General features: G+C 72.0%; 44 protein-coding genes and 3 pseudogenes (2 of these 47 running past the window's edge). 18 read left to right on the top strand and 29 right to left on the bottom strand.

Features of this window, described 5'->3' with window-relative positions; translation table 11 throughout:
- The 4 genes and pseudogenes from HEP85_RS26175 to HEP85_RS26160 form a co-directional block, all read right to left on the bottom strand.
- On the bottom strand, positions 1-286 hold the 5' portion of the coding sequence (locus HEP85_RS26175; protein ID WP_168530120.1) for a dipeptidase. The gene continues 1,127 nt to the left of window position 1, outside the view; only the first 286 of its 1,413 coding nucleotides appear in the window; its start codon is at positions 284-286; the stop codon falls past the left edge of the window.
- Between the two features lie 10 nt (positions 287-296).
- A pseudogene (locus HEP85_RS26170) lies at positions 297-3,870 on the bottom strand (UvrD-helicase domain-containing protein).
- A gap of 178 nt (positions 3,871-4,048) precedes the next feature.
- On the bottom strand, positions 4,049-7,546 hold the full coding sequence (locus HEP85_RS26165; protein ID WP_168530118.1) for an ATP-dependent DNA helicase: 3,498 nt from the start codon (positions 7,544-7,546) through the stop codon (positions 4,049-4,051).
- Positions 7,547-7,794: 248 nt separating this feature from the next.
- Positions 7,795-8,160 carry an MGMT family protein gene (locus HEP85_RS26160; RefSeq protein ID WP_168530117.1) on the bottom strand — a complete coding sequence of 122 codons (366 nt, stop codon included), beginning with the start codon at positions 8,158-8,160 and terminating at the stop codon, positions 7,795-7,797.
- Positions 8,161-8,346: 186 nt separating this feature from the next.
- Between HEP85_RS26160 and HEP85_RS26155 the strand changes: the two genes are divergently transcribed.
- The 3 genes from HEP85_RS26155 (at position 8,347) to HEP85_RS26145 (ending at position 14,554) form a co-directional block, all read left to right on the top strand.
- Positions 8,347-11,163 (top strand): lysylphosphatidylglycerol synthase domain-containing protein, encoded by a 2,817-nt coding sequence (locus HEP85_RS26155; RefSeq protein WP_168530116.1) that lies wholly within the window; start codon positions 8,347-8,349, stop codon positions 11,161-11,163.
- 179 nt (positions 11,164-11,342) lie between these two features.
- Entirely contained in the window at positions 11,343-12,887 is a 1,545-nt protein-coding gene (locus HEP85_RS26150; RefSeq protein ID WP_168530115.1) for an alpha/beta hydrolase, read from the top strand.
- A gap of 116 nt (positions 12,888-13,003) precedes the next feature.
- The gene (locus HEP85_RS26145) at positions 13,004-14,554 is read left to right on the top strand and encodes an alpha/beta hydrolase (protein ID WP_168530114.1); all 1,551 of its coding nucleotides are present in this window, start codon (positions 13,004-13,006) and stop codon (positions 14,552-14,554) included.
- A gap of 95 nt (positions 14,555-14,649) precedes the next feature.
- On the opposite strand, the gene moeZ is transcribed toward HEP85_RS26145, so the two are convergent.
- The 12 genes and pseudogenes from moeZ to HEP85_RS26085 form a co-directional block, all read right to left on the bottom strand.
- Positions 14,650-15,828 (bottom strand): adenylyltransferase/sulfurtransferase MoeZ, encoded by a 1,179-nt coding sequence (moeZ, locus tag HEP85_RS26140; RefSeq protein WP_168530113.1) that lies wholly within the window; start codon positions 15,826-15,828, stop codon positions 14,650-14,652.
- Positions 15,829-15,891: 63 nt separating this feature from the next.
- Positions 15,892-16,641 carry a spherulation-specific family 4 protein gene (locus HEP85_RS26135; RefSeq protein ID WP_168530112.1) on the bottom strand — a complete coding sequence of 250 codons (750 nt, stop codon included), beginning with the start codon at positions 16,639-16,641 and terminating at the stop codon, positions 15,892-15,894.
- Positions 16,629-17,588 carry an NAD(P)-dependent oxidoreductase gene (locus tag HEP85_RS26130; RefSeq protein WP_168530111.1) on the bottom strand — a complete coding sequence of 320 codons (960 nt, stop codon included), beginning with the start codon at positions 17,586-17,588 and terminating at the stop codon, positions 16,629-16,631. The genes HEP85_RS26135 and HEP85_RS26130 overlap by 13 nt, the downstream gene beginning before the upstream one ends.
- A 348-nt stretch (positions 17,589-17,936) precedes the next feature.
- Positions 17,937-19,073, bottom strand: coding sequence for a hypothetical protein (locus HEP85_RS26125; RefSeq protein WP_369657843.1), 1,137 nt, complete (start codon positions 19,071-19,073; stop codon positions 17,937-17,939).
- Positions 19,074-19,396: 323 nt separating this feature from the next.
- A pseudogene (locus HEP85_RS26120) lies at positions 19,397-21,292 on the bottom strand (DUF3492 domain-containing protein); the annotation flags it as partial.
- Positions 21,293-21,541: 249 nt separating this feature from the next.
- Positions 21,542-23,473, bottom strand: a complete 1,932-nt coding sequence (locus HEP85_RS26115; RefSeq protein ID WP_211118068.1) for an ABC transporter ATP-binding protein — start codon at positions 23,471-23,473, stop codon at positions 21,542-21,544.
- Positions 23,470-24,486, bottom strand: a complete 1,017-nt coding sequence (locus tag HEP85_RS26110) for an ABC transporter permease (RefSeq protein WP_168530109.1) — start codon at positions 24,484-24,486, stop codon at positions 23,470-23,472. The genes HEP85_RS26115 and HEP85_RS26110 overlap by 4 nt, the downstream gene beginning before the upstream one ends.
- On the bottom strand, positions 24,483-25,475 hold the full coding sequence (locus HEP85_RS26105) for an ABC transporter permease (RefSeq protein ID WP_168530108.1): 993 nt from the start codon (positions 25,473-25,475) through the stop codon (positions 24,483-24,485). Before HEP85_RS26105 ends, HEP85_RS26110 begins: the two co-directional genes overlap by 4 nt.
- A 4-nt stretch (positions 25,476-25,479) precedes the next feature.
- Entirely contained in the window at positions 25,480-27,198 is a 1,719-nt protein-coding gene (locus tag HEP85_RS26100; RefSeq protein ID WP_168530107.1) for an ABC transporter substrate-binding protein, read from the bottom strand.
- Between the two features lie 151 nt (positions 27,199-27,349).
- Positions 27,350-27,442: an Ms4533A family Cys-rich leader peptide gene (locus HEP85_RS26095; protein ID WP_315986905.1), complete on the bottom strand. Its 93-nt coding sequence runs from the start codon at positions 27,440-27,442 to the stop codon at positions 27,350-27,352.
- A 79-nt stretch (positions 27,443-27,521) separates the two neighbouring features.
- Positions 27,522-29,021, bottom strand: a complete 1,500-nt coding sequence (locus HEP85_RS26090; protein ID WP_369657842.1) for a DUF3152 domain-containing protein — start codon at positions 29,019-29,021, stop codon at positions 27,522-27,524.
- 228 nt (positions 29,022-29,249) lie between these two features.
- On the bottom strand, positions 29,250-30,239 hold the full coding sequence (locus tag HEP85_RS26085; protein ID WP_369657841.1) for an alpha/beta fold hydrolase: 990 nt from the start codon (positions 30,237-30,239) through the stop codon (positions 29,250-29,252).
- A 158-nt stretch (positions 30,240-30,397) separates the two neighbouring features.
- On the opposite strand from HEP85_RS26085, the gene HEP85_RS26080 reads away from it, so the two are divergent.
- The 4 genes from HEP85_RS26080 to HEP85_RS26065 all read left to right on the top strand — a co-directional run bounded on the left by HEP85_RS26080 (position 30,398) and on the right by HEP85_RS26065 (position 32,356).
- Positions 30,398-30,616, top strand: a complete 219-nt coding sequence (locus tag HEP85_RS26080; protein WP_168530104.1) for a hypothetical protein — start codon at positions 30,398-30,400, stop codon at positions 30,614-30,616.
- A 240-nt stretch (positions 30,617-30,856) separates the two neighbouring features.
- Positions 30,857-31,498 carry a TetR/AcrR family transcriptional regulator gene (locus HEP85_RS26075; RefSeq protein WP_168530103.1) on the top strand — a complete coding sequence of 214 codons (642 nt, stop codon included), beginning with the start codon at positions 30,857-30,859 and terminating at the stop codon, positions 31,496-31,498.
- 135 nt (positions 31,499-31,633) lie between these two features.
- Entirely contained in the window at positions 31,634-31,861 is a 228-nt protein-coding gene (locus tag HEP85_RS26070; RefSeq protein ID WP_028801993.1) for a DUF3107 domain-containing protein, read from the top strand.
- Between the two features lie 225 nt (positions 31,862-32,086).
- The gene (locus HEP85_RS26065; protein WP_168530102.1) at positions 32,087-32,356 is read left to right on the top strand and encodes a hypothetical protein; all 270 of its coding nucleotides are present in this window, start codon (positions 32,087-32,089) and stop codon (positions 32,354-32,356) included.
- 131 nt (positions 32,357-32,487) lie between these two features.
- Here the strand turns inward: HEP85_RS26065 and HEP85_RS26060 are convergent, their stop codons facing one another.
- Positions 32,488-33,249, bottom strand: coding sequence for a ferritin-like fold-containing protein (locus HEP85_RS26060; RefSeq protein WP_356010749.1), 762 nt, complete (start codon positions 33,247-33,249; stop codon positions 32,488-32,490).
- Positions 33,250-33,717: 468 nt separating this feature from the next.
- On the opposite strand from HEP85_RS26060, the gene HEP85_RS26055 reads away from it, so the two are divergent.
- Both HEP85_RS26055 and HEP85_RS26050 read left to right on the top strand, forming a co-directional pair.
- Positions 33,718-36,039: a DEAD/DEAH box helicase gene (locus tag HEP85_RS26055; RefSeq protein WP_369657840.1), complete on the top strand. Its 2,322-nt coding sequence runs from the start codon at positions 33,718-33,720 to the stop codon at positions 36,037-36,039.
- Positions 36,040-36,194: 155 nt separating this feature from the next.
- Positions 36,195-37,061: an alpha/beta fold hydrolase gene (locus tag HEP85_RS26050; RefSeq protein ID WP_168530100.1), complete on the top strand. Its 867-nt coding sequence runs from the start codon at positions 36,195-36,197 to the stop codon at positions 37,059-37,061.
- Positions 37,062-37,196: 135 nt separating this feature from the next.
- Here HEP85_RS26050 and HEP85_RS26045 read toward each other — a convergent pair whose 3' ends face one another.
- Positions 37,197-38,093, bottom strand: a complete 897-nt coding sequence (locus tag HEP85_RS26045) for an NYN domain-containing protein (protein WP_168530099.1) — start codon at positions 38,091-38,093, stop codon at positions 37,197-37,199.
- 227 nt (positions 38,094-38,320) lie between these two features.
- Here HEP85_RS26045 and HEP85_RS26040 point away from each other — a divergent pair, with 227 nt between their 5' ends.
- Positions 38,321-38,473: a hypothetical protein gene (locus HEP85_RS26040; protein ID WP_168530098.1), complete on the top strand. Its 153-nt coding sequence runs from the start codon at positions 38,321-38,323 to the stop codon at positions 38,471-38,473.
- A gap of 153 nt (positions 38,474-38,626) precedes the next feature.
- On the opposite strand, the gene HEP85_RS26035 is transcribed toward HEP85_RS26040, so the two are convergent.
- From HEP85_RS26035 to HEP85_RS26025, 3 genes are all read right to left on the bottom strand, one after another.
- Positions 38,627-39,232 (bottom strand): MarC family protein, encoded by a 606-nt coding sequence (locus HEP85_RS26035; protein WP_168530097.1) that lies wholly within the window; start codon positions 39,230-39,232, stop codon positions 38,627-38,629.
- Positions 39,233-39,394: 162 nt separating this feature from the next.
- Complete coding sequence (locus HEP85_RS26030) at positions 39,395-40,252, bottom strand: PHP domain-containing protein (RefSeq protein ID WP_168530096.1); 858 nt, start codon at positions 40,250-40,252, stop codon at positions 39,395-39,397.
- 363 nt (positions 40,253-40,615) lie between these two features.
- Positions 40,616-41,257, bottom strand: coding sequence for a DUF6758 family protein (locus tag HEP85_RS26025; RefSeq protein WP_329290223.1), 642 nt, complete (start codon positions 41,255-41,257; stop codon positions 40,616-40,618).
- 162 nt (positions 41,258-41,419) lie between these two features.
- On the opposite strand from HEP85_RS26025, the gene HEP85_RS26020 reads away from it, so the two are divergent.
- On the top strand, positions 41,420-42,682 hold the full coding sequence (locus HEP85_RS26020) for an MFS transporter (RefSeq protein ID WP_168530095.1): 1,263 nt from the start codon (positions 41,420-41,422) through the stop codon (positions 42,680-42,682).
- Between the two features lie 28 nt (positions 42,683-42,710).
- Here HEP85_RS26020 and HEP85_RS26015 read toward each other — a convergent pair whose 3' ends face one another.
- On the bottom strand, positions 42,711-43,295 hold the full coding sequence (locus tag HEP85_RS26015) for a suppressor of fused domain protein (protein ID WP_168530094.1): 585 nt from the start codon (positions 43,293-43,295) through the stop codon (positions 42,711-42,713).
- A gap of 520 nt (positions 43,296-43,815) precedes the next feature.
- On the opposite strand from HEP85_RS26015, the gene HEP85_RS26010 reads away from it, so the two are divergent.
- Both HEP85_RS26010 and HEP85_RS26005 read left to right on the top strand, forming a co-directional pair.
- The gene (locus HEP85_RS26010) at positions 43,816-44,928 is read left to right on the top strand and encodes a magnesium and cobalt transport protein CorA (protein ID WP_168530093.1); all 1,113 of its coding nucleotides are present in this window, start codon (positions 43,816-43,818) and stop codon (positions 44,926-44,928) included.
- A 32-nt stretch (positions 44,929-44,960) separates the two neighbouring features.
- Positions 44,961-45,503, top strand: a complete 543-nt coding sequence (locus HEP85_RS26005; protein ID WP_329290217.1) for a hypothetical protein — start codon at positions 44,961-44,963, stop codon at positions 45,501-45,503.
- A 45-nt stretch (positions 45,504-45,548) separates the two neighbouring features.
- On the opposite strand, the gene HEP85_RS26000 is transcribed toward HEP85_RS26005, so the two are convergent.
- Positions 45,549-46,256 carry a hypothetical protein gene (locus tag HEP85_RS26000; protein ID WP_211118249.1) on the bottom strand — a complete coding sequence of 236 codons (708 nt, stop codon included), beginning with the start codon at positions 46,254-46,256 and terminating at the stop codon, positions 45,549-45,551.
- Positions 46,257-46,605: 349 nt separating this feature from the next.
- On the opposite strand from HEP85_RS26000, the gene HEP85_RS25995 reads away from it, so the two are divergent.
- Genes HEP85_RS25995 through HEP85_RS25985 form a run of 3 tightly spaced genes read left to right on the top strand, consistent with a single transcriptional unit; the run spans position 46,606 to position 49,647 of the window.
- A complete protein-coding gene (locus tag HEP85_RS25995; RefSeq protein WP_168530092.1) occupies positions 46,606-47,895 on the top strand; it encodes a CBS domain-containing protein in 1,290 nt (429 codons plus the stop codon).
- Positions 47,885-48,469, top strand: coding sequence for a DUF1003 domain-containing protein (locus tag HEP85_RS25990; RefSeq protein ID WP_168530091.1), 585 nt, complete (start codon positions 47,885-47,887; stop codon positions 48,467-48,469). Before HEP85_RS25995 ends, HEP85_RS25990 begins: the two co-directional genes overlap by 11 nt.
- 44 nt (positions 48,470-48,513) lie before the next feature.
- On the top strand, positions 48,514-49,647 hold the full coding sequence (locus tag HEP85_RS25985; RefSeq protein ID WP_168530090.1) for an Mrp/NBP35 family ATP-binding protein: 1,134 nt from the start codon (positions 48,514-48,516) through the stop codon (positions 49,645-49,647).
- A gap of 287 nt (positions 49,648-49,934) precedes the next feature.
- Here HEP85_RS25985 and HEP85_RS25980 read toward each other — a convergent pair whose 3' ends face one another.
- From HEP85_RS25980 to sigE, 5 genes and pseudogenes are all read right to left on the bottom strand, one after another.
- Entirely contained in the window at positions 49,935-50,591 is a 657-nt protein-coding gene (locus tag HEP85_RS25980; RefSeq protein ID WP_211118067.1) for a hypothetical protein, read from the bottom strand.
- Between the two features lie 204 nt (positions 50,592-50,795).
- Positions 50,796-51,257, bottom strand: coding sequence for a sec-independent translocase (locus HEP85_RS25975; protein WP_168530088.1), 462 nt, complete (start codon positions 51,255-51,257; stop codon positions 50,796-50,798).
- 231 nt (positions 51,258-51,488) lie between these two features.
- Complete coding sequence (locus HEP85_RS25970) at positions 51,489-53,549, bottom strand: S1C family serine protease (protein ID WP_168530087.1); 2,061 nt, start codon at positions 53,547-53,549, stop codon at positions 51,489-51,491.
- Between the two features lie 191 nt (positions 53,550-53,740).
- Positions 53,741-54,601, bottom strand: a pseudogene (locus HEP85_RS25965) (anti-sigma factor); the annotation flags it as partial.
- Between the two features lie 71 nt (positions 54,602-54,672).
- The gene (gene sigE, locus HEP85_RS25960; protein ID WP_168530085.1) at positions 54,673-55,374 is read right to left on the bottom strand and encodes an RNA polymerase sigma factor SigE; all 702 of its coding nucleotides are present in this window, start codon (positions 55,372-55,374) and stop codon (positions 54,673-54,675) included.
- A 239-nt stretch (positions 55,375-55,613) separates the two neighbouring features.
- On the opposite strand from sigE, the gene HEP85_RS25955 reads away from it, so the two are divergent.
- Positions 55,614-56,312: an O-methyltransferase gene (locus tag HEP85_RS25955; RefSeq protein ID WP_148010317.1), complete on the top strand. Its 699-nt coding sequence runs from the start codon at positions 55,614-55,616 to the stop codon at positions 56,310-56,312.
- A gap of 163 nt (positions 56,313-56,475) precedes the next feature.
- Here the strand turns inward: HEP85_RS25955 and HEP85_RS25950 are convergent, their stop codons facing one another.
- Positions 56,476-56,643 carry a DUF3117 domain-containing protein gene (locus HEP85_RS25950; protein WP_003966491.1) on the bottom strand — a complete coding sequence of 56 codons (168 nt, stop codon included), beginning with the start codon at positions 56,641-56,643 and terminating at the stop codon, positions 56,476-56,478.
- Positions 56,644-57,017: 374 nt separating this feature from the next.
- On the opposite strand from HEP85_RS25950, the gene HEP85_RS25945 reads away from it, so the two are divergent.
- Positions 57,018-57,671: the 5' portion of an enoyl-CoA hydratase/isomerase family protein gene (locus tag HEP85_RS25945; protein ID WP_168530084.1), read on the top strand. Its footprint extends 150 nt past the window's final position; only the first 654 of its 804 coding nucleotides appear in the window; its start codon is at positions 57,018-57,020; its stop codon lies beyond the right edge, outside the window.

The raw sequence follows: 57,671 nt of genomic DNA, 5'->3' as shown, positions 1-57,671 counted from the left end.
GGTGCCCGTAGACGAGGACCGTGGGGGCCTGGGGGTCTTCCGACGGCCATTCGGCGAAGACGGCGGGGGCGCCCTCCGTCGTCCAGACCTCCGTGGTGGGGAAGCCGGTCTCCTGGAGTTTGGCGGCGAGCCAGTCGGCGCTGCGCCTCACGTCCGCCGCGTGGTCGGGCTGGGCCGACACGGAGGGGATGCGCAGCCATTCGGCGAGGTCGTCGAGGAAGGCCGTGCGGTGGTGGTGAATGTACGCACGGACGGTGCTGACGGCGTTGTCAACGGGCTTGCTCATGCTCACGAGCCTAACCGCCCGCGGGGGCGTGTTCGTCCGTCGGTTCTCCGGCCGCATCTTGCCCCGGACCCGGTGTGTCCTGCGTGAGCAGCCGTTCCAGGGCGGCGCGGTCGGGGAGGTCGCGGGGGCGGACGATCTCTCCGCTGCGGACGTATACGAACGTGGCCTTGACGGACTCCGGGGGCACGCCCTGCTGCTCGGCCCAGGCGAGGCGGTAGACGGCGAGCTGGAGGGGGTCGGCGGTGCGGGTGCGGCTTGTCTTCCAGTCGACGATCTCGTACGTCGTGCCGTCGCCGTCGCCCTCCTTGTAGACGGCGTCGATGCGGCCCCGGACGACGCGTCCGGCGATGGCGAGCTGGAACGGGGTCTCGACGCGGTGGGGCGTGCGGTGTGCGTAGGGAGTGCGTTCGAAGGCGTCCTTGAGGTCCTCCAGGTCGCGTTCGTCGGCGATCTCGGCGTCGTTGCCGGGCAGGTCCTCCGGTTCGAGCATGGGCAGCCGCAGTTCCTCGAAGCGGGACTCCACCCAGGCGTGGAAGCGGGTGCCGCGGCGGGCGGCGGGTTGCGGGGGGCGCGGCATGGGGCGGGCGAGTTCCTGTGCGAAGCCGTCGGGGTCGGCGGCCAGGTGCAGTACCTGTGAGGCGGTGAGCGAGGCGGGCAGGGGTACGTCGGTGACGCTCGCGCGGGCGCGCAGGAGTTCTCCGGTGAGGGCGTCGAGGTCGCGGTCCCAGGAGGCGAGGGTGCGGACTTCTTCGGGTGTGAGGCGTACGGGGTCGTCTTCCGGGTGGGGGCGGGCGTCCTGGGCCTGTGGGGGCTCCGGAGCCGGGCGGGCCTCCGGGGAGGGCGCCTGGTGCGGGAGCGTCGGGCGGCGGGTCGTCCAGGAGTCCCAGTCGGAGTCGTCGCCCACGAGGAGGTCGTCGTCGCCTTCGGAGAGGTCGTCGTCGCCTTCAGGGGAGGCCGTCGTTTCCTACGGGGTGCCGTTCCTCCCCGTAGGAGGTCTCGTCGTCGTCAGGCGGGGGCGGCCACTCCGGGTCGTCGTGGGAGGACGGGCCGTGGGCGGCGGGGTGGGGTTCTTCGTGGGACGCGACCCGCTCCAGGTGGGCGAGTACGGTCTCGGCGGCCGCGCGGCGGCGGGCGAGTGCCGTGTCGTCGAGCGGGAGCGGCCACGCGTGGTCAGCCGCCGCCTCGCGCAGGGCCGGGTTCTCCTCGTCCTCCGCCGGTTCGTCGGCCCAGGCCTCGATCTCCCCGTGTCCGGCGGCGCAGTGGTCGTACAGGGCGTGCAGGAAGTCGGAGGGACCGCGTGGGCGCTTCTGGGACGGCCCCCACCAGTGACCGGAGCCGAGCAGGAGCGAGCGGGGGCGGGTGAAGGTCACGTAGCCGAGGCGGAGCTCCTCGGTGCGCTGGTGGTCCTTCATTGCCTCGTGGAAGGCCTTGATGCCCTTGGCGTCCCAGGTGTCGACGTCGGGCAGGGTGTCGGCGTCTCCGCGCAGTGCGTGCGGCAGGACCTTGCCCTGGGCTGTCCATTTCTCGCGGCCCTGGGTGCTGGGGAAGGTTCCAGTGACGAGGCCGGGGACGGCGACGACGTCCCACTCCAGGCCCTTGGCCTTGTGGGCGGTGAGCACCTTGATGGTGTTCTCGCCGCCGGGCAGGGCGTTGTCGAGGCCCTTCTCGTACTGCGCGGCGGTGCGCAGGAAGCCGAGGAAGGCGAGCAGGCTCGCCTCGCCGTCGCCCGCTGCGAAGGACGCGGCGACGTCGAGGAAGTTCGAGAGGGTTTCGCGGCGGCGGGCGGCGAGGGCGTGCGGGGACGCGGAGAGCTCGACCTCCAGTCCGGTGACGGCGAGGACCCGGTGCAGGACGTCCATGAGGGGGTCGGCGAGCGAGCGGCGCAGGTCGCGCAGTTCGGCGGCGAGCCGTGCGAAGCGGACCCGGGCGTCGGGTGAGAAGGGCAGTCCGTCGCCGTCCCTCTCGGCCTCGATGGGCATCTCCAGGAACGTGTCCAGGGCGTCGGCGAGCGATATCACCTCGGCCGGGTCGACCCCCTCGACGGCAGCGGCGAGCCGGCGGTCGGCGTCGTCGTCGGCGCCCACGCGCGCGTGGGACACGAGGAGGCGGGCGCGCCGTCCCAGGAGGGCGAGGTCGCGTGGGCCGATCCGCCAGCGCGGTCCGGTGAGCAGACGGACCAGGGAGGCGTTGGCGCCGGGGTCCTGGAGGACTTCGCAGACGGCGACGAGGTCGGCGACCTCGGGGAGGTGCAGCAGCCCGGAGAGGCCGACGACCTCGACGGGGATGTCGCGGGCGACGAGCGCGCCCTGGATCTCGGCGAAGTCGCCCGCGGTGCGGCACAGCACGGCGATCTCGCCGGGGGCCTTTCCGGTGCGTACGAGGTGGGCGAGGGAGTCGGCGAGCCAGTCGATCTCCTCGGCGTGGGTGGGCAGCAGTGCGCAGTGGACGACGCCGTCGTGCTCGGCTCCGGGGGCGGGCCGGAGGGCCTCCACGCCCGCGTGCATCGCGCGCAGGGGCTCGGCGAGGCCGTTGGCGAGGTCGAGGAGGCGGCCGCCGCTGCGGCGGTTCTCGCTGAGTGACTGGCGGGTGGCGGGGCGGCCGTCGGCGCCCGCGAAGTGTTCGGGGAAGTCGTCGAGGTTGGCGACGGAGGCGCCGCGCCAGCCGTAGATGGCCTGGCACGGGTCGCCGACTGCGGTCACGGGGTGTCCTGTGCCGCCGCCGAACAGTCCGGCGAGCAGTACGCGCTGCGCCACCGAGGTGTCCTGGTACTCGTCCAGCAGGACCACGCGGAACTCGTCGCGGAGGATGTCCCCGACCTCGGGGCGGGTGCGAGCCAGGGTGGCCGAGAGGGCGATCTGGTCGCCGAAGTCGAGGAGGTCGCGTTCGCGTTTGGCCGCGCGGTAGCGGACCACCAGTTCGGCGAGTGCGCGCCGGGCCGCGGCGGCCTCGGGGACCTTGCGGAGGTCGGCGTTGGTGAGTCCGGCGCTCTCCAGGGTGTGCAGCAGGCCGGCGTCGTGGGCGCGCAGGTCCTCGGGGCGTACGAGGTGTTCGGAGAGTTCGGAGTCGAGGGTGAGGAGGTCGCCGACGAGGTCGGGGAAGGAGCGGGTGAGCGCCGGGTACGGTCCCGGTGACTCGCGCAGGACGCGGGCGGCGAGCTGGTAGCGGGTGGCGTCGGCGAGCAGGCGGGACGTCGGTTCGAGGCCGATGCGCAGTCCGTGGTCGGTCAGGAGGCGGCCCGCGAAGGCGTGGTAGGTGGAGATGACCGGTTCGCCGGGCGGGTTGTCGGGGTCGATCACGTCCGGGTCGGTGACGCCGGCCTTGATCAGGGCCTTGCGGACGCGTTCGGCGAGTTCACCCGCCGCCTTGTTGGTGAACGTCAGACCGAGGACCTGTTCGGGGGCGACCTGTCCGGTGCCGACCAGCCAGACCACGCGTGCCGCCATCACCGTGGTCTTCCCGGATCCGGCTCCGGCCACGATCACCTGCGGGGCGGGCGGTGCGGTGATGCAGGCCGTCTGCTCCGGGGTGAAGGGGATGCCGAGGAGCTCCTTGAGCTGCTCGGGATCGGTGATACGGGCGGGCACGTCAGAGAGGCTAGCCGCGCCCACTGACAGTGGGTGGCCACATCGGCTGTCGGGGTGTGGGAACCGCTGGTCAGCACGTGTGGTGTCGTACGTCACTCAGGTCGCGTCCGAGGACACCGCGTGGCCCGGGAGTCATCGGCCGTCGCCGGTCCCCGCGCCGTCGGCAGGCCGGCGGCCGTCATTCGACGACGTGGCGTCCCTCCGCGCGGGCGCTGCACGATGTCCGGAACGCGCAGTGCGTGCAGTGCTGGCCGGTGGTCGGCGAGAACCGTTCGTCGAGGACCTTGCCCGCGGCGGTGGCCAGCAGGTCGCCGACCCACTCCCCCGTGAGGGGTTCCTGGGCCTGCACCTTGGGGAGGGTCTCGCCGCCGTTCTTCTGGGCGGCGCCCTGGCGCAGCTGGACGAGTTCGGCGCCGCCCGGCTCGGGGCGCACGCCGTCGAAGGCGTCGTCGACCGCGCCCTCGCGGACCGCGAGCTGGTAGACGGCGAGCTGCGGGTGGTGGGCCACTTCGGCGGCCGTGGGCGCGTTCTTGCCGGTCTTGAAGTCGACCACGTAGGCGCGGCCCTCGGTGTCCGTCTCGACGCGGTCCATGGAGCCGCGGATGCGTACTTCGTAGGAGCCCGCTTCGAGGGTCACGTCGAAGTCGTGCTCGCTGGCCACGGGTGTACGGCCGGGGCGGACCTGGTTGGAGTCGATGTGCCACTTCAGGAAGCGTTCGAGCGCCACGCGCGCGTGCTCCTTCTCCTGCGCCGACTTCCAGGGCGCGTCGAAGGCGAGCGCGTTCCACACGGAGTCCAGGCGTTCCATGAGGACGTCGAGGTCGGCGGGGGTGCGTCCGGAGGCGACCTCGTCGGCGAGGACGTGTACCACGTTGCCGAAGCCCTGGGCCGCGGTCGCGGGTGCGTCGGCCTTCACCTCGCGCCCCAGGAACCACTGCAGGGCGCAGGTGTTGGCGAGCTGGTCGAGGGCGCTTCCGGAGAGCACGACGGGCTGGTCGCGGTCGCGCAGCGGGACCTTGCTCTCGGTGGGGTCGTACATGCCCCACCACCGGTAGGGGTGGGCGGAGGGCACCAGGGGGCGGCCGTCGTCGTCGGTGAGCGCGGCGAGTCGGGCCAGTCGGTGGGCCGCGGCCTGCCGGAGGGGTTCCGAGACGCGTGGGTCGACGGTGGTGGCGCGCAGTTCGGCGACGAGGGCGGCGACGGACAGCGGGCGGCGGGGCCGGCCGGTGACGTCCTTGGGTTCCACGCCGAGTTCGGTGAGGAAGCGGGAGGGCTGGTCCCCGTCGTCGGCGGGTGCCTTCACCGCGGTGACGACGAGGCGTTCACGCGCGCGTGTGGCGGCCACGTAGAACAGGCGGCGTTCTTCGGAGAGGAGCGCTCCGGGGGTGAGGGGTTCGGCGAGGCCGTCGCGGCCGATGCGGTCGGCCTCCAGCAGGGAGCCGCGGCGGCGCAGGTCGGGCCACAGACCCTCCTGGACGCCGGCGACGACGACGAGGCGCCATTCCAGGCCCTTGGAGCGGTGCGCGGTCATCAGGCGCACGGCGTCGGGGCGTACGGCCCGGCGGGTGAGGGTGTCGGCGGCGATGTCCTGGGCGTCGATCTCCTCCAGGAAGTTGAGGGCGCCGCGTCCGCCGGTGCGTTCCTCGGCACGGGCCGCGGTCGCGAACAGCGCGCACACGGCGTCGAGGTCGCGGTCGGCGTTGCGTCCGGCCGCGCCGCCGCGCCGGGCGGCCCGTTCCAGGCGCCGCGGCCAGGGTGTGCCTTCCCAGAGGTCCCACAGCGCCTCCTCGGCCGTGCCACCGCCCGCCAGGCTCTCCCGTGCCTTGCGCAGCAGCGCGCCGAGGCGCTGGGCTCCGCGGGCGTAGGCCGGGTCGTGGGCGACGAGCCGTTCCGGTTCGGCCAGCGCGAGGGCGAGCAGTTCGTCGGAGGGCGGCGGTACGTGGTTGCCGGCGGCGCGTTCTTCCTCGCGCAGCGCGCGGCCCAGGCGCCGCAGGTCGGCGGCGTCCATGCCGGCGAGGGGCGAGGCGAGCAGGGTGAGCGCGGTCTCGGTGTCGAGCCAGGACGCCGCCCCCTGGAGTCCGGTGTCTTCGGGCTGTGCGTCCGCGTCTTGAGGAACGACTGCCAAAACGGCTTCGGGAAGGGTTTCCAGGGCGGCTCCGGGGTCGTTTTCGGGAGCCGCTCCAGGTGCGTCGTCGGAGGCGCCGTCAGGCGCGTCATCAGGGGTGTGGACGGGAGCGTCGCTGCCGGCGCCGGGCCTCGGTGCCGTGCCGACTCCCGTCCCGGACTCGGCGCGGGCGACCGCCCGCAGTGCCGTCAGCAACGGTGTCACCGCGGGTTCGTGCCGCAGGGGCAGGTCGTCGCCGTCGATGTCGAGCGGTACACCGGCGGCGGTGAGGGAGCGGCGGATCACCGGGATCGTGCGGGAGCCCGCGCGCACCAGGACGGCCATCTCGCCCCAGGGGACGCCGTCCTCCAGGTGGGCGCGGCGCAGGATGTCCGCGATGTTGTCCAGTTCGGTGCCCGCCGTCGGGTACGTGTAGACCTCGACCGTGCCGCCGTCCCGTACCGGTGTCAGCTCTCGGTGGGCGCGTACCTTCGGCGCGGGCAGCCGGGTGAGCGGCATGCGCTGGGTGAGCAGGCGGGTGGCGTTGAGCAGGGTGGCGCCCGAGCGGCGGGAGGTGCGCAGTACCTCGACCGGCGCGGGGTGGCCGTCCGCGCGCGGGAAGGCGTCGGGAAAGTCCAGGATGCCGTTCACGTCGGCGCCCCTGAAGGCGTAGATCGACTGGTCGGGGTCGCCGAAGGCGACCAGGGTGCGGCCGCCGCCGGCCAGGGCGCGCAGGAGCCGCACCTGGGCGGGGTCGGTGTCCTGGTACTCGTCCACGTAGACGGCGTCGTACTGCGCGGCGAGACGTTCGGCGACGCCCGGGCGTCGCGTGAGCAGTACCGCGCGGTGGACGAGTTCCGCGTAGTCGAGCACTCCTTGCAGGTCGAGGACGTCGAGGTACTCGGCGAGGAAGGCCGCGGCGGCGCTCCAGTCGGGGCGGCCGATCCGGCGGGCGAAGGCGGTCAGGGCGTCGGGGCCCAGTCCGAGTTCGCGGCTGCGCGCCAGGACGGCTCGGACCTCGTCGGCGAAACCGCGTGTGGTCAGGCAGGCGCGCAGTTCGTCGGGCCAGCGGACGTGGGCGAGGCCGAGCCGCTCCAGGTCGGGCTGGCCCGCGAGCAGCTCGCGCACCGCGACGTCCTGTTCGGGTCCGGACAGCAGCCGCAGCGGTTCCACGAACAGGTCGCTGTCCTGGTGGGCGCGGACCAGGGCGTAGCAGAACGAGTGGAAGGTGGTGGCCCGGGGGGCGCGGGCGGCTCCGATGCGCAGCGCCATGCGGTCGCGCAGTTCCACGGCCGCCTTGCGGCTGAACGTGAGCACCAGGATCCGTTCCGGGTCGCCGCCGTGTGCGATCCGGGCCGCCACGGACTCGACGAGGGTGGTCGTCTTGCCGGTGCCGGGGCCCGCGAGCACGAGGAGCGGGCCCGAGCCGTGGTCAACCACTGTGCGCTGTCCTGCGTCCAGACGAGGGGGGCCCACCCGGACCGGCGCGGTGCGCACCAGTCGGTACGCGCCGCGGGTCCCCTGCCGCACCTGGGGGTGCGGCAGGCGTCTGGTGGAGGAAGAGGAGCTCACGTGGTTCGCCGGTCCTGGAGGTTGTGCTGGTGTGCGGAGCGCCGCGGGCCGAGGGTGGTGGCCGCGGGGTGAGGGGGATGCGCGCCGTCGACGGTACGCCGGTGGACATCGTGGACGGACGGCTTCCCGTTCTTCCCTCACACCCGGTGCGTTCCCCGCTCGTCGAACGTACGGCATGTCACGGACGTGCCTCGTTTCCCCCGTACGGGCCACAGACGTCCCGTCCGCCCGTCCGATGGCGGAAGCTGTCAGGTGTGATCCTGCGCGCGTTCGTCGCCGTCCCATCGTGCTCGCCTCATGTCGACGCGCGGCAGATGTCCCATGGAAGCCCTGCTCGCCTCCTTCAGCGGCGTGCCCTCCTCGCGGTAGCGGTCCAGCGCCTCGAGTTCGTGGCCCGGCAGAAGGACTCCGTCCGCGCGGACCACCCGCCACCACGGGGCCGCTCCTCCGTAGAGGGCCATCACGCGTCCCACCTGGCGCGGGCCGCCCTCCTCCAGCCACTCGGCGACATCCCCGTACGTCATGACGCGTCCGGGGGGAATGAGGTCGGCGACCTCAAGGACCCGCTCCGCGTACTCCGGCAGCTCGTCCGCCGGAAGGCTCTCCTCGCTCATCCGCCCCATCCTGCCCCACGCCACCGACAGTGTGACGCGACGGCGACTGTGGGTGTCCCTCGCCCCGAAGACGCACTTCGGGCAGACTGTGCGCCCCCGCATTTGCACCCTGATGCCCCCGTGTGTCGGTGGGGCATGCCACCATCGTGCGGGCGGTGACTGGTGATACGAGATCAAGAAGAGACCATGAGGCAGCAGGGCGTGCACCCCGAAGGCGCGGAGAGCACCTCCGCCGCTTCGTCGCGCCCGGAAGCCGCCGGAGCCGCCGACGAGAGCTCTGGCACGACGGACGGCGAGCCCGGCTCGAAGACCGATTCCCCCTCGAAGGCGGACCAGAAGCCCTCCCCTGAGGCGCACGGCACCGGGAATCGGCGGACGACGGGCGCCGACGACTGCGGTGACGAGGTCCACAACGACGAGGTCGAGGGCGACGAACCGCTGCTGCCCGCGCGCGTGCACCGTCCGTCGGACCTGATGCGGCTGCTGGTCGGCTTCCTCGCGATCGTCGTGCTGCTCGCCATCGCGGCGTTCGCGCACGGGACGACCTCTGGGCTCGAACAGGACATCAACAAGGGCACCGGCCAGGCACCCGATCTGCTGATCAAGATCGCGGGGCTCGCGTCGAGCATCGCGATCCTGCTGGTGCCGGTCGCCTTCGCGATCGAGCGCCTGATCAAGCGGGACGGGCTGCGCATCGCCGACGGCGTGCTCGCCGCGGTCCTCGCGCACGGAGTGACCCTCGCCACCGACCTGTGGGTCGCGAAGGCCGCTCCGGGCTCCATCCAGGAGGCCCTCACCCAGCCCTCGCCGGGTGACATCCACGCCCTCACCGACCCGGTGCACGGCTATCTGGCGCCGGTCATCGCGTACATGACGGCCGTCGGCATGTCCCGCAGACCCCGCTGGCGCGCGGTGCTGTGGGTGGTGCTGCTGCTGGACGCCTTCTCCATGCTGGTCACCGGCTACACGACACCGTTCTCGATCATCCTGACGGTACTGATCGGCTGGACCATCGCCTACGGGACGCTGTACGCGGTCGGGTCGCCGAACGTCCGGCCGACCGGCCGCACGCTGATGGCGGGGCTGCGGCACGTCGGTTTCCATCCCGTCAGCGCGGCCCGCGAGGAGACCCCGGACACGTCCGACAACGGCGACCGAGGCCGGCGTTACTTCGTCACCCTGGAGGACGGGCCGCCGCTGGACGTCACGGTGGTCGACCGGGAGCAGCAGGCGCAGGGCTTCTTCTACCGGGTCTGGCGCAATCTGACCCTGCGCGGGCTCGCCACCCGTCGCAGCCTCCAGTCGCTGCGGCAGGCCCTGGAGCAGGAGGCGCTCCTCGCGTACGCGGCCATCGCGGCCGGCGCCAACGCGCCGAAGCTGATCGCGACCTCCGAGCTCGGCCCGGACGCCGTGATGCTCGTCTACGAGCACACCGGCGGACGGACCCTGGACTCGCTGCCCGGGGAGCTCATCACCGACGGCCTGCTGCGTGACACCTGGCATCAGGTGCAAGCGCTGCAGTCACGGCGCATCGCGCATCGCAGGCTCGCGGGTGACGCGATTTTGGTGGATCGTTCCGGCACGGTGATCCTCACCGATCTGCGCGGCGGCGAGATCGCGGCCGGTGATCTGCTGCTGCGCATGGACATCGCCCAGCTGCTGACCACCCTGGGGCTGCGCGTCGGCGCCGAGCGCACGGTGGCGTCCGCGGTCGGTGTCCTGGGTCCGGACGCCGTCGCCGACTGTCTGCCCCTGCTGCAGCCCATCGCACTGTCCCGATCCACGCGCGCGACGCTGCGCAAACTGGCCCGGGAGCGTGCCCAGCGCGAGCGCGACGCGGTCCTGGAGGCCTCACGGCAGGACAAGCTCGCGCGCGCGGAGCAGGCCCAGCACGCCGAGACCGTGGCGGAGAAGCCCGGCAAGAAGGCCGTACGGGCGGAGCAGCGGGCCGAGAAACGAGCGCTGGACGAAGCGCTGGACGAGGCACGCGAGGAGGATCTGCTCACCCAGATCCGCCACCAAGTGCTGCGGATCAGACCGCAGGCGCCGGTCGAGCCGGCCCGCCTGGAGCGGATCAAGCCGCGCACGCTGATCAGTTTCATCGCCGGTGCCATCGGCGGGTACTTCCTGCTGACGCAGCTCACCCACATCGAGTTCGCGACCCTCTTCGAGAGCGCCGAGTGGGGCTGGGTCGCGGCGGCCGTGCTGTTCTCGGCGCTGAGCTACTTCGCGGCGGCGATGAGCCTGCTCGGCTTCGTGCCCGAACGGGTGCCGTTCCTGCGGACCGTGGCCGCGCAGGTCGCCGGCTCGTTCGTGAAGATCGTGGCGCCGGCGGCGGTCGGCGGTGTCGCGCTCAACACGCGCTTCCTGCAGCGTGCCGGGGTGCGGCCGGGGCTCGCGGTGGCGAGCGTCGGCGCGTCGCAGCTGTTCGGGCTGGGCTGTCACATCCTGATGCTGCTGTCCTTCGGCTATCTGACCGGCACGGAGAAGACTCCGTCCCTGTCGCCCTCCCGTACGGTCATCGCCGGCCTGCTGACGGTCGCGGTGCTGGTCCTCGTCGTGACGTCGGTGCCGTTCCTGCGGAAGTTCATCGTCACCCGCGTCAGGTCACTGTTCGCCGGGGTCGTGCCGCGGATGCTGGACGTGCTGCAGCGTCCGCAGAAGCTGATCACCGGTATCGGCGGGATGCTGTTGCTGACCGCCTGCTTCGTGATGTGCCTGGACGCGTCGATCCGTGCCTTCGGCCACGAGGAGACCACCACGCTCAGCCTCGCCAGCGTGGCCGTCGTCTTCCTCGCCGGCAACGCGCTCGGCTCCGCGGCGCCGACCCCCGGCGGTGTCGGCGCGGTCGAGGCGACGCTCACGGTCGGTCTGATCGCCGTCGGCCTCCCCAAGGAGGTCGCCGCTCCCGCGGTGCTGCTGTACCGGCTGCTGACGCTGTGGCTGCCGGTGCTGCCGGGGTGGCTGTTCTTCAACCACCTCACGCGCAAGGGCGCCCTGTAGGGAGCCGGCACGCCGCGCCGCGCCACGGCAGGATCGCGGGGCTCGCGTCGAGGATCGCGATCCTGCCGGTGACCGGTGCGGCGCGCCGCACCGCGGCCCGCGGACACGGCCCGCCGGGCCCTCACCCGCACGGCCCGCGTCCCGAGCGCGCCGCCCGGCGCGACCGCAGGATGGGAGACATGCCGAACCCGTCCCAGTCGCGCGCCGCTGCCCTCACCGTGACCGCCGTCCTGCTGTCCTGTGTGCTGGCGGGCTGTAGCGACGGACCGAAGGACGGGGACCTGACGGCCCAGAAGCTGAGCTGGAAGGACTGCCCGGCCCCCTCCGAGTCCGAGGGTGGCGGCAGCGCCCCCTCTCCGCTGCCGGGCGGTGCGCAGTGGCAGTGCGCCACCATGAAGGCTCCCCTCGACTGGTCCGCCCCCAAGGGCGACACGATCGACATCGCGCTGATCCGGGCGCGGGCGAGCGGCGACCCGGGCAGACGCATCGGCTCCCTCGTCTTCAACTTCGGCGGCCCCGGCGGCTCGGGCGTCACCACGCTGCCTGCCTTCGGCGGGGACTACGCGAAGCTGCGCACCCGTTACGACCTGGTGAGTTTCGATCCGCGTGGGGTCGGCCGCAGCGACGGGGTGAAGTGCGAGGACGACAGCCAGCTCGACGCGTACTTCCAGCAGGACGCCATCCCCGACGACGACGCCCAGCGGAAGTCGCTCGTGGACAACACCAAGTCGTTCAACGCGGCCTGCGAGAAGAACTCGGGCCGGACCATCCCGCACGTGCGCACCACCGACGCGGCCCGCGACATGGATCTCATGCGGCAGGTCCTCGGCGACGACAAGCTGCACTACTTCGGCATCTCCTACGGCACCGAACTCGGCGGTGTGTACGCCCACTTGTTCCCCAAGAACGTGGGTCGCGCCGTGTTCGACGGGGTGGTCGACCCGACACAGGACCCGGAGCAGGGCGCACTGGGCCAGGCCAGGGGTTTCCAGCTCGCGCTCGACAACTTCGCCGAGGACTGCACCTCGAAGGCGGATCCCTGTCCGATCGGCGACACTCCGCAGGACGTCAAGGACCGCATCGCCAAGTTCCTCACCGGCCTGGAGAGCAAGCCGATCCCCGGTGTCTTCCCGCGTGAGCTGACCCAGACCGCCGCGACCAACGGCATCGCGCAGGCCCTGTACTCCAAGGACTTCTGGGAGTACCTGACGGAGGGTCTCGACCAGGCGTACAGCGGTGACGGCAAGGAACTGATGGTGCTGTCGGACTCGATGAACGGGCGCAGCGAGGACGGCCAGTACAGCAATCTCACCGCGGCGAACGTGTCCATCAACTGCGCGGACGAGAAGCCGCGCTACACCGTCGCCGACGTCGAGGCGAGACTTCCGGAGTTCCGGGCCGCGTCGCCCCTGTTCGGCGACTATCTGGCCTGGGGCATGCTCAGTTGCACCGACTGGGCCGTCCCGGGGGCCGCCGACCACCCGGACGTCAGCGCGGCCGGCGCGGCGCCGATCCTCGTGGTCGGCAACACCGGTGACCCGGCCACGCCGTACGAGGGTGCGAAGAAGATGGTGGAGGCGTTGGGCAAGGGTGTCGGCGTCGAGCTGACCTACAAGGGCCAGGGGCACGGCGCGTACGACAGCGGGAACAAGTGCGTGCACAACGCGGTGGACGGCTATCTGCTGAACGGAACCGTGCCCCACGCCGGAACCGTCTGCACCTAGAAAAGTGCAGGTCAAACAGTTATCCACAGGTGCCCGAGGCTGCTCGCCGCGGACGCCTAGTATGGCGTGCAGGTGATCCGCGGCATCCGGCGGACCACGGGTGAGGGGGGAAGCTCATGACGCGTTTCGCACGGTGGACGGCCTTGGTGGCGGCCGCTTTGCTGGTGGCCGGCTGCGGCGGCTCGTCCGGGAACGGCAAGGACGAGGGGAAGAACAGCGACCCCCCGTCGACCACCACACCGTCGTCAGGCGCGGCTTCGGCACTGCCGGCCTCGCTCACCTCGCAGAAGCCCGACTGGGGCCGCTGCAAGGGCACTTCGGGCTCCGCCGCCCAGGGCGGCAGCTGGCAGTGCGCGACGCTCAAGGTGCCGCTCGACTACGCGAAGCCGGGCGGCGAGACGATCGGCCTCGCCCTGATCCGTTCGAAGGCGACCGGCGGCCAGGGCAAGCACCTCGGCTCACTCCTGTTCAACTTCGGTGGCCCCGGCGGTTCGGGCATCTCCACGATGCCCAACTACGAGAGCCTCGTCGGCCCGCTCCACGAGCGCTACGACCTGGTGAGCTGGGACCCGCGCGGTGTGGCCGCCAGCGAGGGTGTGCGCTGCCGCGGTGACAAGGCGATCCAGGCCGCCGAGTCGGTGGACGCCACCCCGGACGACGCCGCCGAGGAAAGCGCCTACTTCAAGGACGCCACGGACTTCGGCAAGGGCTGCGAGAAGGCCGCCGGAAAGCTGATGTCGCACGTCTCGACGACCGACACCGCCCGCGACATGGACCTGATGCGCCAGGTCCTCGGCGACAGCAGGATGCACTACTTCGGCATCTCCTACGGCACCGAACTCGGCGGTGTGTACGCCCACTTGTTCCCCAAGAACGTGGGGCGGCTGGTACTGGACGCCGTCGTCGACCCGAGCGCCGACACGGTGGGCCACGCCAAGAACCAGACCCTGGGGTTCCAGCGCGCCCTGGACGACTACCTCAAGTCCACCGGCCAGGAACCCGGGCAGGGCTCCCGGAAGATCGTGGACCTTCTGGACCGGATCGACGCGAAGCCGCTGCCGACCACCGGCGGGCGCGAGCTCACCCAGACCCTGGCCCTCACCGGCATCGTGCTGCCGCTGTACAGCAAGGCGGGCTGGCCGCGCCTGACCAGCGCGCTCAAGGCCGCCGAGGACGGCGACGGGACGGAACTGCTGCAACTGGCCGACGGGTACAACGACCGTGACTCCGCGGGGCACTACGGCACGACGACCCATTCGCAACGGCTCATATCGTGCTTGGACGACAAGCAGCGGCCGACTCCCGAGGAGACGAGGAAGCTGCTTCCCGAGTTCGAGAAGATCTCGCCCGTCTTCGGGGACTTCATGGGCTGGGACACGGCGGGCTGGTGCCACGACTGGCCGGTCGCCGGTCAGTACGACACCCCGGAGGTCAGCGCCCCGGGAGCCGCGCCCGTCCTGGTCGTGGGCAACACCGGGGACCCCGCGACGCCGTACGAGGGCGCCCGCAGGATGGCCGACGAACTGGGCGGGGGCGTCGGGGTGGAGCTCACCTGGAAGGGCGAGGGCCATGGCGCGTACGGGAGTGGCAGCGAGTGCGTCGACTCCACGGTGAACGGCTATCTGCTGAACGGGACGGTACCGAAGGACGGCAAGGTCTGTTCATGACGACGGCGGGGGTCCCCCACACCTGTCGTGTGCGAGACCCCCGCCGCCGGAAGTACGGGACGAGCCGGTGCACAGCGGACCGGCTCGCCCGTCGCTCAGTAGACCGGCTTGTCCGGCTCGATCTGGTTGACCCAGCCGATCACGCCGCCGCCGACGTGCACCGCGTCCGAGAAGCCCGCGGACTTCAGGACGGCGAGGACCTCGGCGCTGCGGACACCCGTCTTGCAGTGCAGGACGATCTTCTTGTCCTGCGGAAGGGTCTCCAGGGCGGTGCCCATGAGGAACTCGTTCTTCGGGATCAGCTTGGCGCCGGGGATCGAGACGATCTCGTACTCGTTGATCTCACGGACGTCGATGATCTCGATGTTCTCGCCGTCGTCGATCCACTCCTTGAGCTGCTTGGGAGTGATCGTGGAGCCGGCCGCCGCCTCCTGGGCCTCCTCGGACACGACGCCGCAGAAGGCTTCGTAGTCGATGAGCTCGGTGACGGTGGGGTTCTCACCGCAGACCGCGCAGTTCGGGTCCTTGCGGACCTTGACCTGGCGGTACTGCATCTCCAGGGCGTCGTAGATCATCAGGCGGCCGACCAGGGGCTCCCCGATGCCCGCGAGCAGCTTGATCGCCTCGTTGACCTGGATGGAGCCGATGGACGCGCACAGCACGCCCAGGACACCGCCCTCGGCGCAGGAGGGGACCATGCCGGGCGGCGGGGGCTCCGGGTAGAGGCAGCGGTAGCAGGGGCCGTGCTCGGACCAGAAGACGGACGCCTGGCCGTCGAAGCGGTAGATCGAGCCCCACACGTACGGCTTGTCGAGGAGCACGCACGCGTCGTTGACCAGGTAGCGGGTCGCGAAGTTGTCCGTGCCGTCGACGATCAGGTCGTACTGGCTGAAGATGTCCATCACGTTCTCGGCCTCGAGCCGCTCTTCGTGCAGGACGACCTTCACGTACGGGTTGATGCCCAGTACGGAGTCGCGCGCCGACTGGGCCTTGGAACGGCCGATGTCCGCCTGGCTGTGGATGATCTGGCGCTGCAGGTTCGACTCGTCGACCTCGTCGAACTCCACGATGCCGAGCGTGCCCACACCCGCTGCGGCCAGGTACATCAGCGCCGGGGACCCGAGGCCGCCGGCGCCGACACACAGCACCTTGGCGTTCTTCAGCCGCTTCTGCCCGTCCATGCCCACATCGGGGATGATCAGGTGGCGGGAGTACCTGCGGACCTCGTCTACGGTGAGCTCGGCAGCCGGCTCGACCAGGGGTGGCAGCGACACGGGGACTCCGTTGGTCGGTCAATCACTACAGTTGTTCTCCCCGTAACACTGCCACGCCCTTCTTCATTCCGAGACACCCGTTCCGATCCGCGAGACGATCTCGTCCCAGTAGCCGGGCATCGACTCCCAGGGATCGGCACGACCGCCCCGGTCCGTGCGGTCGGTGAAGTAGATGGTCGAGGCGCCCTGCCAGCGGGCGATGCGCAACGCCTCGTCCAGATGACCGCGCGGCACGCCGTGCACGAAGTGGCAGAACCGCTCGGGCGCGTAGTCGGCGGTCCACTCGGCGACCTGCGACCAGCGGTAGTCGCTCCAGGAGCCGGAGAACGTCACCAGCTGGTCGGCGTTCTCGGCATAGCCGGGGTAGGGGTGGGTGCCGTGGCCGAGCACGATGTGCGGGTCGTCGAGGAGCGCGCGGAGCCCGGTGACCGCCCGGCGGACCTCGGGAAGCGCGGCGCGCTCGGTGGGGCAGCGGTGCAGGAGGAAGCCGCCGACCCGGTACCAGTCGAGATACCGGTGCGCGTCGGAGATCACCTCGCCGACGGCGCGTGCGCCGTACGTGAGGTCCAGGTGCCCGAGCACGCGCACACCGGCGTGGCGGAGCCGGCCGACGGCCTCCAGGCAGTGCGGGTCGGGGCGGATGCCAGGGCCTTCGGCCACGTTCAGGACGACCCAGTGCAGGGGCGTGCCGGGGCGGGTGAGTGCGCCCCATTCCCCCGGCGCGACGAGGGGGTGCGCGTAGCCGGGGATGCCGAAGCCGGTCCTCAGGTTCGTGCTCGCGGTGCCCGCCGTGGCGCTGGTCAGATGCGGCATGCCGCCTCCATCCAGATGTCGGCGAGGGACTCCTCGAGGTTGATCCGGGGCCGCCAGCCGAGGCGGTCGCGCGCGGTGCGCACATCGGCCTGCTGCCAGCTGCCGCAGCCGTCCGGGTAGGGGTAGGCGACCGGGCCCGCCTGGTCGGGTTCGGGGCGGGGGTGCCCGATGGGTGCCCTCATGGGTCCGGGCGGGCCGTCGAGTTCGTGCAGTGTGCCGCCGTAGCCGGCCACGCGGGCGAGGACGGCGGCGGCGTCCCGCAGGCGGACGGCGCGGCCCGAGCCGATGTTGATGACGCCCTGTGCGGCGGAGAGGGAGGCGGCGTGGACGGCACGGGCGACGTCGCGGACGTCGATGAAGTCGCGCTGGACGCCGAGTCCGCCGAGTTTGAGTTCGCCGTCGCCGGACTGCATGGCGCGCCGCATGGCCTCGGCGAGACGGCCGAGCGGGGATCCGGCGGGCGTGCCGGGCCCGGCGGGCGAGAAGACGCGCAGGACGACGGCGTCGAGTCCGGAGCCGAGGACCAGTTCCGTGGCCGCGAGTTTGCTGACGCCGTACGGGCCGCCGGGCCGCGGAACGGCGTCCTCGGCGGTGGACGAGCCGGGCTGGCTGGGCCCGTACTCGGCACCGCAGCCGATCTGCACGAGCCGCGCCCCGCACCCGCTGCGCCGCAGGGCCTCGCAGACGGTGGCGACGGCGACGGTGTTGTGCCGGGTGAGTTCACGGGCGCCGCCGCGGGTGGCACCGGCGCAGTTGACGACGACCCCGGGGTGCACCGCGTCCAGGAAGCGGGTGAGTGCGCCGGGGCTGCCCGAGGCGAGGTCGAACCGTACGTCGGCGTCGTCGCCCCGGCCGAGCGCGGTGAGTTGCACGGCCGGGTCGGCGAGCAGCCTGTCGGCGACGAAACGGCCGAGGTATCCGTTGGCTCCGATCAGCAGGACCCTCATCGGGCGGCTCCCGGGGCGGATTCTCCGGTTCGGGAGGTGATCATCTGGCGTTCTCCTTCAGGGTGGTGCCATGGGTCGGAAGGGAGGCCCGCGGTGTCGGCCCCGCGGGAGAGGTGGGCCCGGCAAAGGGGCTGGGGCCCTCGGGCGGCGCTCGCGGCGGCTCGCGGGGGTGACGCGAGGGTGGAGGGACCGTGGGTCGGATCGGGGCGCGCGGGTCGTGACGCGGTGCGGGCGACGCGCGGCTCGTCCGGACCGGGCTCGGTGTCCACCGGGGTGCGCCGAGCGGCGACCGGGCCGAGCCTTGGGCGACGCCGTGTGCGCGGCCGGGGTCGGGGGCGGGGGCGGTGCTCATGGCGTCCCGTCGGGTGCCGCGTGGGCCGAGGCCCGGGTCAGGGTGCGGGTCGCGTGGATCAGGAGGACGAGGGCGCCCGCGCCGCACACCAGGGCCGGGACGGCGCCGGGTCCCCAGGCGTAGGCGACGGTCTCGACGGGCGTGTCCAGGAACGAACAGCCGGGCAGGCGGCCGGCGAAGACCGTGGCCGTCGCGGTCGCCTCGGCCGCGCCGGCGGCGCCGAGCACGACAGCGGGGGCGTGGGTGAAGCCGCGCGCCGTGAGCAGGCGTGCGAGGAGAAGCAGCGCGCCGAGGGCGCCCGCTCCGGCGTAGGCGGGGGGCTCGTCCAGGACCGCCCCGCACAGCGCGAGCAGGGCGCCGAGGGCACACAGGAAGAGGGCGAACACGCCCAGGAGCAGGGGCCTCACGGAGACCGCGAACTCCTTCAGGCCCCGGCTGGCGGCCAGTCCGCGGCGGGCACGCGCCATGAACAGGTGGGCGCACCAGGCGGCGGGGGCGCAGGACAGGGCGAGGGCGAGTACGGGCGCCGTGGCGGGCGGCCAGGGGTCGTCGGGTCCGCCGGAGAGGGCGGCGCTCAGCAGCCCGTCACCGAACAGGGCGTACGCGATCAGCCAACAGGTCCACGCACGGGTGCCGTTCGTCATGCGGTGGGCGGTGCCGAGGGGGCCGCGGCGCAGGGCGGCGCGCAGGCCGAGCGCCACGGCGAGGGTGCCGGTCGCGGCGACGGCGAGGTGGGCCTGCCCTTCGGTGAACCGCAGTCCGGTCACGGTGGCCGCGCAGAGGAGGCCCGGCAGCAGGGCGAGAACGGCCCAACCGGCGCGTGCGCCCGAGCGTTCGGTGGGGGCGGGCTGCGGGACCGGTTCCACCTCGCGCGTCCGGCGTGCGTACATCTCCTCGGCGAGGGAGAACACGTCACGGTGGCGGAAGCGGGTTGCGGTCCGGTCGGTCAGTCCGTGTGCCTCCAGGCCGGCCGCGATCTCCAGCGGGTCGACGGCGCGTTCGCAGAGCTCGCGGTGCCGGTGCATCAGGGCCTTCACCGGGTCCACGGTGTTGCGGCGGCCGGGGGGCCTGCGGGAGTGTCCGGGGAGGCCGCCCTCGGCGTTCGAGAAGCCGGGCACCGCGCTCGTACCCACGCCCGCTGCCTCTGTCCCTTCCCCTGTCTCAGCGCCGGATCCGGGGCTGAAAGGCGCGCCGCCGGGTGCGGGACCGGGTGCGCTCCCCGTCCGACTCCCCCCGTTCGGTACGGCCGTCCCCCCGTTCGGTACGGCCGTCCGCGCGCGCGGGTCCGCCTCCTCGTCTGCCACGGACTGCTCGTCCCCCAGAAGCCGCTCCACCGACTGCTCGTCCCCCAGAAGCCGCTCCACCGACTGCTCGTCCCAGGTCCCGGAACTCCCCGGTGCAGCGGGCCGGTCCATTGCGCCGAGTCGTCCTTCGGTTGGGCCCGGTTCGCTCATCACGCGCTCTCCCCCGCGGTCAGCGGAACCGTCGCGCGCACCGGGGCCCCCGCCGCCCAGCGCTGCCGCCCCGCGGCGATGGGGCGGGCCTCGGTCCAGCGGCCGGGCACGTGGGCCTCCGCGGGTACGCCGAAGGGCAGTGGTTCGCCCGCGGCGTCCACGACGACCCGCCGGATCGGGGAGTGCGAGACGATCTCGAGGTAAATGCCGTGAAATGCCTCGACGTTCTGCTCGACGGTGAACAGTTCGAGGGCACGCGCGCGTGCCGCCGCGCCGAGGCGTGCGCGCCGCGCGGGGTCGCGCAGCAGCGCCACGCACGCCTCGGCGAGCGCCCGCGGATTGCGTGGCGGCACCACCAGCCCCGTACCGCCGATGACCTCGACGACCGCGCCGACGTCGGTGGACACCGTGGCGCGGCCGCAGAACATGGCCTCGACGAGGCTGATCGGGAAGCCCTCGACGACGCTGGACAGGACGACCAGGGCACCGGACGCGTACGCCTCCGCGAGCCCCGGGGCCTCCGGACAACCGATCTCCTCGAAGGACACCGGGTTGTCGCCGACGGCGTGCGCGCCCTCGGCCTCGTCGGGGAAGAGGTGGGCGGCCAGCGCCTTGCAGTGAGCCAGATAGAGCGCGCCGTCGGACCCTTCGGCGGGCGCTCCGATGATCCGCAGCCGGGTCTTCGGCTCTTCCTTGCGGATCTCGGCGAAGGAGTGCAGCAGGGAGACGAGGTCCTTCGACGGTTCGACCCGTCCGACCCACACCAGCGTGTCCGGGTCCGCGCAGTCGGCTCCCCCGACGCTCTCCCCCACCTCCGCGAAGCGGGACGCCTCCATGCCGGGGTAGACCGTGCGCAGTTTGGCGCGGTCGGCGCCGCAGCGCTCCTGCCAGCGGCGGGCGTGGGTGTTGCCGGGCGTGATGAGCGCGGCCCGGCGGTAGACCTCGGTGGCCAGCCGGCCGTGGAAGGAGGCGAGCAACGCCCGTACGGCGGGCGCCTCCTCGGTGGCGGCGGAGGCCAGATAGTGCGCGCGCAACGGCACCCCGTACTCCGTGACGAGCAGCGGGACCGAGGCGAAGTGCCGGGCGAGCAGACCGGGCAGGGCCGCCGAGCCGCCGGCGGCCGCGTGGCAGAGGTCGACCGCGCCGAGCCCGTCGTCCGCGTACCAGTCCAGCGAGAGGGGGCGCAGCGACCGCTCGACGTGGGCGGCGACGGAGAGCAGGTCGGGCACGCGAGCGGTGCGCGCGGCGCGCAGTGCGCCCGGCGCGCGGCAGGCGCGTTCCCATGCGCGCACGGCGCCCTCGGAGCGCAGCGCGCCGGCCAGGCCGCCCTCGTCGCGGGCGAGTTCCGCGAGCCCGTACAACGCGTTGGCGAAACGGTCCGCCTCAAGGCCGAAGGAAACCCCCGAGCCGACGAGAACCCCCGAAGCACCCGCGACACCCGGTCCACCCGCGACACCCGGTCCACCCGCGACACCCGGTCCACCCGCGAGACCCGGTCGACCCGCCACACGCGGTCCACCCGCCACGCCCGGCCCGCTCCCGACGCCCGCTCCCCCCGCGACACCGAGGCCCCCGGTCGACCCCGCGTTGCCGGAAACCCCCGCCCCACCGGAAGCGCTTAAGCATCCCCAGGGCCGTCCAGGCTTCCCGGGCCCGCGCACACCGCCGCCGCCAGCTCCCCGAAGCACTCGGCGTACCGCCGTCGCACCCGGCGGCCGTGCACTCTGCGCCCGTACACCGCTCCGTCGTCCTCGGCCGTCCACAGCGGAGCCGTCCGTACCCGGTTGACCTGGGGCGGCAGTGGGACCCAGCCCTCGTCCTCCTGCTGTCGGCTGCGGCTGAGCGCGTAGATGTCGAACTCGTGCTGCCCGAGCCCGCGCACGAGCCGGTCGCACCAGAGCTTGGCGTCACCGCTCACATACGGATAGCCACCCTCCGTAAGCAGTCCGATGCGCACGAGTGCACCCCCGATCTCCCATATGGGGAGCCGCCGTTGACCCGGCGGCTCGCAGCGGGAAGAACGTATGCGGACATGGCGGTGGCGCGACGGACGGTTGTCCATCGCGCCACCAAAAGGGGTGAACGGGCGTAACTTTCCCGCGCAGGTCGCGTTCTGTCCCGCTAGGGAATCAAGTGGTGACGTCCCGTCATACCGTGGCCAGTTGTCTGCGGGCCCTGCGCCGCTCCGCCGCGACCTCGGGATCGAGTGCCGGTACGGCGGCCAGCAGCTGCTTCGTGTACGGGTCCTGCGGGGACTCGTACACGTCGTCGGCGAGGCCGTGTTCGACGATCCGGCCGCCTCGCATCACCGCGACCCGGTCGCTGACCTGGCGTACGACGGCCAGGTCGTGCGCCACGAAGACGAGCGCGAGACCGAGTTCGCGCTGCAGTTCGGCGAGCAGGGCGACCACCTGGGCCTGTGTCGTGACGTCGAGCGCGGAGACCGGTTCGTCGCAGACGATGACGCGCGGGTCGGCGGCGAGCGCCCGTGCGATGCCGACGCGTTGGCGCTGTCCGCCGCTGAACTCGTGCGGGTAGCGGTCGTAGTGCGCCGCTTCGAGCCCTACGCGCTCCAGAAGCTCCCGTACGCGCCCCCGGATGCGCGTCTCGTCCCGTTCGCCGCGGGCCCGGAGGGGATCGGCGATCGACTCGCCCACACTGCGGCGGGGGTTGAGGGAGGAGACGGGGTCCTGGAAGACCATCTGGACGGTGGGACGGACGCCGGACTGCGCCCGGCCCTCGTACCGCACCGACCCGGCGGTCGGCTCCAGCAGCCCGACCAGCATCCGCCCCAGCGTGGTCTTGCCGCTGCCGCTCTCGCCGACGACGCCGAGCGTCTCCCCGCGCCGGACCGTGAGCGACACCCCGTCCACGGCGGTGAACCGCCGCTTGCCACGGCCGAATTCGCGCCGCAGGTCCACCGCTTCGAGCACGACCTCGCCGTCCGCCCCGTCAGCGGACGCGCCACCGGACGAATCACCGACCGACGCGCCGGCGACCGACGCACGGTCATCCGGCACGCCACCATCCGACACGCCGCCGCCCGACACGCCACGGTCCGACGCACCAACGCCCGACGCACCAACGCCCGACGCACCGCCGTCGGACGCACCACGGCCGTCCGCCCCAGCCTCGCCCCCGCCCCCCCTCGACAGGAGCTTAAGCACGGCCACCCCGGCCCGAACGCGTGGCGCGTGCACACCCGGAACGCCCGCGTCCCGAACGCCCGCGCGCGGAACCTTTACGCGCGCAACCTCCACGCGCGGAACCGCACCCAACAACTCGCGTGTGTACGCCTCTCGCGGCGCCCCGAGGACCGCCGCGACCGGCCCGCGCTCGACCGCCCTCCCGTGCCGCATGACGAGCACGTCGTCGACGCTCTCGGCGGCCACGCCCACGTCGTGCGTGACCAGCAGCAGCCCCATCCCGGTCTCCTCCCGCAGGGTGTGCAGCAGGTCGAGGATCTGGGCCTGGACGGTCACGTCGAGGGCCGTGGTCGGTTCGTCGGCGATCAGCAGGTCGGGCGCGCAGGCCAGCGCCATCGCGATGAGGGCGCGCTGCCGCATGCCGCCGCTGAACTCGTGCGGGCGCGAGCGCGCGCGGCGGGCGGCGTCCGCGATGCCGACACGGTCGAGCACCTCGACGGCACGCGCGCGTGCGGCGCGCCGGGACGCCTTCACGTGGACCCGGTACACCTCGGCGATCTGGTCGCCGACCGCGTAGTACGGGTCGAGGGACGACAGCGGATCCTGGAAGACCATCGCGGCCTTCCCGCCCCGCAGCCGCCGCAGTTCGTCGTCGGAGGCGGCCTGTACGTCCACCCCGGCCACCCGCACCGCACCGCCGACGCGCGCTCCGGTGCCCCGGTGCAGCGCCAGCAGCGCGGACGCCACGGTGGACTTGCCGGAGCCGGACTCGCCGACCAGTCCGAGCGCGGCGCCCTTCTTGAGGGTGAAGGAGAGCCCGTCGACGGCGCGCAGGTCCCCGAACCCGACGACGAGGTCGCGGACGTCCACGAGCGTGTCGTCGCTGTCGTCCGGCCCGCCGTCCAGGGATTCGTCGGTTTTCACGAGACTCACGTCAGCACCACCCGTCGGTCGGCCACCGCGTACAGGACGTCCGCGACGGCGTTGGCCAGGACCACGAAGAAGCCGGTGACCAGGACCATCCCGACGACCACCGGCAGGTCGACGACCTGCACCGCGTGCACGAGTTCCCGTCCGAGTCCGGGCAGTCCGAACATCGTCTCGGTGAGCACGGCGCCGCCGATCGCCGAGCCGACGTCGTTGGCGTTCAGCGCGATGACCGGCGCGATCGCACCGCGCAGGGCGTGCCTGCCGATGATCGAGCGTTCCCCCACGCCGTAGGCGCGGAAGGTGCGGACATGGTCCTCGGCGAGGGTCTCCAGCATCGAGGCGCGGGTCAGCCGGGCGTACTTGGCGGCCTCGATCAGGGCGAACGCCAGCCAGGGGAGCAGCAGGTTCCACGCCCACTGCTCGGGGTCCTCGGTGAAGGGCACGTACTGCGGGAAGGGCAGCCACTGGAGCTGTCCGCAGACGACGATCATCAGCACCAGCCCGATGACGAAGACGGGTGTGGCGGTGCCGGCGAGCGTGACGCCGGTCAGCACGCGCTCGGTGATCCGGCCGCGGCGCCACGCGGAGAGCACGCCGGTGCCGACGCCGAGGATCAGCCACAGCACCATCGCGCCGAGCACGAGCGAGAGGGTGACGGGCAGCTTCGTCCAGATCAGGTGGGTGACCTGCTGGTCGCTCTGGTACGAGAGGCCGAGGCAGGGCGCGCCGCAGTGCTGCACGGAGGTGCCCGTCGAGTAGTCGTGCCCGACGACGATGCCCTGCAGGAAGTGCCAGTAGCGCAGGTACAGCGGATCGCCGAGCTTCAACTGCTCGGAGACCTGGTGCACCTGGGCGGGCGAGCAGCGCGGGCCGCAGGTGATCTGGGCGACGTCGCCGGGAGCGACGTAGAAGACGAGGTAGATGATCACGGAGATCGCGAGCAGGGTGACGACGGCGCCGGCCAGACGCCGTACGGCGAATCCGGTGAATCCGCCGGCCCCGGGCAGGTTGCTCATGCCCTGGCCTCCCGCTTGCGTCCCGTGCCGATGCGCAGCCGCGAGGCGGCGCGCGGGTCGAGGGCCGTGCGCACGCCGTCGCCGAGGACGGTCAGCGCGAGCACGGTGAGGAACAGCGAGCCCGCCGGCAGCAGCAGGTACTGCGGCGCCGCCTGGTACCAGACGTCGGCCGCGGTGAGCATCTGGCCCCACGAGGGGGTCGGCGGTTTCACGCCGACACCGAGGAAGCTGAGCGCCGCCTCGACGGTGATGTTCGTGGGGACGAGGAGGGCGGCGTACGTGATGACGGGCGCGGCCAGCGCGGGCAGGAGTTCGCGGCGGGCGACGCGCCAGGGGCCCCAGCCGCTGAGCCGGGCCGCCGCCACGTGGTCGAGCTCCTTGAGGGTCAGCGTGTGGGCGCGCACGATCTTCGCGGTCGAGCCCCAGGCCACCAGGCCGATGATGAGGGCGACCAGGACGGGGCGCGGGAAGTTGCTGGGCACGATCGCGAGCAGCGCGAGGGACATGATCATGAGGGGCATCGCGATGATGATGTCGGTGACGCGGCTCAGCAGTTGGTCGACCCATCGGTTGCCGAGGCCTGCCGCGACGCCGACGCCGACGCCGATGAGGACCTGCACGAGGGTGGCCGCGAACGCGACACCGAGGGAGACCCGGGCGCCGTAGACGAGGCGGGCGAAGAGATCGCGGCCCGTCTGCGGTTCGACGCCGAGCCAGTGGTCGCCGCTGACACCGCCGAGTGATCCGAGCGGTACGCCGCCGCGCGCGGAGTCGACGAGCGAGGGGTGGTAGGTGGTCGGGTCCTGGCCCTCCACCGCCGTGAGCAGCGGTGCGGCGAGTGCGACCAGGACGAGCAGCGCGACGACGGCCGCCGCGACGAGGGCGGCGCGCTGGGTGCGCAGCCGCCGCCAGAACTGACGGGCCCCGGAGGCCCCCGGGACGGATATGTCCGTCCCGGGGGCCTGGGAGGCGATGATTGCCTCGCTCATGGTGCTACTTCACCGCGACCTGGGAGATGTCCAGCACGCCGGTCCAGTCGCTGATCACGATGTTCTTGACGTCCTTGCCGTAGAGGCGCTTGTACACCGGGTGGAACAGCGGCACGGTCAGGGCCTGTTCGCCGATCTTCTTGTCGAGTGCGCCCCAGCGCTGCGCGGCCTCGTCGAGGTCGGTCAGCTTGTTGATCGCGTCGATCTCGGTGTTGACGGCCTTGTCGTCGAGGAAGCCGGTGTTGAAGTTGGCGCCGTCCTTGACGATCTGGCGGCCGTCGAAGATCGGGGCGAGGAAGGGGCCGCCGGAGGGCCAGTCGGCACCCCAGTGGGCGAGGAAGAAGCCGGGCTCGGTCTTGGCGCCGTGGATCTTGTCCTTGTAGTCGTTGGATTCAAGGCCCTGCAGCTTGACGGTGATCCCGGCCTTCTTCAGGGCGTCCTGGATGGCGGTGGCGATCTCCGGGCTGGTCTCGAAGTCCTTGTCGTTGGAGTGCGTGAGGGTGACGGTGAGGCCGTTCTGGTGGCCCGCCTCCTTCAGGAGCTCCTTGGCCTTGGCCGGGTTGCCGGACGCGCCCGCCGGGAAGTGGTCGTAGGGCGTGTAGCCGAAGGACTTCTGGTTCGGCAGGTAGGTGGTCGCCGCCTCGGCGAGGGAGGAGCCGCCGGCCGCGTTGATCACCGATGTGCGGTCGATGGCGTACGAGATCGCCTGCCGCACCTTCGGGTCGTCGAACGGCTTCACCTTCGGGTTGAAGGCGATGTAGTTGGTGTAGCCGAAGTGCCCGGTGCCGACGCGCGAGGCGAGTTCCTTGTCACCGGTGACCTTGGCGAGCTCGGCGGGGCCGAGGTTGGTGTCGGTGGTGACGGCGGCGGCGTCCGCGCCCTGGGACGAGGACAGTCGCTGGTTGATCACGGACGAGTCCAGGCCGGACCGTACGTCGATCTTGTCGGGGTAGGCCTTGCGCTCGGCGTCGGTCGACGCGGACCAGTGCGTGTTGCGCGCCAGGATCAGCCGCTCGCCGTCGTTCTCGTTCTTGACGACCTTGTACGGGCCCGAGGAGATCGGGTGCTCCTCGTACTTGGTGCCGTTGTCCTTGGCCTTCGGGACGGGCGTGAACTGCGTCTGGGTGGCGAGGTAGGGGAACTCGCCCTCGGGCTTGTCGAGGTGGAAGACGATGGTGAGGTCGTCCGGGGTCTCGATCGACTCGAGGCCCTTCTTGTCCTTGTAGGGGCCCTGGTAGTCGGCGCCGCCGATCAGCCAGTCCCTCAGGTAGGGGGCGCCGCCGGAGAGTTCGGCCGCGAAGGAACGCTCGATGCCGTACTTGATGTCGGCGGAGGTGATCGGCGTGCCGTCCTCGTACTTGAGGCCCTTCTTCAGGGTGTACGTCCACACGGTCGCGTCCTTGCTCGGGCGGCCGGTGTCGGTGGCGAGGTCGGGGACGACCTTGGCGCCGGCGGCCCCGTTCTCGCGGTTGCGTGTGGTGAGCGTACGGAAGACGAGGGAGGGGACGTTGCCGCCGCCGGAGGTGTACAGGCGCGCCGGGTCGAAGTCCTCCTGCGGGTTGGCGTTGAGGACGGTGAGCGTGCCCCCCTTCCGCGGCTTGGAGTCGCCACCGGCGCCCTTGGCATCGTTGTCCTTGGGCCCGCAGGCGGCGGCGCCCGCTGCCACGACCAGGGCAAGCGAAACGGTGGCCACACGGGCTCTGTTCACGGACGGTTGACGCATCGGAAGACGACCTCTCGGATGGTGAGACAAGTTGACGAGGAGTGAGACGAAAGTGAACAAACGTCTGCCCCGGCGTCAGGTCGCCGAAAGGTCACGGACCATTGCGGTCACGGTGGGAACGGAATCGCGACGAGCACGCCGGGGGCGGGCGTCAGCGACAGTGGATGTCGGCCACGCAGAGCGCGGTCACGCCGATCAGCGCCAGCTCGATGGCGGCGCGACGGACGGCAGGACTGGACCACATGCGCAGAAATATGAACGAACTTTCGGAGCATGTCAACGTGGTCCAGCCCGTGACGGACGTGACTCCTGCCGTCTTGGGGTCAACTGCCCGGGTACGGCCAGGGGTTGGGCAGGCAGTGAATCCCGTCATGATCGAGGAACTTGGTCTGCTGCTGCATGACCGGAGCGAGCGCGCCGTCCTTCTCGCAGCTGACATGGCCGTATCCGAGCCGGTGGCCGACCTCGTGGTTGATGAGCATCTGCCGGTAGGGGTGGATCGCGGCGCCGTACGTCCTGGAGCCCTGGGCCCAGCGGTACGCGTTGATCATGACGCGTTCGGTGGAGGCCGAGTCGCAGGACACGTTGTCCTCGGTCGTGTCCAGACCGGACTTGGCGCACCAGTCGGCGGTGGTACCCGGGCTGGCCAGCGTGATCACGAAGTCGGGCCTGCCGGAGGAGATCCGCTCGAAGGAGCGGGCGCCGTTGTGGGCCCAGCTCCTCCGGTCGTTCAGGGTCTTCTGCACGGCCTGCGCGAAGAGCGCGCCGTCAAGTCCGAGCCCCTGTTCCACATCCACTCGATAGGTGTACTTCCGGCCCGTGCCGGGCGCCTTGTCGAACCCGGCGACGGCGTCGAACCTGCCCGACGCCTTGAGCTTGGGGCCGAGCGGGTACGTCACGCCCATCTTCTCGTCGTACGTCAGTGTCTTCACGGGCCGCACGCCGGGTGTGCCGGACGCGGTGGCCCGGTCGTCGCCGCGTGAGGCGGGGTCGAGGGCGCCCCGGCCCGCACCGGCGGCTTGCGTGTGGGCGCCGCCGCCGTCGCGTCCCGTGGCCACCTGTCCGGCGACCACGACGGCGAGCACGGTGGTGACGGCGGCCGCGGCGATACCGGTGAACGTCCGGCCCTTGCCGCCCCTGGACCTGCCCTCCTCCTCGGGCTGCGGCGGCGACTCCTCGACGACCTGCGGATCCCAGTCGGTGACGGGGGTGTCCCAGCCGGCGGCGGGGCCGTGGGGGGAGCTGCGGAGCGTGGTGGTCCGCCGGGGCGCGAAGAGGTCGACGTCCCCGGTGCCGCCCTCGTCGAAGGCGTCCACGTAGGCCTGCCGCGGCCCATGCCCGTCCCCGGACCCGGTCCCCGGTGCCGTGCCGGTCTCCTGGCGTTGGCCGGGGACGCGAGGTCCGCCCGGCACCATGGGCCCGGACTGGCCGGCGGGCGCGGCGCGGGGTGTCGTCCGGGGGCCGCCGTACGCGGCTCCGCTCGGCGGACCGCCCCTGAACTCGCCCCAGCCGCCCCCGGTCTCACGCTGCTCGGGGTGCCCGCCACGCGCCTGGACCTGCCCCCGGGCCGGAGCGCCCTCCGCCATCCGCGGGACACCGTGCACGGGCATCCCGTCGGCCGTCCGCGGGATGCCGTGCGCGGGCGTCCCGTCGGGAAAGCGCGGCACTCCGCGCGCCGGGGTCCCCTCGGCGAAACGCGGCACCCCGCGCGCGGGCGTCCCGTCGGGGAAACGCGGCACCCCATGGGCCGGTGTCCCGTCGGACTGCCGGGGAATGCCGTGGGCCGGGGTCCCGTCCTGGAAGCGGTCCTGGAAGCGCGGCACTCCGTGCGCCGGGGTCCCGTCCGTCCCGCGGGGCGCTCCCGCGGCCGGTGTCCCGCCCGCCGGAGGGCGCGGCGGCTGGGGGCCCAGGGCACCGCGCGGGTTCTCCTGCGGCGCGGTGCCCGGCCTCTGCGCCGCACGCGGCACCGCACCGGGTGCCGACTCACGGCTTCTCCCCCGTGTCGCTCTTCTCCGCCCGCCCCCGGCGACTGTGACGTCCCACGCCCCGCCTCAGCTCCCCGCACCGGTGACGGCCGACGAGGCCGACTCGGCGTATTCCGCGAGGAGTTCACGGAAGGCCATGGCCACCGTCTCCGGGTACTCCATCATCGCGACATGCCCCGCCTCCGGCAGGGACAGCAGCCGGCCGTCACGGAAGGCGCGCGCGGCGCGCCGTGCCATGCGGTAGCCGACGAGCTGGTCACGGCCGCCGTAGACGAGCAGCGTCGGCGCGAGCACCCGCTCGGCCTGCCGCCACAGTCCGTGCTGGCCGCCCAGCGTGTACGCGTTCACGATCCCGCGCGCCGAGCGCGTCATGGCGTCCCAGAAGTAGGGCAGCGCGAGCCGCCGCTCCATCTCCTCGACCGCATCGCGGAAGCCCTCGGGCGACACCTTGCCGGGATCCCCGTAACAGAGCGCCGTGACCCCGCGGACGCGCTGTTCGGCGTTCCAGTCCTTGGTGAGCCGGGTGAACAGCCCCGCCACCCCGGGGACCGCGAGCAACGCGGTCGGCCACGCGGTGCGCTGCACGCGGATCTCCGGGAGCGCGGGCGAGACGAGCGTGAGCGTCCGCACGAGGTCGGGCCGGACGGCCGCGACCCGGGTGGTGACGGCACCTCCCAGTGAGTTGCCGAACAGGTGCACGGGGCCGCGCTCGGCGGCGTCCAGGTAGCGGATGACCGCGCGCGCGTGCCCGGTGACGCTGTAGTCCCCGTCGTCCGGTGGCGGCGAGTCCCCGAAGCCCGGCAGATCGAGGGCCTCGCTGTCGACGAGCCCGTCGAGCAGCAGCATCAGGGCCGACCAGTTCTGCGAGGAACCGCCCAGCCCGTGCACGTACAGCGCCGGTGGCAGCCCCTCGCGGGCGGGTGGCCGGGAACGCACGGTCAGCGTGATCCCGGGCAGGCCGACCGATCTCAGCCGTTCCCCCTCCGCGACCCGGACGGTCCCGACCCTCGGCGTGACGGTGGCGGCCAGCACGGAGGGCAGCTCGGTCGAAGACATGCGGCAATGTTACGAGACGATCACGCGGTGGTTCATGTGTTCGCCGTCACAGATGGTGCGCGAATCGCATAGCGTCTGGATCGGGTGTCTCCTAGGCTTCAGACGAGGGCACTCGCAGACACACAGGAGCGCACTCGCACCACTCGGGAAGAGGAACCATGACAGTCGATCCCACGGACCCCGAGACCTTCACCGCAGTTGACGAGAGCCCGGACCTCGACCCGGAGGCCCCGGAGGCCGACGCCGCCGAACAGCACGCGGACCTGACACCGCAGGACGACGGACTGCAGGCCGCGGGCGACCCCCTCAACGCCAACGAGGCGGACCTCGCCGAGCAGGCAAGAGTCGTGGAGCTCAACGAGGACGAGTACCGCTAGGCCGCACGGACCGGCCGGAGGACAGGACGGACCGGTCGCGCGTACGGCCCTGGCCGACCGGGCGACCGGGGCGGTCCGGGCACCATGACGCCCGCCCTGCCCCCCTTGGACATCCTCTGTGCCGCTATCGCCCGCGTCCGGTCCGTGAAATTCTGCGCTCGCACCGCGCACACCAGGGTTACCGAAAAGTACGATGGCTGCGCGGCGCACACCGCAAGTGGACAATTTTTGGGAGGCGGCGTGACAGCCATCGAGCAGACAGAGGCGGCGCGCCCGCGGGGCACTCGCCTGCCGCGCCGTGCCCGACGCAACCAGCTCCTCGGCGCCGCCCAGGAAGTGTTCGTTGCTCAGGGGTACCACTCGGCCGCCATGGACGACATCGCCGAGCGCGCGGGCGTCAGCAAGCCGGTCCTCTACCAGCACTTCCCGGGCAAGCTGGACCTGTATCTCGCCCTGCTGGACCAGCACTGCGAGTCCCTGCTGCAGGCGGTACGGACGGCGCTCGCGTCCACCACGGACAACTCGCTGCGCGTCCGCGCCACCATGGACGCGTACTTCGCGTACGTCGAGGACGACGGCGGCGCCTTCCGACTGGTGTTCGAGTCCGACCTGACGAACGAGCCGGCGGTCCGCGAGCGCGTGGACAAGGTCACGCACGAGTGCGCGGAGGCCATCTGCGACGTCATCGCGGAGGACACCGGTCTCTCGCGCGCCGAATCGATGCTCCTCGCCTCCGGTCTGGGCGGTCTGGCCCAGGTGGTGGCCCGTTCCTGGCTGCACAGCGACCGCAGCGTGCCGCGCGACCAGGCGGTCCAGTTGCTGACCTCGCTGGCGTGGCGGGGCATCGCGGGCTTCCCGCTGCACACCACCGACCACCGCTGACCGCCACTTTGTTCCCGCCCGCTGTTCGCTCCTGGCGTTCTCGGGCGGAACGTGTACGTCCCCTCACCGGGCTAATGTGTGCTGCGTACGGCGCGGATGAACGCGCACATGACTGACCGTCGGAGGGACAAAGCCGTGGAGGTCAAGATCGGCGTGCAGCACGCGCCCCGCGAGATCGTTCTGGAGAGCGGTCAGACCCCGGAAGAGGTCGAGCGCGCGGTGTCCGAGGCGCTGGCCGGCAAGTCGCAGCTGCTGAGCCTCGTGGACGACCACGGGCGCAAGGTCCTGGTTCCGGCCGACCGCCTCGCCTACGTGGAGCTCGGTGAGCCCACGCAGCGCAAGGTGGGATTCAGCGCGCTGTAGTCAGCCACGCGGAGGGGCCCGGTGACGGCGTCACCGGGCCCCTCCGCGCACCGGCCGGAACCCGTCCGGCACGACGACCGGAATCCCGTCCCCGCACCCTGAGCGGCTCCCTCCCGGAGCCACAGTCGGAGCACAGATCCGACACAGGGGAGGGTTGCGTTCCGCACGTCACGGGTAGACCGGCTACGACCGATTTGCACGGGCCGTGCGGGAGGGACCCCCACCATGTTCTTGGAAGCGCTCGGCGCCGCGGTGCTCGGTCTGGCCCTGTCATGGGCCGCCTCGCACCGCCTGCCGCACCGCCTGCCCGCGCGCAGCCTGGTCCTGTCGACCGGCGTCGCGGGAGGGCTGTTCGGAGCCTTCCTCACCCACACCGCGCTGGGCTCCGGGTACTACCCGGTGATCCTCTGCGGTGCCGCGATCGTCTCCGCCGCGCTGCTCTCGCTGCTGCTGCGCCCGGCGGAAAGATTTCGCCGCCGCTCGGCGACGGCGTGACCGCACCGGGCGACGGCGCATCCCGTAAGGACCGGAGCCAGGCCGGGTCGGACAAGACCCGGATCCAGGCCGGGTCGGACAAGACCTAGTGCCGCGGCGGGCAACGTTCGCCCCGCCGCGACGCCCGGAACCTAGGCCGCCAGGCCCAGCGCCGCCATCCGCTTCGTGTGGGCCTCGGTGATCCGCGAGAACATCCGGCCGACCTCCGCGAGGTCGAAGCCGGCCGCCACGCCGCCCACGAGCATCGTCGACAGCGCGTCGCGGTCCGCGACCACCCGCTGCGACTGGGAGAGCGCCTCGCCCATCAGCCGCCGCGCCCACAGCGCGAGCCGGCCGCCCAACCGCGGGTCCGCGTCGATCGCGCCACGGACCTTCTCCACGGCGAAACTCGCGTGCCCGGTGTCGTCCAGGACGCCGAGGACGAGACCGCGCGTGTCCTCGTCCAGCCGCGCGGCGACCTCCCGGTAGAAGTCGCTGGCGATCGAGTCGCCGACGTAGGCCTTGACGAGCCCCTCCAGCCAGTCCGAGGGCGCGGTCTGCTTGTGGAAACCGTCGTACGCGGCGACGAACGGCTCCATCGCCCCGGTCGGCTCCTCGCCGATCCCGGAGAGCCGGTCCCGCAGCCGCTCGAAGTGGTGGAACTCGGCCGACGCCATCTTGGCCAGCTCCGCCTTGTCGCTCAGCGTCGGCGCCAGCTTGGCGTCCTCGGCGAGCCGCTCGAACGCCGCCAGCTCGCCGTACGCGAGCGCTCCGAGCAGGTCCACGACCGCGGCGCGGTACTGGGGGTCGGCGGACGCCGTGTCCCAGTCCCGCGCGGCGACTCCGGTGGCCGCGGGGGTGGTGGTGCCGGGTGCCTCGGCGGACGTGTCAGCGGCGTTGTCAGGCGTCGTCATGAAGCGCACAATAGCCCGCGCGCCGCAACAGGGAAGTCCCTGCTCATCCAGTGTGACGACGACTACGTGACCAAATCGGCCATCGCGTATGCGCGATTCCGGGGTATGGTGGTAATGCGCCCGGCGAGTATTCGACGGGCCGCACGAATGAGGATGCCCGGTCGGTGGCCCGATCGGCTCCGACCCGACAGCCCTCTCGTCCGTACGGCACGATGCGTACGACATCCGGAGGGACCCTCAGCGGTACGAGCGCTCGAGCGTCGGCAGTGGTCCCATGCCACTCGGCCCGCCCGACAAGCGGCCGACGTCCCCGGCACGGTCCCCGTCACGACCCCCGCGCTCGCCTCGCACCGCGTACACAGAAGAGGCAGCACCCTGACTACGACTTTCCGAGAGCTCGGAATCCTTCCCGAGACGGCCGAAGCCCTTGAGGCCGTCGGCATCATCAACCCCTTCCCCATCCAGGAGATGACGCTCCCCGTCGCCCTCTCGGGCAGCGACGTCATCGGCCAGGCCAAGACCGGCACCGGCAAGACGCTGGGCTTCGGCCTCCCGCTCCTGGAGCGTGTCACCGTCCCCGCCGACGTCGAGGCGGGCCGCGCCCGGCCCGAGCAGCTGACCGACGCGCCGCAGGCTCTCGTCGTCGTCCCGACGCGCGAGCTGTGCACCCAGGTGACGAACGACCTGCTGACCGCGGGCAAGGTCCGCAACGTCCGCGTGCTCGCCATCTACGGCGGCCGGGCGTACGAACCCCAGGTGGAGGCCCTCAAGAAGGGCGTCGACGTCATCGTCGGCACCCCGGGCCGGCTGCTGGACCTCGCGGGCCAGAAGAAGCTCGACCTCAAGCACATCAGGGCCCTCGTCCTCGACGAGGCCGACGAGATGCTCGACCTGGGCTTCCTGCCCGACGTCGAGAAGATCATGAACATGCTGCCGGCCCGCCGCCAGACCATGCTGTTCTCGGCGACCATGCCGGGTGCGGTCATCGGCCTCGCGCGCCGCTACATGTCGCAGCCCACCCACATCCGCGCCACCGCGCCGGACGACGCGGGCGCGACCGTCGCGAACACCGCGCAGTTCATCTACCGCGCGCACAACATGGACAAGCCCGAGCTGGTCGCACGCATACTGCAGGCCGACGGCCGCGGGCTCGCGATGGTCTTCTGCCGCACCAAGCGGACGGCGGCCGACCTCGCCGACCAGCTCCAGCAGCGCGGCTTCGCCTCCGGCGCGGTCCACGGCGACCTCGGCCAGGGCGCCCGCGAGCAGGCGCTGCGCGCCTTCCGCAACGGCAAGGTCGACGTCCTCGTCTGCACCGACGTCGCGGCCCGCGGTATCGACGTCGAGGGCGTCACCCACGTCATCAACTACCAGTCCCCCGAGGACGAGAAGACGTACCTGCACCGCATCGGCCGGACCGGCCGCGCGGGTGCCAAGGGCATCGCGATCACCCTCGTCGACTGGGACGACATCCCGCGCTGGCAGCTCATCAACAAGGCGCTGGACCTCGGCTTCAACAACCCGCCGGAGACGTACTCCACGTCCCCGCACCTCTTCGAGGAACTCAGCATCCCGGCCGGCACCAAGGGTGTCCTGCCGCGTTCCGAGCGCACCCGCGCCGGGCTCTCGGCGGAGGCCGTCGAGGATCTCGGCGAGACCGGTGGCCGCGGTCCGCGCGGCCGCGGTGGCCGCACCTCGGCGCCTGCCGTCGAGCGTGAGCGGGAGCGGGAGCGTCCGGACCGCACCCCGCGCCGTCGCCGTCGTACGCGCAACGGCACACCGATGGACGAGACCGCCGGCACGTCCGGCGCGTCGACGACATCCGCGCCGCAGACTCCGGCCGAGCCCGCCGCCACGGAGGCCACCGAGCCCCGTACGCCGCGCCGCCGTCGCCGCACGCGCGCCGGTGCGTCGGAGCCGGTGGCGGTCGCCACGGCCACCGAGGCGGTCGAGCCGTCGGCCGCGCCCGAGGCCGCGGAGACCGTGCTCACGACGGTCGAGGGCACGGACGCCACGGCCACCAAGCCGCGCCGCCGCACCCGCAGGACGGCACAGGCCCCGGCCGAGACCGTCGCTGTCGTCGCGGAGCCCGTCGCGGTCGCCGAGACCGTCGCCGCGTCGCCCGCCGAGACGGTCGCGGAGGCTCCGGCCACCAAGCCGCGCCGCCGCACCCGCAAGACCGCGGAGGCCGCGGAGGCCGTCCTCGACACGGTCGAGGGCACGCCGGAGGTCACCGAGACCAAGCCGCGCCGCACCCGAGCCAAGGCCACGACCGCGGCAACTCCCGCCGTGGACAGTGCCGTTGACACCGCGGAGACCGCGGAGGCCAAGCCCCGTCGCCGTACCCGCAAGGCCGTCGCGGAGACCGTCGAGGCGGACAGCGCGCCCCTGACGGCCGCCGTCGAGGCGCCGGAGGCCGGGCCGCGCCGCCGCACCCGCAAGAGCGCCGAGGCCGCGGTCGACACGGCTGAGGGTGTCGCGGAGGCGCCGGCCGCCAAGCCGCGCCGTACGCGCAAGGCCGCGGTGGCCACGACCGAGGCGCCCGCCCAGGTCGCCGAGGCCGTCGAGGCCACGGAGCCGAAGCCGCGCCGTACGCGCGCCAAGGCGACCACCAAGGCCACGCCCGAGGTGGCCACCGAGGCGACCGCGGACACCGCCGAGGCACCCGTCACGCCGCGCCGCCGCACCCGCAAGACCGCGGAGGCCGCGGTGACCCCGGAGACGGACGAGGCCAAGCCGCGCCGCCGTACCCGCAAGGCCGCCGCTGTCGCGGAGCCCGCGGAGAGCTGATCCACAGCCCGATGGCCCGGTCCCCCGCTTTCGGGGGGCCGGGCCATCGGTGTTCCCGCACATCACCCGCCCGGCGCCGTAGGCAGGCGCCCCGACGACCCGAACAGACGCCCCGGACAGTGGGCCACCAGGCCCCGCCCGCTAGCCTCGGAACCATGAGCCGTCCCCCCTCCTTCGTCCCGCCGGCCGGAGCGCGCGCGTACCGGCTGGGCACCGCCCGCGGCGAGTTCGCGGTGATCGATGCCGGAACCGCCGTACGGGGAACCGCCTTGCTCCTGCCGGGTTTCACCGGGAGCAAGGAGGACTTCATCGCGCTGCACGAACCATTGGCGGCGCGCGGGTACCGGACCGTCGCCGTCGACGGACGTGGACAGTTCGAGAGCGAGGGGCCCGAGCGCGACGAAACGGCTTACGCGCAGGAGGAGTTGGCGCGTGACGTACTCGCACAGGCAGCGGCCCTGGCGGTGCCCGTGCACCTCGTCGGGCACTCCCTCGGCGGACAGGTCTCCCGGGCCGCCGTCCTTCTCGACCCGGCCCCCTTCGCCTCGCTCACCCTGATGGCGTCGGGCCCCGCCCAGATCTCCGTCTCCCAGCAGCAGCGCGTCAAGCTGCTCCGGGACGCGCTCGCCGTGATGGACATGGGCCAGGTGTGGGACGCGATCCAGGCGATGGAGCCGCCGGAGGAGACCGAGACCGGAGAACTCGACGCGGGGCTGGACGACCGCGACGACCTGCGGCGCCGCTGGCTCGCCACCAGTCCCGCCCAGCTGATCGCGACGGGCCGTCAGCTGTGCATCGAGCCCGACCGCGTCGCCGAGCTGGCCGCCGTGCGGCTGCCGAAGCACGTCCTGTCCGGCTCGCAGGACGACACCTGGCCGGTGGAGCTGCTGGACGACATGGCCGTACGTCTCGACGCCCGGCGCACGGTCGTGCAGGGCGCCGAGCACTCCCCCAACACGGACCAGCCCCTGCCGACCGCCCGCGCCCTCGCCGATTTCTGGGACACCGCCGCCACCGCGTGACCCGTGACCCGCCACCGCGTGACCCGTGACCCGCCACCGCGTGACCCGTGGCCGGCGACCCGTGGCCCGTGGCGGACGAACCGCGCGGCGGAGACCGACCGGGGACGGCAACAGGGGGCGGAGACCGGGGACCGGTCAGTACTGCGCCTGCAGATGCTCCCAGAAGCCGTCCCGGAGGGACCGGCGCAGATCCGCCTGCCCCCGCAGGGAGTACTGGAGCAGCCCCTCCGCCTCGACCAGCAGGTCCTGGTCCACCGAGCCGGGCAGATACGGATGGCCCGGCAGCAGGTCCACCAGCGCCTCGCGCCCCCGCGCGGCCAGCCACTTCGCGGCGATCTGCGCACCCACGAACCGCACGTCCTCACGCGTGGGCCGGCTCACCGCGCTCGCGTCGTACGTGGTGGCGGTCCGACGGGACACGTAGGGCTTGAAGAAGTCGAGGTCGAAGGTGCGCTGGCTGTCGACCTCCCAGAGCAGCGGCTCGGCCTGGTTGCGGCCCTCGGGCGCCTCGATGCCCCAGAGGTGGACCCGCGCCCCGTACCCCTGCGCGGCCTCGACCGCCGACACCAGGTCCTCGTCGCCCCCGAGCAGGGCGGCATCGCTGATGGCGCGGTGCCGGGCCAGGGACTCCAGGTCGGACCGGATGAGGGAGTCGACGCCCTTCTGCTGGTTGTTGGCGTTCAGGTTGCCCAACCGCACCTTGACGTCCGGGAGTTCGGCGATCGACTGCTGCTCCGCGGTGTGGATGCGGCGACGCGCGCCGTCGTACCAGTACACCCGCAGCAGCCTGCTGTCCGCGAAGATGGTGCGGGCCTTGTCGATGAGTGCCTCGATGAGGCCCTCGGCGTCGAGGTCGAAGGAGCGGCGGTCCTCGGTCCCGGCGACGAGCCGTCCCCCGGCCGCGTACAGGTACCCGGCGTCGACGAAGATCGCGTGGGTCGAGGGCGTCTTCGCCACCTCGGCGAGCATGCGCTGAAGCAGCTCGTTCGTGCGGTCGATGCGGGCGCCGAGCGCCGCGAGGTCGTCGTTCATCACCCCCCATTCTCCCGGCGGTCACGCTTCGAACACAACTGGTCCCGTTCAGTCTCCTCCACACTTCTTACCAGGCGGTAATTAGGTTCTCGAAAAATTTCCTTAGCGTAGGGAATGTTTGTAACACGCACACCGTTGAATACGAACGGAAGCGGGGACTGATTCAGCTCGCACGCCACCACCGAGTAGTTCTCCTCAGGAGGATGACCAGACGAAGGGAGAAGCCCATGCGCTTCGAAATCATGCGACTCGACGATGTCAACGGCACGCCCGTGGACAGCACCGTCGTTGACGCCGCCTCCGTCAACCGGATCGTTCAGCAGGCCGCCGCCATAGGGCAGCGACTGTGGATCCGCCCGGCCGATTCGTCCGCCTCGTAACCCGCGGACACCTCTCGGACGTCCCGGACGTCTCAGACTTCAAAGCCCCGTACGGCATCGACGCCGTACGGGGCTTTGCGTATACGAGAGGACCGTCGCGGCACCGGAGGCCGCCGACCGCCCCGGAGGCCGCTCAACCGCCCCGGAGGCCGCTCAACCGCCCCGGACGACCTGTGTGACGCCGTTGATGATCTGCTGGACGGCGATCGCCGAGAGCATCATGCCCGCGAGCCGGGTCACCAGCACCACGCCCCCGTCCTTGATGACGCGGATGATCAGCAGCGAGTAGCGCATGACCACCCACAGCACGACGTGGATGGCGAGGATCGCGGTCCACACGGACACCTGCGTGGCGACGCTGTCCGCCTTCTGCACGGCGAGGATCACCGACACGATCGCACCGGGGCCCGCGAGCAGCGGCATGCCGAGCGGTACGAGGGCGACGTTGACGTCCTTGGTCTGCTTCGGCTCGTCGGTCTTGCCGGTCAGCAGGTCGAGGGCGATCAGCAGGAGCAGCAGCCCTCCCGCGATCATCAGCGCGGGCACGGAGACGTGCAGGTAGTTCAGGATCTGGTGACCGAGCAGGCCGAAGACCGCGATCACCCCGCCCGCCACACAGACGGCCTGGAACGCCATGCGCTTCTGCACCTTGGCGGGGCGTCCCGCGGTGAGCGCGAGGAAGATCGGGGTGATCCCGGGGGGATCCATGATCACGAAGAGGGTGAGGAAGAGGGAGCCGAAGACGGCGAGGTCGAACATGGTTCAGTGAGGCCTTGCGAAGGTGGGGAGAGCGGCACGGCGAGTTCAGCAGTCACCGCTGGGGAAGGGAGTTCCGCCGGGCGGAACGGGGCACACGGCGGACAGCGCCGGGTGCGTGCGAAGGGGACCCGGATCCGAGGGACGGTTCCGAGGCGCGGGCGATCAGGCTCCGCCGGTTCCCGGGACCGGGAACGCCCCGGTGGCCCGCCGGGTGATCTCCCCGTACACCTCGGGGTCGGTCGTGTACTCCCCGAGGACGCAGGTCTTGCGGCTGCCGTGGTAGTCGCTGGACCCCGTGACGAGCAGTCCCAGCTCGGCCGCGAGACCCCGCAGCCGCGCCCTGGTCGCCGGCTCGTGGTCCATGTGGTCCACCTCGATGCCGTCGAGTCCCGCGGTGGCCAGCTCCGCGATGACCGCCTCCGGCACGGTGCGGCCCCGCTTGACGGCGGCCGGATGCGCGAAGACGGTCACGCCGCCCGCCGCCTTGACCAGCCGGATCGCGTCGAAGGGGTCCGTCTCGTGCCTGGGTACGTAGACCCGGCCGCCGTCGGCGAGCCAGTCGCCGCCGAAGGCCTCGGAGACGGTGTCCACGACCCCCAGCTCGACCAGGGCGGAGGCGATGTGCGGCCGGCCCACGGAGCCGTCGCCCGCGATGCGCGCGACCTGCTCCCAGGTGACCGGCACGCCCAGTTCCCGGAGCTTGGCGACCATGCTCCGGGCCCGCGGCACCCGGTCGTCCCGGATCAGCTCGCGCTCGGCGAGCAGCTCGGGCTCGGCGGGGTCGAAGAGGTAGGCCAGCAGGTGCATGCTGACGCCGTCGAGGCGGCAGGAGAGTTCGGCGCCGGCGACGAGGGTGAGCCCCTCGGGGAGGGCCGCGGCGGCCGCTGCGTGCCCGCGGGTGGTGTCGTGGTCGGTCAGCGCGACGACGTCCAGACCGGCGGCGGCCGCGTTGCGGACGAGTTCGGCCGGGGTGTCCGTGCCGTCGGAAGCGTTGGAGTGGGCGTGCAGGTCGATGCGCACTACGCGACTCCAGGCGGTGACGACACGGAAGGGGACACCCAAGGATAACGGGGTTCACGAGTACCCCTGTCACACTCGCAACCGCGGTGCACCCCCTACGAGACGTCCTCCCCGTCTCGGGCACCTCCTGGGTTCCCGGAGGGCGGCCGGCTCGACCGGTGGGCCCCGGGGCTGCCGCCCCCAGACCTCCGCATCGGCCTGAACGGCCCCGTCCTCAAGCGCCGGACGGACCGGATACGCGGCGGCGGTCCGCACCCGAGGTGCGCACTCGATGCCAGGGGTCTCGGGCCGGTCCGCCGAGCCGCGCTGAGCCCACCGCCCACCCGCCCGGCGTCGACGCCACCTCCCCGACCCAGTGGAGCGCTACGGCTCCAGGATGCGCGGCGAGAGCGCCCCGCAGGGCAGCAGGTCCACTTCCGCCCCCGCGTCCCGCAGGTCGGTCAGCACCAGCTCGTCGTACATCAGCAGCCCCGACTGCTCGGGCCACACGACCGCCCACAGCCACAGCCCGAGAGCCTCGCCCGCGAAGACGGCGCGGTCGTCCGGGGCGCCGGCCACATGCCACAGCGGGGTGGGCCGGCCGGCCGCGAGGACCTTGGCCTGCGGCGGTTTCTCGACACTCATGTAGGGCCCGGGGTCGGGCGCGTCGATACCGGCGTAGCGCGCGCCGAGGCCGACGCCGAGCTCCTCGGCGACCAGGATCAGCTCCCCGATGCCGCCGAGGGGGCCGGGGCCCGAGCAGGCCACCATGGTCGCGCGCCCGCCGCTGCGGTCGTCGCCCGCGAAGCCGGCACCGGTGAAGAGCCATCCGACCGGCAGCGGCCACGGCATCCATACCGGCACCCGGGCACGGTGCACCACGACACCGAGGGCCTCGACGCTGGGCGGGATCACGGGCTGCAGTGGATGCACGGTCCCGTGCGCATCGCACTGCCAGGAGTCGGCAAAAAGGCCGGGAGCCCTGACCCGGCCACCACACTTCGGGCAACTGGGTTCGCCCCTCATAGAGCCCCACGGTCCTCCCCGTCTTTCGCCGCGTCAAGGACGATCACCCGTCCGGAGCGCGCCGTCACCGCGAGGAACTAGATGTAACTTGCACTAATTAGCTCAGCTAACTTATTATGTGCATACGACAACGACCTCGCCAGGACCGTCGGAGGAACGAACATGACCAGCAGCACGGGAGGCCCCGCCCAAGGGGACACGGAGGACACGTTCGACGCGGGTGCGGGCGGTCTCCTGCACCAGCCGAAGGCCGTCTGGGCGACCGCCGGGGCATCCGTCGTCGCCTTCATGGGCATCGGGCTCGTCGACCCGATCCTGCCCTCCATCGCCAAGGGCCTGGACGCCACCCCGAGCCAGGTCTCCCTGCTCTTCACCTCGTACTTCCTGATCACCGCCGTCGCGATGCTGCTGACCGGCTTCGTCTCCAGCCGCGTCGGCGGCAAGAAGACCCTGTTGCTCGGCCTCGCGCTCGTGGTGGTCTTCGCCGGGCTCGCGGGCACCTCCGGGTCGGTCGGCGAACTCGTCGGGTTCCGGGCCGGCTGGGGGCTGGGCAACGCCCTGTTCGTCTCGACGGCCCTCGCCGTCATCGTCGGCGCGGCGGCGGGCGGCAGCGCCGCGGCGATCCTGCTGTACGAGTCCGCGCTCGGCCTCGGCATGGCCTGCGGGCCGCTGCTCGGCGCGCTGCTCGGCAACGCCAGCTGGCGCTACCCGTTCTTCGGCACCGCGTTCCTGATGGCGGTCGGCTTCCTGTGCGTCACGGCCTTCCTCAAGGAGCAGCCGAAGCCGGCGCGCAGGACCGGGCTGCTCGACCCGCTCAAGGCGCTCGGCCACGGCGGTCTCGCCTCGGCCGCCGTCTCCGCGTTCTTCTACAACTACACGTTCTTCACCGTGCTGGCCTTCACGCCGTTCGTACTGAACATGACTCCCTACAAGTCCGGCGCGGTCTTCTTCTGCTGGGGTGTCCTGCTCGCGGCGTTCTCCGTCGTCGTGGCGCCGCGCATGCAGGCACGGTTCGGCTCGCTGAAGGTGCTCGGCGGTTCCCTGGTGCTGCTCGCCGCCGACGTGCTCGTGCTGGGCTACGGCGACCACACCACCGCCGTCGTCTGCACGATCCTCTCGGGCGCCTTCATCGGGGTGAACAACACCGTTTACACCGAACTGGCGCTGGGCGTGTCGGACGCGCCGCGCCCGGTGGCGAGCGCCGGGTACAACTTCGTGCGCTGGTTCGCGGCGGCCGCGGCGCCCTACTTCGCGCCGAAGATCGAGGAGTGGAGCTCCGTCCGCGTCCCGTTCCTGGTGGCGGCGGTCACCGCGCTGATCGGCGCCGCGGTGGTCTGCGTACGGCGTAACGCGCTCACGCACGAGGCGGCCGGGCTTCAGCCCCGGCACGCCTCCGAGGACAGCGTCACGGTTTTTGCCAACTGACGATTTCCGGCCAGGAACTGACCTGGTCTCAGTCCAGCGGAACGGATGTGCGCAGCGGATCGCGCAGGTCCGTTCCGCCGTTCAGCCAGCGCTCCTGGAGGGCCGCGGCGCCGTGCACCCGCTTCCACGCGGCCTCGTTCGGCGTCATCGGGAGCAGCGGCAGGAACCGTACGGGATCGGCGGGCGCGTCCAGCTCCAGGTCCTCGACCAGGCCACCGGACTCCGCGACCAGGACGGAGGTGAAGGGCGCGCCCGGCCAGAGCGGTCCGCCCACGTCGAGCGAGGCACCGGGACTCACCACCAGCCCCTCGACCTGCGGGGACGCGGCGAGCACGGCGAGCGCGCGCAGCACCTTGTCGGTCTCGGCGCCGCCCGCGCGCACCGAGAGGACCAGCTCGGCGCGCGGACCCTTCACCGGATCGGCGAGCACCACCGTGGGGTCCGCCATCGGCTGGGCGGACATGCCGAGCGTCGCGTAGCGGACGACGTCGCCCTCCGTGAAGCGCAGCACCTCGATGCGGTCGGTGCCGAGAAAGGTGACCGCGGCGCGCGCGTCGGGTTCGCCCAGCGCGGAACGCAACCGAGCCTCGACCAGAGGAAGAACATCAGCCATGAACCGAGCATAGAACTCGTCAGCAACGGGCAAAGCGGGGGCTTGACGCTTCGGTGCGCTGATAGTCTTGGCCGCTGGTCGGGGCAGCACGCAGAAGCGTCGCTCTCGAGCTCCGACGCACTGAGACTGACTGATCTCCCCGACGGGAGACAGCTCCCCCACGGGGGATGGATCGTCCCTCACGGGGGACCGGCCGGAGGAGGTGGGGCTGCAATGGACCGAAGTCGACCGTGCAGTACCACCCGCTCTTCCGGTCGCTGAATTCTGTAGCTGGTTTCCTCACCCAGGCCGGCTGCCGCTTCCTGCAAACGTGTGCATACGTGTCAGCGTTGTCCGTTGCACCACGGAAGAGCGCTTCGTTCCCGCCTGATCTGTCTGATCTGAATCAGTAGCGAAGCTGCCACCGCGACGGTGCGGTGCTCCCCGCTTTGTGGACGTGCCAAACATCCGCAGTCAGGACGTCCCCATTCCGGGCAGTTCCAACCGTCGCCGGCGGCCTCCAGTTGTGAAGGAGCCTGCCATGTCGATGATCCGTGACCTCCGTGCCGCGGTCCGCCCCCGCCCCTCCCTGCGCAAGGACAGCGGCTCGTACGACACCACCCGCGCCCCCGGGACCAACTCCGCCGTGGTCGACTGCGCGGTCTACCGCGACGGGGCCCGCGTCCAGACCCCCGAGCCCCTCACCCCGCACCAGGCGATGCGCCTGGTGCACCGCGACGGCGGCTTCGTGTGGATCGGCCTGCACGAGCCCACGGAGGCCGAGTTCTCGGGCATCGCGAGCGAGTTCGGGCTGCACCCGCTGGCCGTGGAGGACGCCGTCCAGGCGCACCAGCGGCCCAAGCTGGAGCGCTACGACGACTCCCTGTTCACGGTCTTCAAGACGATCCACTACGTGGAGCACGACGAACTCACCGCCACCAGCGAGGTCGTGGAGACCGGTGAGGTCATGTGCTTCACCGGCCGGGACTTCTTCATCACCGTCCGGCACGGCGGCCAGGGCTCGCTGCGGGCGCTGCGGCACCGGCTGCAGGACGAACCCGACCTGCTCGCCAAGGGCCCCTCGGCCGTGCTGCACGCGATCGCCGACCATGTCGTGGACGGGTACATCGCGGTCGCGGACGCCGTGCAGGACGACATCGACGAGGTCGAGACGGAGGTGTTCTCGCTCGGGCGCAAAGGCACTCCGCGCGGCACGGACGCCGGCCGCATCTACCAACTCAAGCGTGAGGTACTGGAGTTCAAGCGAGCGGTGTCGCCGCTGCTGCGTCCGATGCAGCTGCTGAGCGAGCGGCCTATGCGGCTGGTCGACCCGGACATCCAGAAGTACTTCCGCGACGTGGCCGACCACCTCGCCCGGGTGCAGGAGCAGGTCCTCGGCTTCGACGAGCTGCTCAACTCGATCCTCCAGGCCAACCTCGCGCAGGCGTCCGTCACGCAGAACGAGGACATGCGCAAGATCACCTCCTGGGCGGCGATCATCGCCGTACCGACGATGGTGTGCGGTGTGTACGGCATGAACTTCGACTACATGCCGGAGCTGCGCTGGAAGTTCGGCTATCCGCTGACGCTCGGCGTCACCGTCGGCATCTGCCTCTCGATCCACCGGATCCTGAAGCGCAACGGATGGCTCTGACGCGGGCGCGTCCCGCTGGCTAGGCTGAGTCCATGACGGAACAGGTGCTCGATCAGGCCCTCATCGAGGAAGCCACCAAGAAGTCCGGGCTGATCTGGGTGCGTGGCGACGGCACGCCGTCGACCGGCACCCCGGGCGCCGGAGAGCCCGCCCAGGCCCTGTGGCACGTGTGGCACGACGGCGCGGTCTGTCTGGTCGGCGACGGGCCCGGCGAGCAGCCGCTGCCGGGCCTCTCCGACGGGGGCGAGGCGGTGGTCACCGTACGCAGCAAGGACAAGGGCGGGCGTGTGGTGGCCTGGACGGCGAGGGTGGTCGAGCTCGCCCCCGACTCCGACGTGTGGCAGGAGACGGTCGCCGAGCTCAAGGGCAAGCGTCTGAACGCGCCGGACGGTGAGGAGATGCCGGCCCGCTGGGCGCGCGAGTGCCGGGTGCTGCGTCTGGAGCCCCTGGCCGGCACGCTCCCGCTGCCGGACGGCTCGCTGGCCGCCGCGCCCCTGCCGACCCCGGCGACGACCCGGCAGCCGGTCCCGGCGGCCGTCCCCCGCCTCCTCTTCAAGAAGCGCAAGCGGTCGTAGGTCCGGGCGGCATCGGGAGACCCGGGCGGCCGTGGGGCTCGGCGGCTACGAGGTCGGCAGCTGCCTGCCGTAGTCGACGGTCTCGTCCTTGGCCGGTTCGGCGAGGGCGAAGCCCTTGCCCCAGTCGGTGAGGCGGAGGGTGCCGGCGCCGCCCGCGCGGACCAGAAGGACGGGATAGGGGGTCCCCTTCAGTGAGACGTCGAGGGTGCCGCCCGCTCCCTTGTCACCGGTGATGCGGATGGTGCGGACGCCGGACTGCTCGTGGTGGCCGTCCGTGGCGAGCGTGCCGTGCAGGGTGAGCAGGCCCTCCAGGAGGACGTCCTTGTCCGTGAAACTGATGAAGCGCTTGTAGGCCGGGTCACCGGTCGGCACCTTCACGTACTTGCCGCCGAGCTTGTCGGCGGCGGCCGTGTCCGCCGAGGTGCCGTCGCTCTTGTCGCCCTGATGGCTCCAGAACTCGGCGCCGGCCTTGAGGAAGAGGTGTTCGCCCACCCGCAGCAGCTTGAAGCCCGCGCCCTGCGAGGTGACCGACCCGGTGCCGCCGTCCGCCTTCAGACGCATGTCGAGTTTGTACGTGCGTCCGTTCGACACCACGGTTCCGGCGAGCCTGACCGCCTCCGCGGAGGTGGCCGCGGTGCGGGACTTCGACTGGATCGTGGAGGCGGGCAGCTTGCCCACCCCGTTCGTGCCCGCGTCCGGATCCTCGCTGCCGCACCCCGTCAGTCCCGTCCCCGTCACGACCAGGGCGCACATAGCGCCCACCAGTGCGGCCCTGCGGGTACGGCCCTGGAGAATCGCAGTCACAGGTGGGCTGCCTTTCGTACGGGGGTCCATGCGGGTGTCCGTGCCGGGGCGCCCTGCGGGGGTCCAGACGGGGTGCCCACCACGGCGTACGGCAGCGTACCGGTGCCGCCACGGGCCGACGGAGCCAGTCCGTCCGGACCGCTCACCAGGGCGTATCCGACCGGGACGGGCTAGCCTGAAGCCCACCCGAGCGGACAGAACGGGACCAACCACGCGTACGGCGACACCACCCGGCGCACGTACCGGGACAGCATGGGAAACACCCACCGGGACAGCACGGAAAGAAGGAGGCGCGGGCATGGCCGCAGGCGCCCCCCGGATCTTCGTCTCGCACCTCGCCGGTGTCGCCGTCTTCGACCCGAACGGCGACCTGGTCGGACGGGTGCGGGACCTGGTCGCCATGCTGCGCGTGGGGCGGCGCCCGCCTCGGCTGCTGGGGCTGGTCGTCGAGCTTTCCACCCGGCGGCGCATCTTCCTGCCCATGACCCGCGTGACCGGTATCGAGTCCGGCCAGGTCATCACCACCGGCGTCCTGAACGTGCGGCGCTTCGAACAGCGGCCCACCGAGCGGCTCGTGTTCGGGGAACTGCTCGACCGGCGGGTACGGCTCGTCGACACGGACGAGGAGGTCACCGTCCTCGACGTGTCGGTCCAGCAGCTGCCGGCCCGCCGGGAGTGGGAGATCGGCCGGGTCTTCGTGCGCCGGGCCCGCAGCGGGACCTTCCGGCGCACCCGGGGCGAGACCCTGACCGTCGACTGGTCCGCCGTCACCGGGTTCTCGCTGGAGGAACACGGACAGGGCGCCGAGAGCCTGCTCGCCACCTTCGAGCAACTGCGCGCCGCCGACCTCGCCAACGTGCTGCACCACCTCTCCCCGAAGCGGCGCGGCGAGGTGGCCGCCGCGCTCGACGACGACCGTCTCGCCGACGTGCTGGAGGAACTCCCCGAGGACGACCAGATCGAGATCCTCGGCAAGCTCAAGGAGGAGCGCGCGGCGGACGTCCTGGAGGCGATGGACCCCGACGACGCGGCCGACCTGCTCGCCGAACTGCCGGAGGAGGACGTGGAGCGGCTGCTGACGCTGATGCGGCCCGACGACGCGGCCGACGTACGGCGGCTGATGGCGTACGAGGAGCGCACCGCGGGCGGTCTGATGACGACCGAGCCCATCGTGCTGCGGCCCGACGCCACGGTCGCCGAGGCGCTCGCCCGGGTCCGCAGCTCCGACCTCTCCCCCGCGCTCGCCGCCCAGGTGTACGTGTGCCGCCCCCCGGACGAGACACCGACCGGCAAGTACCTGGGCACCGCGCACTTCCAGCGGCTGCTGCGCGACCCGCCGTACACGCTCGTCAGCTCGATCCTCGACGACGATCTGCAGCCGCTGGCGCCGGACGCGGCGCTGCCGGTCGTCGCGGGTTTCTTCGCCACCTACGACATGGTCGCCGCGCCCGTGGTCGACGAGAGCGGCTCCCTGCTCGGCGCGGTGACCGTGGACGACGTCCTGGACCACATGCTGCCCGAGGACTGGCGCGAGACGGAGTTCCATCTGCACGAGGACGAGGCCGTAGGGGGGAGCCATGACGCCTGACCGCGAGACCCGTGAACGGGCCGTCGCGGGCGCCACCGCGACCACCCGGCCGCGCAGCCGTCTCGACCAGCCGATGCCGCCACGCCGCAGGCTGCTGCCCGAGTGGGACCCTGAGGCCTTCGGACGGCTGTCGGAACGGATCGCCCGCTTCCTGGGCACCGGGCGCTTCATCGTCTGGATGACGGTCGTCATCATCCTGTGGGTGGTGTGGAACGTCAGCGCGCCCCGTGACCTGCGGTTCGACAACTATCCGTTCATCTTCCTGACCCTGATGCTGTCGCTGCAGGCCTCGTACGCCGCCCCCCTGATCCTGCTCGCCCAGAACCGCCAGGACGACCGCGACCGGGTCAACCTCGAACAGGACCGCAAACAGAACGAGCGGTCGATCGCGGACACCGAGTACCTCACCCGCGAGATCGCCGCCCTGCGCATCGGCCTCGGCGAGGTGGCCACCCGCGACTGGATCCGCTCCGAACTCGAGGACCTGGTCAGGGCGCTGGAGGAGGACCATTCCGACAGCCACGTCGTATTCCCGGCGGAACGGTCGCCGGGACGTGACACAGGCGACCGCTGACGGGGCTTTCCGGGCTCCGGTCCGGGCGCCGTACCATCGTCCCTATGGCTACGGAAGACGCGGTGCGTGAAGCACTGGCGACGGTGAACGACCCCGAGATCCAGCGACCCATCACCGAACTGGGGATGGTCAAATCGGTGGACATCGGTGCGGATGGCGCGGTCGCGGTCACCGTGTATCTGACCGTCTCCGGCTGCCCGATGCGCGAGACCATCACCGAGAACGTGACGAAGGCGGTCTCGGCGGTCGAGGGCGTCACCCGGGTCGACGTGACCCTGGACGTCATGAGCGACGAGCAGCGCCGCGAGCTGGCGGGCGCGCTGCGCGGCGGCCAGGCCGAGCGCGAGGTCCCCTTCGCCAAGCCGGGCTCACTCACCCGCGTGTACGCGGTCGCCTCCGGCAAGGGCGGCGTCGGCAAGTCCTCGGTGACGGTGAACCTGGCGGCGGCGATGGCCGCCGACGGTCTCAAGGTCGGCGTGGTCGACGCGGACATCTACGGCCACTCCGTGCCCCGGATGCTCGGCGTCGACGGCCGTCCGACGCAGGTCGAGAACATGATCATGCCGCCGTCGGCGCACGGCGTGAAGGTCATCTCCATCGGCATGTTCACCCCGGGCAACGCCCCGGTCGTGTGGCGCGGCCCGATGCTCCACCGCGCCCTGCAGCAGTTCCTGGCGGACGTGTACTGGGGCGACCTGGACGTCCTCCTCCTCGACCTCCCGCCGGGCACCGGCGACATCGCGATCTCCGTCGCCCAGCTGGTGCCGAACGCCGAGATCCTCGTCGTCACCACCCCGCAGCAGGCGGCGGCCGAGGTCGCCGAGCGCGCGGGCTCCATTGCCGTCCAGACCCACCAGAAGATCGTGGGCGTCGTCGAGAACATGTCGGGCCTGCCGTGCCCGCACTGCGGCGAGATGGTCGACGTGTTCGGCACCGGCGGCGGTCAGACGGTCGCGGACGGTCTGACCCGCACCACCGGCGCGAACGTCCCGGTGCTCGGCTCCATCCCCATCGACGTCCGTCTGCGCGAGGGCGGCGACGACGGCAGGCCGGTCGTCCTGACGGATCCCGCGTCCCCGGCCGGCTCGGCCCTGCTCGCCATCGCCGGCAAGCTGGGCGGCCGACAGCGCGGCCTGTCGGGCATGTCCCTGGGCATCACCCCGAGGAACAAGTTCTAGACCGCGCAAACCGAACACGTACGCGCCCTGCCAGGAGCGCGGAGCCCTTGCGCCCCACCAGAAGCGCTGGGACCCGCGCACCTCGGGGGCACCAGGAGCCACACGCCTCACGAGCGCTCACCACCGCACGCCCCAGGGGCGCGGGGAACCGCGCACCTCACGAGCGCTCACCACCACATGCCTCAGGGGCGCGGGGAACCGCGCGACCGGCCACCGCGGGCCCGCGGCCGAAGAACCTCCCCCGCCCCGCGGCACCCGGTCGGCCTCCGGGTCACCCCGCGGAGCACTCACTCATACGCCGAGATGTCCTTGACCACGGCGAAGCCCAGTCCGTACGCGCTCATGCCCCGCCCGTACGCACCCACGTGCACGCCCTCCTGGGTCGACCCCGCGAGCACCCAGCCGAACTCGGACTCGCGGTAGTGGAACGGCGTGGGCACGCCGTCCACGGGCAGGGACAACGAGGACCAGTCCGACCCGTCGAGATCGTCCGCGAGGACCCACGCCGTCTCGGTCTGCTGGTCCAGCCAGTCGTCCCGCAGGGTGTGGTCCATCTGGCCGGGCCAGGTGAAGGACAACAGGCCCACGCCCGCCAGCCAGGCCGCCGAGGACACCGAGGTGGCCTCCAGCAGCCCCGTACCGTCCGCGCTGCGCCGCGAGGGGTTCGCCGCGACGGTCACCACGACCGCGAAGCGCTCCTTGTCCTCGGTCGACTCGCTGCGCACCGAGGGCTCCTCGCCGTGCCCGATCGAACCGTGCTCGACGGCGCCGTCCGCCGACATGCCCACCTGCATCAGCCAGCGCGGTCCCGTGAAGGCCTCGTCGAGGCCGTACCACGGGAAGGGCGCCAGCAGGTAGCCGTCGACCGTGCGCCGGGCGAAGGGGACCGGTTGTCCGCCCTCCGTGGCCGGTGCCTGCGCGCCTACCCGACTTGTCGTCTCCATCTGCCCGGACGCCTCCTTGCTCTCGTCGGACCGGGTGGCCCGCCCCCCTCGGGCGTCCTCAGCGGTCCGCACAACAACTGGGCAGCATAGCCACACCGCTCCGAGCAGCACGGAAAGCACCCGTCGCGTGGGTCGCGGCCGCCATCGATTTCCGGCCGTGTCGCCCGGCCCCGGACCCCTGACCCGCCTCGGTCGGGGTACGGCTCAGGTGGCGTCGGCGTCGAAGGGCGGGCGCTCGTCCTGGCCGGGCTTCTCGGGCTTCTTGGTCATGTCCACGGTTGAGCCGGCCGAGCCGGAACCCGACCCTGACCCTGAACCCGAAGCGGAGCTCGACGACTCGGATTCACGGCTGTGCACCGCGTCCGTGACCTCGGCCATCTCCTTCTTCAGGTCGAAGCCGTTACGGATCTCCTTGAGCCCCAGCTCGTCGTTGTCCAGCTGCTTGCGCAGGAACGTCTTGGGGTTGAGGTCCTCGAACTCGAAGTCCTTGAACTCCGGGCCGAGTTCCTCACGGATGTCCGCCTTGGCGCTCTCCGAGAACTCACGGATCTTGCGGATGGTGCGCGTGACGTCCTGGATCATCTTCGGGAGCTTGTCCGGACCGAAGACGAGCACGGCGAGGACAACGAGCGCCACCAGCTCGAGCGGTCCTATGTCATTGAACACCTGAAGCTCCTTGCGATGTCCTTCGGTCCTCGGCCCTCGGCGGTTCTTCCGTGGTCCGGGCCCGGTCCACGGTACCCGGCGATCCCGTCCGTCCGGAACTGTCCCGGGCCCTCCGGGTCCCTGTACACGTCGAGTTTTCCCGGAAGTTTGCCGCTCGGGGCGGGATGCGGGCCCCCGCTGTGACGTTCATGTCAGTTGTCGTCCGTCGAGGTGAGCCGCGGTCCGGGACCGTCAGTCGCCGTCGGCCGAGCCGAGGACCAGGGTGATCCGCTCACGGCCACCGCCCCGCCGCAGGGTCAGCAGCAGCCGGTCGCCGGGGCGGTGGGCGCGGGTCCGCACGATCAGCTCCTTCCCCGAGTGCACGCGCAGCCCGTCGACCTCGGTGATGACGTCGCCCGCCCTGATCCCCGCCCGGGCGCCGGGACCGCCCGGGGTGACCGGCGGGCCGCCGCTCGTCTTCGTACCGACCCGGGCGCCGTCGCCGGTGTAGGCCATGTCGAGCGTGACACCGATCACCGGGTGGGTCGCCCGGCCCGTGTTGATCAGCTCCTCGGCGACGCGCCTGGCCTGGTTGACGGGGATGGCGAAACCGAGCCCGATGGAACCGGCCTGACCGGCCTGCGGGTCTGCGGCGCTGTCGGCGGAGCGGATGGCGCTGTTGATGCCGATCACCCGCGCCCGGGAGTCGAGCAGGGGTCCGCCGGAATTGCCCGGGTTGATGGGCGCGTCGGTCTGCAGGGCGTCCACGTACGAGACGTCGCTCCCGTCGCCCTTGTCGCCGCCCGCCGTGATGGGCCGTTCCTTGGCGCTGATGATCCCGGAGGTGACGGTGTTGGCGAGGTCGAAGGGCGCGCCGATGGCGACGACGGGGTCGCCCACCTGAACGCTGTCGGAGTTGCCCAGCGGCAGCGGCCGCAGTCCGCCGACCCCGGACACCTCGACCACGGCGAGGTCGTAGCCGCTGTCGTGCCCGACGACGGTGGCCTTGGCGCTCTCGCCGCCGCTGGACGTCACGGTTATCCCGCCACGCGTGCCGGCCGGTTCGACCACGTGATTGTTGGTGAGGATGTGGCCCCGGGTGTCGAGGACGAAGCCGGTGCCGGTGCCCTCCTCGTCGGTGCCGCGCACATGCAGCGTGACGACGCCGGGCAGGGCGCGGGCCGCTATCCCGGCGACACTGCCCGCGGGCCTTCCAGGGGCCTCCTTCGCGGCCTGGGGCAGCTCGATGTCCCCCGTCCCGCCGTCGCGCTCCAGATAGACGCCCACGGCGCCGCCGACACCGCCGGAGACGACGGCGATCAGCACGGCCCCGAGGACCAGCGCCCTCCTGACGCCCCCGCGGCGCCGCGTCCCCGTGCCGACCGCCGCGCCGTTCTGCTGGAGGGGCCCGGGAGCGGCCCAGGGGTCGTAGTTCTGCCAGGGGCTCGGAGCGGGACGGGAAGCGGTCGTGTACGGGGCTGGAGGCGCCCCTGGGGGCAGTGAGGCCCCCGGGGCCGGGGTTCCCGCCGGGACACCCGTCCCGGCCCCGGAGACGGCCACCGGGGCGGACGCGCCGCGCGAGTCACCGGCAATGGGGTCGGGGGTGCCGTACGCGGCGCCGGCCGACGGGATGGCGTCTCGTGGGCGAGGTCCGGCGTTTCGTACGCGATGCCGCCCGCCGGAGCTAAGCGTCTCGTACGCGGAGGTGACCTCGGGGGCGGGTGCGCCGTACGTGGGGGCCGGTGTTCCCCGCGCGGGGGTGACCGGCTGGGCGGGGACGCCGTGCGTGGGTGTGATGGGCGTGGCCGCGGAGGCGGGCGTTCCCTGACCGCCGGCACCCGTGGGAGCCGCCGGTCCGTGCGCCCGCGTGGGCGCCGGGGCGGGGGTGCCGTGTGCCGGGGTGATCGCCGGGTGCTGGACCGGAGGGGCGGGTGCCCAGGGGCCGGGCTCGCCGTACGGCGGGGTGCCGTAGGGGTCGGGGTCGTGCAGGGGCCCGGGGCGCTCCGTGGGGTCCAGGGACGCGGGTTCGATGGCGGACCCTTCGGCGAACGTCCCGGTGCCCGGTGCGTCCGGTGCGTCGGCCGTGGGGGCGGGCACGGGCCGTTGCAGCTCGAAGTCGCCGTCGCGATCGAAATCGCCGTCGCGCTCGAAATCGCCGTCGCGCTCGAAGTCGCCGTCGCGCTCGAAGTCGCCCTCAGGGCCGATGCCGCCACCGGGCGGGCGGACGCCCGCCGAGCCCACCTCTCCGGCCACCGGGGGTACCGGCCGGGGCCGGCTCCACCACTTCGCCTTGGTCGGCTTCCCGTCGTCCATGTTCTCCCCACACCCGGCCCGCGGCACAGCTCGCCGACGGTCACCGCAGATTGCCGACATCCGCGTCCGGGAACCCCTGGATCCCTCCGGCGGACGCGCCCCACCCCGGATTCAACCAGGTTCCGGGGTCGCGGCGAAGAGAGTGGGTCAGCGGGCGGTACGGGAGGAGAGGGACGGGGAGGAGGAGGGGACGAGGCCGGAACGGGGGCGGCGAGCAGACCCGGGGTCGCGACGTCGGGCGCCATCGACCAGGAGGCCGACACGGCCGGCCGCACCTCGGTGAGCGGACGTATCAGCGGGGACATCACGGCGGCGCCGGCCACCACGGGGGTCGTCAGCGTGTGCATCATGTCCTGGCCCTGGGGCGCCGGAGCGGGGATTCCGGGCAGCAGCGGCGCGGACACCTCGGTGGGCTGCACGGGGGCGTCACCGAACGCGCGCTGGCCCTGGGCGAGCAGCGGTCCGGTGGAGCGGCGGCGCTGTGTCTCGGGAGCCGTCGCGGTCCCCGAGCCGGGGGTGCGCATCGGTGTCACGTTGCTTCCGCCGGAGCCGCCGCGCGCGTCCGCGGTGTCACCGGGCATCCCGGTCGACACCCCGCCGAGCGCGACCGCGGCGAGCGACACCGCGCCGGCCGCGGCGAAGGCGAAGCGCAGACCACGCGAGGAGGACCTCTCTGCCTCGTGACGGCTGACGTCATGGATGCGGAAGCCACGTCCGGCGGACGGCGGCAGCACATCCGCGTGCGGCGCGGCGGGCACGTACCCGAAGGGTTCGCCGCGCACGCCGAAGACTCCGGTCACTCCGGGACCGGAGGGGAGTCTTCCGCCGAATGCTCCCCCGCCGAACGGTGAGCCATCACCGCCGTCGAAGTCACCTCCCCCGGGCAGTCCCTGGAGACGGGCCAGGAAGCTCTCGGAGGGGGGCGGAGGGGCGACTTCCGCGAAGACGTTCTTCAGTCGGCGCTGGGCGTCCGCCTCGGCCTTGCACTTCGCACAGGTGGCGAGGTGGGCCAGGACGCGCTCGCGCGACTCATGACCGAGCTCCCCGTCCACGAGGGCGGACAGGCGGTCCCCAAGATGCTGGTCGGCAACAAGCCGCTCCGCAGAGTCAGGCCGTGATCCACTCACGCGGTCGCGCCCCCTCCTCCCAGCGCGGGAACTCCCGTGATCGCGAAGCCGCGGCGCTCGGCACGGGCCTCGGGAGACCGGTGCGAGAGGGCCTTGCGCAGCTGCGAGCGACCACGGTGGATCCGGCTGCGGACCGTACCGAGCTTGACGCCCAGGGTGGCGGCGATCTCCTCGTACGACAGTCCTTCGATGTCGCAGAGGACGACGGCGGCGCGGAACTCGGGCGCGAGGGTGTCCAGCGCCTGCTGGACGTCCGCGTCGAAGTGCGCGTCGTTGAAGACCTGCTGCGGGGAGGGCTCGCGGCTGGGCAGACGCTCGGCCGCGTCGTCGCCGAGGGCGTCGAAGCGGATGCGCTGCTTTCGGCGCACCATGTCCAGGAAGAGGTTGGTGGTGATGCGGTGCAGCCAGCCCTCGAAGGTGCCGGGCGTGTAGGTCGACAGGGAGCGGAAGACACGGACGAAGACCTCCTGGGTGAGGTCCTCGGCGTCGTGCTGGTTTCCCGTCAGGCGGTAGGCGAGCCGGTAGACCCGGCCGCTGTGCGTGCTGACGATCTCCTCCCAGGTGGGCGGAGTCCACGCCTGCGACTCCGCGTCGGTGGTGAACGTCGCGGTCTGCGCGGGGGCAGCAGCATGGAACGTGTCAGCGATGTCGGTCACGGATTTCGGCTCACCCGCCGATCGCAGCAGGCGCCTCAGCACCCGTCCCCGATCCACAGGCGCAGCCGCACCTCCCCTGTCGGCTCTGGTGGTGTCCAGTGGAGCCCCTACCATAGCCACCTCGCCCGTTAGCTCCGGATAAGCGGTTTTACGGGAAATTGATACGCGCTCATATGGCTGTGTCAGCACGTGCTCGGCACCTCGCTCCGCCTCCCGCTCCGCGACCTGATCCATGCGCTTCCCCCCGGTCCGTTTCCCCATCCCTCTAAACGCCCGGTCCCATCAGCAGGTTCCCGGCACCAACGGATACAGTCACGCCCAGGCAACCACGGGGACAGGAGAGGGTCATTACCGGCAACCGGCAGACGAGCTGGGCGTTCGCCGACGCCTTTGTCGCCGAGGACGAGGCGCTGCGCTGGGCCCGCGACCGGGCCCGCGAGGCAGGCCTGCGCTCGGTGTCGCCCGGCACGGGCGCCGCGCTGCGCCTGCTCGCCGCCACGGTGGACGCGAAAGCGGTGGCGGAGATCGGGACCGGGACCGGCGTCTCCGGAATTCATCTGCTGCACGGCATGCGGCCGGATGGGGTACTGACCACCGTGGACCCGGAGCCGGACCGCCAGCAGTTCGCCCGCCAGGCCTTCCGCGCGGCGGGCTTCGCGAGCAACCGCGCCCGCTTCATCCCCGGCCGAGCGCTGGACGTGCTCCCCCGGCTCGCGGACGCCGGCTACGACCTCGTCTTCTGCGACGGCGACCGTCTGGAGTGCCTGGACTACCTCGCTGAATCGTTGCGCCTGCTGCGGCCGGGCGGGCTCGTCGCCTTCGAGGGCGTGTTCGCGGACGGCCGCACCATGGACTCGGGCCCGCAGCCGGCGGAGGTCGGCCGGCTGCGCGAGCTGCTGCGCGCGGTGCGGGAGAGCCAGGACCTGGTGCCCTCACTGCTCCCGGTGGGCGACGGCCTGCTGTGCGCCGTCAAGCGCTGATCCGCACCACTGGGCACCCGCCCGACCCGCCCTGCCTCGCTCCGACACGACCCTGACCTGCACCGATGCCAAAGTGGCGGGCAGTGGGTCCGCCCTTGACGCACCACTGCCCCGGCACCGTTTACGATGCCGGGGCAGGTGAAAAGGTATGGTCGCTTCCGCGTCAGCCGACGACCTTCTTGAGGGCGTCGCCGAGCGCGTCGGCCTCGTCAGGGGTCAGCTCGACGACGAGCCGACCGCCGCCTTCGAGCGGAACGCGCATGACGATGCCCCGCCCCTCCTTTGTCACCTCGAGCGGGCCATCGCCCGTCCGCGGCTTCATGGCCGCCATGCTCGTTCCCCTTCCTGAAACCAGCTCATCGTCGCCGACGGCCCCTTGGAGGGCACGCACGTCCTCTCATAGGACACACGTCACCGGCATCGAACACATTGCTTCCAGGCCATTATCCCGCATCTCAGGACCCGATGACCAACATCAGTCGGCATCGCTTGCGCAACGCGCTTGAGCAAAACCACTCAATTCGGCGATGTGGCTGCGATACTGCGCCGCCGCATGGACTCTCACGGCTCGGAATTCTTTGACGCAGGTCACATGTCCTGTCCGTTCCTCGGACCGTGATCTCCGCTCCGTCGTCCTGCATGCTGTCCTCGGACGCAGGGCGTACCGACGGGTACGACGGAGCCGCGACACCGAGGGGACCCATCATGGCCGACACCGTGCTCTACGAGGTGAGCGACGGACTCGCGACGATCACGCTGAACCGCCCCGGGGCGATGAACGCGATGGACACCGGTACGAAGGTCGCCCTGCGGGACGCGGCGCAGAAGGCCGCTGCGGACCCGGAGGTGCGGGCGATCCTGCTCACCGCGGCCGGTGACCGGGCGTTCTGTGTCGGGCAGGACCTCAAGGAGCACATCGGGCTGCTGGCCGCCGACAAGGAGTCGGGGTCGAGGCACACCATGAGCACCGTGCGCGAGCACTACAACCCGATCGTGCGCGCCCTGACCGGCGCCGCGAAGCCCGTGGTGGCCGCGGTCAACGGTGTCGCGGCCGGTGCGGGTCTCGGTTTCGCGCTCGCCGCGGACTACCGGATCGTCGCCGACACGGCCGCCTTCAACACGTCGTTCGCCGGGGTGGCGCTGACCGCAGACTCCGGGGTCTCCTGGACGCTGCCGCGGGTCGTGGGCCCGGGGCGCGCCGCCGACCTGCTGCTCTTCCCGCGCAGCATCACCGCGCAGGAGGCGTACGAGCTGGGCATCGCGAACCGGCTCGTGCCCGCCGGGGAACTGCGCGCGGAGGCGGAGAAGGTGGCGCGGGCGCTGGCCGCGGGGCCGACGGTCGCGTACGCCGCGCTGAAG

The sequence above is a fragment of the Streptomyces sp. RPA4-2 genome, assembly GCF_012273515.2.
Lineage (GTDB): Bacteria > Actinomycetota > Actinomycetes > Streptomycetales > Streptomycetaceae > Streptomyces > Streptomyces kaempferi.
The sequence above is the reverse complement of the archived record's forward strand: the minus strand, read 5'-3'. Positions and strand labels throughout refer to the sequence as shown.

Coding starts and splice junctions, on each gene's coding strand:
- HEP85_RS26020 (WP_168530095.1), top strand. CDS start 41,420: ATGACCAGCAGCACGGGAGGCCCCGCCCAAGGGGACACGGAGGACACG.
- HEP85_RS25950 (WP_003966491.1), bottom strand. CDS start 56,643: ATGGCGGCCATGAAGCCGCGGACGGGCGATGGCCCGCTCGAGGTGACA.
- HEP85_RS26110 (WP_168530109.1), bottom strand. CDS start 24,486: ATGAGCAACCTGCCCGGGGCCGGCGGATTCACCGGATTCGCCGTACGG.
- HEP85_RS26150 (WP_168530115.1), top strand. CDS start 11,343: ATGCCGAACCCGTCCCAGTCGCGCGCCGCTGCCCTCACCGTGACCGCC.
- HEP85_RS26065 (WP_168530102.1), top strand. CDS start 32,087: ATGTTCTTGGAAGCGCTCGGCGCCGCGGTGCTCGGTCTGGCCCTGTCA.
- HEP85_RS26035 (WP_168530097.1), bottom strand. CDS start 39,232: ATGTTCGACCTCGCCGTCTTCGGCTCCCTCTTCCTCACCCTCTTCGTG.
- HEP85_RS26010 (WP_168530093.1), top strand. CDS start 43,816: ATGTCGATGATCCGTGACCTCCGTGCCGCGGTCCGCCCCCGCCCCTCC.
- HEP85_RS26105 (WP_168530108.1), bottom strand. CDS start 25,475: ATGAGCGAGGCAATCATCGCCTCCCAGGCCCCCGGGACGGACATATCC.
- HEP85_RS26135 (WP_168530112.1), bottom strand. CDS start 16,641: ATGCCGCATCTGACCAGCGCCACGGCGGGCACCGCGAGCACGAACCTG.
- HEP85_RS26005 (WP_329290217.1), top strand. CDS start 44,961: ATGACGGAACAGGTGCTCGATCAGGCCCTCATCGAGGAAGCCACCAAG.
- HEP85_RS26015 (WP_168530094.1), bottom strand. CDS start 43,295: ATGGCTGATGTTCTTCCTCTGGTCGAGGCTCGGTTGCGTTCCGCGCTG.
- HEP85_RS26045 (WP_168530099.1), bottom strand. CDS start 38,093: ATGAACGACGACCTCGCGGCGCTCGGCGCCCGCATCGACCGCACGAAC.
- HEP85_RS26060 (WP_356010749.1), bottom strand. CDS start 33,249: ATGACGACGCCTGACAACGCCGCTGACACGTCCGCCGAGGCACCCGGC.
- HEP85_RS26100 (WP_168530107.1), bottom strand. CDS start 27,198: ATGCGTCAACCGTCCGTGAACAGAGCCCGTGTGGCCACCGTTTCGCTT.
- HEP85_RS26055 (WP_369657840.1), top strand. CDS start 33,718: ATGACGCTCCCCGTCGCCCTCTCGGGCAGCGACGTCATCGGCCAGGCC.
- HEP85_RS26130 (WP_168530111.1), bottom strand. CDS start 17,588: ATGAGGGTCCTGCTGATCGGAGCCAACGGATACCTCGGCCGTTTCGTC.
- HEP85_RS26160 (WP_168530117.1), bottom strand. CDS start 8,160: ATGAGCGAGGAGAGCCTTCCGGCGGACGAGCTGCCGGAGTACGCGGAG.
- HEP85_RS25990 (WP_168530091.1), top strand. CDS start 47,885: ATGACGCCTGACCGCGAGACCCGTGAACGGGCCGTCGCGGGCGCCACC.
- HEP85_RS26050 (WP_168530100.1), top strand. CDS start 36,195: ATGAGCCGTCCCCCCTCCTTCGTCCCGCCGGCCGGAGCGCGCGCGTAC.
- HEP85_RS25985 (WP_168530090.1), top strand. CDS start 48,514: ATGGCTACGGAAGACGCGGTGCGTGAAGCACTGGCGACGGTGAACGAC.
- HEP85_RS25970 (WP_168530087.1), bottom strand. CDS start 53,549: ATGGACGACGGGAAGCCGACCAAGGCGAAGTGGTGGAGCCGGCCCCGG.
- HEP85_RS26040 (WP_168530098.1), top strand. CDS start 38,321: ATGCGCTTCGAAATCATGCGACTCGACGATGTCAACGGCACGCCCGTG.
- HEP85_RS26000 (WP_211118249.1), bottom strand. CDS start 46,256: ATGTGCGCCCTGGTCGTGACGGGGACGGGACTGACGGGGTGCGGCAGC.
- HEP85_RS26145 (WP_168530114.1), top strand. CDS start 13,004: ATGACGCGTTTCGCACGGTGGACGGCCTTGGTGGCGGCCGCTTTGCTG.
- HEP85_RS26080 (WP_168530104.1), top strand. CDS start 30,398: ATGACAGTCGATCCCACGGACCCCGAGACCTTCACCGCAGTTGACGAG.
- HEP85_RS26095 (WP_315986905.1), bottom strand. CDS start 27,442: ATGTGGTCCAGTCCTGCCGTCCGTCGCGCCGCCATCGAGCTGGCGCTG.
- HEP85_RS25995 (WP_168530092.1), top strand. CDS start 46,606: ATGGCCGCAGGCGCCCCCCGGATCTTCGTCTCGCACCTCGCCGGTGTC.
- HEP85_RS26155 (WP_168530116.1), top strand. CDS start 8,347: ATGAGGCAGCAGGGCGTGCACCCCGAAGGCGCGGAGAGCACCTCCGCC.
- HEP85_RS25980 (WP_211118067.1), bottom strand. CDS start 50,591: ATGGAGACGACAAGTCGGGTAGGCGCGCAGGCACCGGCCACGGAGGGC.
- HEP85_RS26085 (WP_369657841.1), bottom strand. CDS start 30,239: ATGTCTTCGACCGAGCTGCCCTCCGTGCTGGCCGCCACCGTCACGCCG.
- HEP85_RS26025 (WP_329290223.1), bottom strand. CDS start 41,257: ATGAGGGGCGAACCCAGTTGCCCGAAGTGTGGTGGCCGGGTCAGGGCT.